The organism is Streptomyces mangrovisoli (assembly GCF_000974985.2).
GTDB lineage: Bacteria > Actinomycetota > Actinomycetes > Streptomycetales > Streptomycetaceae > Streptomyces > Streptomyces mangrovisoli.
In genome coordinates, this window is sequence record NZ_LAVA02000002.1 from 1 (window position 1) to 56,721 (window position 56,721).

Genomic DNA, 56,721 nt, shown 5'->3' on the forward strand with positions numbered 1-56,721 from the left:
GCCGGACAGCTCGCTTCATGAAAGCGCGAGGTTAGCGGTTCCTTGTCGTGAGGTCCGGGTACCTTGACACCGTCTTGACAGCGTCCGCGCCCGATAAGTGAGGGCCGGTTGACGAGGGACCCCGGCGGCCAGGTCGTCAACGTGTCCTCCGCCCTGCACCGCGCCGCGTCCATCCAGTGGTCCGACCCCAACCGCTCCCGGCGCTACTCGCGGCTCGCCGCCTACGCCCAGGCCCAGCTGGCGCTGGCGGTCTTCGCCGCCGACCCGCGCGTCACCGCGGTCTCCGTGCACCCGGGCGTCTGCGACACCGCGTTGCTCCCGCTCTACGGCCACCAGGGCGGCTCTGCCTCCGAGGGCGCCGCGCACGTGGTGCGTCTGTGCGACCCGGCCGTCGAGATCGTCAACGGCGCCTACTACGAACGGGAGGCACGCATCGATCCTGCCCCGGCGGTGGTGGAGGACCGGACCGTCAAGCGTCTCCACAAGCCGGCGGACCTGCTGGTCGGCCGCAGCACCTGAAGCTCGGCTCAACGGACACAGGGGGTCACGTACATGTCGAAGCGCGCCCGGACGAAGCGGGCCCGGCGGAGGAAGAAGGCCCACCACGGTCACAAGGCGGGCCAGGGCTGACCCGCCGCCGCGCGCCGGGCGGGAGCCCTCCGCGGGGCCTCCGCCCGGCCTCGCGGAGCACGGCACAGGCCCTTCACGCGTTTTAACGGATCCTTGATGCGGTGAGAGCGCACTCGCGGGGGCCCGGGCATCACGCTCTGCATACGCTGGTGCCGCCGTCCGCGTGATGGCCTGTCCCGCAACGGAGCCACGCACCGGGAGCACGCCGATGGCCACCACCGAACACCCACCACGGCGGCTGCACGCCTGGATGCTGGAGGGCCTGTCCGACATGGGCAGGCCGGGCGGTCACACCGGCACCCACACGCAGCCCGAGCCCGCGCATCAGGGCCGGCGCTGGTGGCGGGTCATGTGCCTGACGGGTGTGGACTACTTCTCCACCCTGGGCTACCAGCCGGGCATCGCGGCCCTGGCCGCCGGCCTGCTGTCCCCGATCGCGACCATCGTGCTCGTCATCGTCACGCTGGCCGGAGCTCTGCCGGTCTACCGCCGCGTCGCTGAGGAGAGCCCGCACGGCGAGGGCTCCATCGCCATGCTGGAACGGCTCCTCTCCTTCTGGCAGGGCAAGCTCTTCGTCCTCACCCTGCTCGGCTTCGCCGCCACCGACTTCCTGATCACCATCACCTTGTCTGCCGCCGACGCCTCGACCCACCTGGTGGAGAACCCACATCTGAGCGACTTCCTGCACGGCAAGCAGATGATCATCACACTGATCCTGGTGGCTCTGCTCGGGGCGGTCTTCCTCAAGGGCTTTCTGGAGGCCATCGGCGTCGCGGTCACCCTGGTGGGCATCTACCTCGCGCTCAACGTCGTCGTCGTGATCGTCGGCTTCTACCACGTCGTCACGGCCGAGCACGTCGTCACCGACTGGACCAGCGCCCTCACGGCAGAACACGGGAACGTCTTCGTCATGATCGGCGTCGCCCTCGTCGTCTTCCCGAAACTCGCCCTCGGCCTGTCAGGGTTCGAGACCGGCGTAGCCGTCATGCCCCACGTGAGCGGGGACGACGACACCGAGGAGAACCCCACAGGCCGGATCCGGGACACCAAGAAGCTGCTGACCACCGCGGCGGTCATCATGAGCTGCTTCCTCATCGCGACCAGCTTCATCACCACGCTGCTGATCCCCGAGAGCGAGTTCAAGACGGGCGGGAGCGCCAACGGCCGAGCGCTCGCCTACCTGGCGCACGAGTACCTCGGCAACTCCTTCGGCACGGTCTACGACATCTCGACCATCGCCATCCTCTGGTTCGCCGGCGCATCGGCCATGGCCGGCCTGCTCAACCTGATGCCCCGCTACCTGCCCCGCTACGGGATGGCCCCGCACTGGGCCCGCGCGGTGCGCCCCATGGTCATCGTCTTCACCCTGATCGCCTTCCTGGTGACGTGGATCTTCGACGCGAACGTCGACGCCCAGGGCGGCGCCTACGCAACCGGCGTGCTGGTCCTGATCAGTTCCGCGGCGGTCGCGGTGACCATCGCCGCTCACAAGGCCGGCCAACACAAGTGGACGATCGGGTTCGCGATCATCTCGGCGGTGTTCCTCTACACGACCGTCGTCAACGTGATCGAGCGCCCCGACGGCGTGAAGATCGGCGCCTGCTTCATCGCGGGGATCATCCTCGTCTCACTGCTTTCCCGCCTCGCGCGCGCCTTCGAGCTGCGCGTGACAAGCGTGGCGCTCGACGACATGGCGGAACGATTCATCCGCGACATGGCCAGCCGCAAGATACGGTTCATCGCCAAAGAGCCGGACGCCCGCGACAAGGCCGAGTACCGCGCGAAGATCGAGCAGATCCGCGCCGACAACGACATGCCCGAGCAGGACGACTTCGTCTTCGTCGAGGTCACGGTCACCGACCCCTCCGAATTCGAGGCCGGACTCACAGTCCGGGGCGAGGTCCTGCACAACCGCTACCGCATCCTGACACTGGAGTCGGCCTCGGTCCCCAACGCCCTGGCCGCGCTCCTGCTCCACGTGCGCGACACGACGGGCCGCATCCCGCACGTCTATTTCGAGTGGACCGAGGGCACACCGTTCGCCAACTTCCTGCGGTTCTTCCTCTTCGGCCAGGGCGAAGTCGCCCCGGTCACCCGAGAAGTGCTGCGCGAGGCGGAACCCGACCCGGAACGCCGACCGCGCGTGCACACCGGGTGAGGCGACGGCGACGGCGACAGGATGCCGTCAAGGTTCGTCCATACGGCGTCAGGACCCCGTCAGCGGCTGGACCGGGCCGGCTCACGGCCGCCTAGCGTGGCCTGTATGACACGGAACGGACCGGCGGCGCAGACCGCCGACCGACACTGGCGCGCAAGCCTGCGGCTCGCGACGAGTTGCGCCCTCGCGTTCTGTGTCATGGCCCTCCTGGTCGACTGGGACGCGGGAAGCCTGACACCGGTCCGTGCCCTGCTCTGGTCCACTCTGTCGGCAGCGGTGTGGGCCGTCCTGCTGCCTCCGCGGGTGAGCGCGGGACCGGGCTGGCTCGCCGTCCGCACTCCCTGGGGCCGCCGCCTCGTCCGCACGGACGCGCTGACGGCCGTCCGACAGTACGAGGGCGTCTCGGCCCACCTCGTCCTGCGGGACGCCTTCGGCAACCGGCTGGAACTCGATCCGCGGATCCTCACGGCGAGTCCTTTGCTCTGGCACGAGCTCGACACCGGCGTCCGGCGCTCCCTGGAGCGCGGAACGCTGCGCCAGGGAGCGGAGGTCATGGAGCGACTGGGGCATCGCATAGACCGCGAGACGACCCAGGCCGTACTTCGGGTCTCGGGGCTTTCCTGACCCGTCGTCACCACCGTCCCGGACGCACGGGAGCCCAGCCGAAGTCGGCTCCCAGATCGGCAAGCAGGCGGCAGCCCAGCGCAAGAAGGCGGACGCCCAGTTCACCCAGTGGCGGAAGGCGCACGGCACCACGCGCGACGACAAGGCGTTCGCCGCCTGGGCCGCCCAGCAGATCCCGGCACCGCCCTCGGCCGAGGAGCGCACCGCCGAACTGCGTCAGGACCAGCAGCTCGCCAAGTCCCGCACGGCGGCTGGGAAAAGGGCGGCGACCTGGCTGGAGCTCAACGGCAAGAAGGACGTCTATAAGCTCTACCTCCACGATCAGCGCGAACTCGTCCCGGCCGCGCAGGGGAAGACGGAAAAGGCCGAACTGAAGGCGGCTCTCGAGCTGGCCAGGACGACCAGCGACCAGCTCGCCGCCCGTGACAAGCAGTCGGCCCCCTACGTAATGGACGCGGCCCTGCGCCCGGAGAGGCACATCAAGCCGGGGGCCAAGGGCCCCTACTCCTAGGCCTTCCAGCCACGCCAGCCGGGCGGCCGCGGCCGTCACCTTCCTCAGCGCGCTCTCGCCGCACCGCGCGGAGGACTACCAGTGGATGCAGGACGAGGTCCTCTACTCGCGCCTCTACATGGCAGGCCACGTCACCAGCGACATCGCGGCCGGCCTCCTGCTCGCCCACCCCCACCAGTCGGAAGACGCCGTCCGGTGCGTATCGCCGCCCACCTTCCCCTGCTGCTCTGCTTCCTCGGTGTCGAACACATCGGCTGCTGCGGGGACCTGGCTGCAGGGCAACGGTGTCAGCTCGCACGCCTAAGGTTGCTGACCACTGACCTCAAGGGGCTTCACCATGGGTATCCATCCCGACGTCGCGGTACTGCTCGACCTCGTCCCGCCGGACTTCGCAGGCGGCGAGCACATCGACTGGGCGGCGGCCGAAGCCGCACTTGGCGCCGAGCTGCCGAGTGACTACAAGGCTCTGCTCGACACGTACGGTGTGGGCGACATCGGCGAGCTCGTCATTCTGCCCCCGCTCCCGAGTGACGTGCGCGGGTGGGAAGGGTGTCACATCGCAGGCATGACGGACGGCGTGCGCGGACTCTGGGAGGAAGACGGCGGAGTCCCCGAAGTGACGCTGGGTGCCGACGCCATCCTGCCCTGGGGTTCCGGAATGAACGCCAACGAGATGGCTTGGCTCATGACCGACTCGGATCCGGACAAATGGCCTGTCGTAGCCTGGCGACGACACCACTCGTGGGGCGAGTCGCCGTGGGCCCTGTTCGACTGCACCATGGTCCAGTTCATCACCCGCATGATGCTGGGCCGGTTCGAGGCCTGCCCACTCGGCGATGCGTCGCTCTGGAAGCAGACGGATACTTTCGTCAGCTGGCGAGAGCAACATCGACGGCTCAGGGCCGGACTGGATCCTGCTACGGGCGAGCCAGATCCCTACGCCGACATGTTCCCTGTAACCGAGGACCGGCCCTGATCCGGACCGGAGCCGGATGGCGGGGGCTGCCGCCGTCGCCGCACTGAGCAAGGCGCAGCCGCCCTTGTCGTAGCTCGTGGTGACGGCTCGGTGCTGTCTCAAGCGGTTGACCGGGCGGGCAGTACCGCACGGGCAAGACCACGCGGGCAGTACCGCGCGGGGCCGCGATCGTTCCCCCGATCCGGTCGCGGCCCCGGCGCGGCGGGTGCGGGGGCTGGTCACGCGCCGCAGCAGCCGCCCGAGTTCTCTTCGGACGGGGCGGCGGTGCCGAGTGCGATCAGCTGCGGTGCCGGGGCGCAGCATCCGCCGTCGGTCTGGTCGGCCTCGGGGGCGTCGAAGAGGCCGGCGCCGCCGCAGACTCCGGTTTCGGGGAGGGTGAGTTCGACGCGGTCGGCCGACTCGATGTCTCCGGCGATGGCGGCGACGACCGAGCGGACCTGTTCGTACCCGGTCATGGCGAGGAACGTGGGGGCGCGGCCGTAGGACTTCATGCCGACGAGGTAGACGCCCTGTTCGGGGTGGGACAGTTCGCGGTGGCCGTGCGGGTAGACGGTGCCGCAGGAGTGCTGGTTGGGGTCGATCAGGGGGGCGAGCGCGGTCGGGGCCTGGAGGCGAACGTCGAGGCCGAGACGGATTTCGGAGAGGAACGACAGGTCGGGGCGGAAGCCGGTCAGCACGATCAGTTCGTCGACGGCATCCAGGCGGCGGCCGTCCTCGGCGGTCAGGACCAGGCGGCCGTCACCGTCCCGCTCGATCACCTCGGTACGGAAGCCGGTGACCGCGTCCGCGTGGCCGTCGTCCACGGCCGCCTTGGCCGCGAGTCCCAGGGCGCCGCGAGCGGGGAGCTGGTCGGCGCTGCCGCCGCCGAAGGTCGAACCGGACAGGCCGCGGCGCAGGATCCACACGGCCTTGGTGCCGACGCCGTCGTCCGCCTTCGCCAGGTCGGCGAGGCAGGCCAGCGCCGTGAAGGCGGAGGCCCCGGAGCCGATGACGGCGGTGCGCTTGCCCGCGTACCGGGCCCGTACGGCTGGGTCCTTCAGGTCGGGCACGCGGTAGGTGATCTTTTCGGCAGCCGTGTGCTCGCCGAGCGCGGGCAGACCGCTGGCGCCGGCGGGGCTGGAGAGGGTCCAGGTTCCGGACGCGTCGATGACGGCACGGGCCAACAGCCGCTCCTCGCGGCCGTCGGCGTGCTGCACGTGGACGACGAAGGGCTGAGCCTCCCGGTCGGCGTCCACGATCCGGTCGCGGCCCGCCCTGGACACCCCGTCCACTCGCGCTCCGGTGCGCACGCGGTCGCCGAGGACGTCGGCGAGCGGCTGAAGGTAGCGGGCCGCCCAGTCCCCGCCGGAGGGGTACGTGGCCGGGTCCGGCCTGGTCCAGCCGGTCGGTGCGAGCAGCTTCTCCGCGGCCGGGTCGGTGACCTCGCCCCAGGTGGAGAACAGGCGCACGTGCGACCACTCCCGCACCGCCGCGCCGGCCGTCGGACCGGCTTCCAGCACCAGGGGCTCGATGCCTCGGTCGACCAGGTGGGCCGCGGCGGCCAGACCGGCGGGTCCGGCTCCGATCACGACGACGGGAAGTTCGACGGGGACGGGCGCGTTCACAGCGACTCCTAGCTTGTTTCGACATCTGTCGATGTCTTGCCCGGTCAGCATGGCACCTGATTCGACGAGCGTCAACATAGACATTCATCGAATCAGCAAGTGTCGCGGAGCCGTGCCGCAGGGGGCGGCGGAGCCCGCCGCGCCCACGCCGGCCCGCCTGCTTCGACATGTGTCAACATAGACGCATGTCGAATATGAAGGCGCTGCCCCTGATCGAGCCCGAGGCTTCCGACGCCGTGGCGCCGTGCTGCCCGCCGCTCACCGAGCGGCCTTTCACCGCGGACGAGGCCGAGACGGCCGCGCGGATGTTCAAGGCGCTGGGCGACCCGGTACGGCTGCGCCTGTTCACCGCCGTCGCCTCCCACGAGGGCGGCGAGGCGTGCGTGTGCGACATCTCCGACGTCGGCGTCTCACAGCCGACCGTGTCCCACCACCTGAAGAAGCTCAAGGAGGCCGGGCTGCTGTCCTCCGAGCGGCGCGGCACGTGGGTGTACTACCGGGTCGAGCCGTCAGTGCTGGCAGCGATGGGCAAGCTGCTGGGCTTCGCCCCAGCTGCGGCCTGACACCCACCCCGTCCCCGGCGCTCCGACCGCAGGTTCACTCGGTCTTGGGTGCCAGGCTCCGCGGCGCGCCGGCACGATGGAGCACTCGCTGATGAGCGTCGTCGGCCCGCCGACGCACTTCAGGGTCCTTGTCCGCCGCGAGCCGATCGAGCACGGCCAGGGTCTCGGGGTCGGCCCCGGAGTCCGGGACCGGGAAGCGACTCAGGGCGATGGCGACCCAGGCACGGACCTGCGCACTACCGTCACGGGCGAGGTGACGTATCGCCGGGAGCGTACGGGGTTGACCGGCGAAGCCGAGGGAACTCAGAACACTCACCCGCACCCGCGGGGACGCATCGGCAAGCAGGCGCACCAGCAGGTCAACGGCCTCCGCGCTGCTCCCGCTGTGACTGCCGATGGTGCCGACGGCCGTGCTCCGCATCCGCTCGTCCGGATCGCCGGCGGCGCGGGCCAGAAGGGGCAGGTCACCGGGATCCGGTACGAAGCCGAGCAGCCACAGCGCCGCGCGCCGCAGGTCCTGGTCGGAGTCCTCAACCCACGGCAGGAGGAGGTCGCGCGCGGCCGTGGGGTCCTCCCGGGCGAAGACGGTGAGCTCCGTCGCGAGGGAGTCCTGGTCATCGCCCAGATCGCGGGAGAAGGCACGGAGCAGCGTAGGCAGAGCTGCGCGGCCGGCCGTGTCCGCGAGGATCCGGGCCAGAACACACCTGGCGTACCAACTCCCCGACTCCACCGCCGCTGCCAGGTGAAGCTCCAGACGCGGAACCAGCTCCGCGTCCCGGGCGGCCGCCAACTCCTCTTCGATTTCAGCCAGAGCGTCAAGATCCGAGTCCGGAGCGGCCAGCTCCGCCGCGAGCCGGTCAAGGCGTACGACCGCATGATCCACCGGTTGTCCCCCGCCCAAAATGGCCTCCCCGACTCCCCGACTCCCCGACTCCCTGCGGACCCTAACGGGCCACCGCCAGGCGGGAGAGCTGGCGGCGGTCACCAGCCTTCGCTCCCGCCGTGTCCACAGCCGTCCCCTCCTAAGCCTGCCACGGCCTGGTGAACCAATGGCAGTCACAGGACTGGCTCAGATCACTCGGCGGCTTTGCGGCCCGTCTGGAAGATGAGTGCCACCAGGCCCAGGCCGACCGCGGCGCCGATCAGCTGCATGGCGATGAAGCCGGCCACCGAGGCCGGCGCGATGCCCGCGAACGTGTCGGTGAAGGCGCGGCCGATGGTGACGGCCGGGTTCGCGAACGAGGTCGACGAGGTGAACCAGTACGCGGCGCCGATATAGGAGGCGACCGCGATGGGAGCGAAGCGCAGGCGTTCGGTGCGGGCCAGGCCGAAGATCAGCAGAATTAGACCGGCCGTGGCGACGACCTCGCCGAGCAGGAGATGTCCGGCCGAGCGGTTGTGGGTGGACCACTTCACCAGTTGCTCGCCGAACATGGCGTCGGCCAGGACCGAGCCCGTGATCGCGCCGACGATCTGCGCGGGGACGTAGGCGCCCAGTTCGCGCAGGCTCACCCCGGTGCCGCCGCGTCGCGTGGTCCACCACTCGGCGAGGGTGACGGCCGGGTTGAAGTGGGCTCCGGAGACCGGGCCGAGCAGGGCGATGAGCACGCCGAGGCCGAAGACGGTGGCGGTGGAGTTGGCCAGCAGCTGAAGGCCGACGTCCTTGGTCAGTTCGGTCGCCTGGATGCCGGAGCCGACCACGATCGCGACGAGCGCGGCCGTACCGACGAATTCAGCCGCTACCTTGGCCGGCAGCGGAGGGCTCTCGGGCGGGGTGGCGCCCGGCGCCGACTGCGGGTCGGCGGCGAGGGCGCCCCCGGCTCTGTCGTGCTCGGTGGCCTCGGTGGCGCTCAACGGGACTCCTCGGTGCGTGCGGAAGGGCGAAGGGACACGGCGGACCGGCGGGCGCCGGGGAATGGGGAATCAGGGGCAGGACCGCTTGACGTTGTTCTCGGCGGTCACGCGGGCGCTCTCCGCCAGGTCGGCGAACTGGCCCGCGAGGGAGGCGATGACGTCGGGCTTCAGCCGGTAGTAGGTGAAGCGCCCGCAGGGCTCCGTCTCCACCACCCCCGCCTCGCGCAGCACCTTCAGATGGTTGGAGAGGTTCGTCTGTCTGGCCCCGGTCTCCTCGATGAGGTGCGTGGAACAGAGCGTCTCCTTGGCGAGCAGGGTGACGATCTGGAGGCGGAGCGGGTCGGCCAGAACCCGCAACAGATCAGTGTCGACTGACGTCAGCATGGACTGATAATCTCACATCACTCCTGGCTGATACCAGCTCGGGCTGATTCCTGGGGTTCATGTCCCGGCCCTGCCGAAAACCCGTGCCCCGAACGGGTTCCCATGCCCGAAGGGGGTTCCCATGACCCCGTCCCCGCCCCCTGCTCTGCCTGATGAACGTCTCGCGAAGGAAGTACCGATGTCCCCCAGCCCCCTCGCTTCCGTGCTGTTCGTCTGTGTCCACAACGCCGGGCGATCACAGATGGCCGCCGGCTTCCTCAACGACCTCGCGGGCGACCGGATCGAGGTCCGCTCCGCCGGCTCCGTCCCGGGCGACCAGGTCAACCCCGCCGCGGTCGAGGCCATGAAGGAAGTCGGCGTCGACATCTCCGCAGCCAAGCCGAAGGTGCTCACCACGGAGGCCGTCCAGGCGTCCGACTACGTCATCACGATGGGCTGCGGCGACGCATGCCCGATCTTCCCCGGCAAGAAGTACCTCGACTGGGCCCTCGAAGACCCCGCGGGCAAGGGGGTCGAGGCCGTACGTCCCATCCGCGACGAGATCAAGACCCACATCGAGGCCCTGATCGCCGAGATCGACGCGCAGCAGGAGGCGTGACCTCAGCGACCGACGACCCCACCCCGTCCGCGGAGTCATCGGCATCGCCTCCGGCCCCCATCGACACGTCAGTCCGGGCCGGTACCTGCCGCCCGGGCCCCCAGTTCATCGAGCCAGCCGACCACGTTGTCCCTGCGGGTACTACGGCCCCTGGCCGCATCGAGCGGGGTGCCCTCGGCGTACGCGGGCACCCAGTTCACATCCGCGCCGAGCCCGAGAAGGTGCTCCGCGGCGCGTCGCTGCCCGGCGCAGCAGGCGTGCCAGAACGCCTGGGACACCTCCTCCTGGGTGGGATCGGCAGCGTCGATCAACTGCTGCAGGCGGTCGAGCATGCCCAGGGCGGCGGCGTGCCAGAGCTTGTCCACCCTCGCGCCGCGGGCGACAAGGAGGGCAGCGACGTGCCAGCAGGCGTATCCGATGGCGTTGTCGAGAGGCGTACCCATGGAGCCGTCAGGTGCTTCAATGTCGGCGCCCGCGTCGATCAGAGCGGCGGCGACATCGACGTCGTCGCTACTCGCCGCCCAGTGCAGCGGACTCTCGTCACCCGATTTCCGGAGATTGGGGTCGGCCCCCGCGGCCACGAGCAGCCGGACGATCTGCGGCCCGTTGGGAAAGTAGCCGGGCCAGTCGGCGACCACGTGGAGGGCGGTGCGGGTCTTGAAGGCGCCCCCGAGCGGCCTTGTGAGAAGGGCGGGTGCTTCGGCGGTGATGCGCTGTACCGCGTCCGTGTCGCCCGCACGGATGGCGGAGACCAACGCGGCCACAAGGTCGTGTTCAGGCGTATCCATGTCGACACCCCCCTGGCCGGCTTGCGCCGCGACGGCCTGCAGCGCCTCCTGCAGATCCACGACGCTCGGGGCTCCGTCCACCCGTCCGTCCGCATCCCGGTACAGGCGGCACGACAACGAGGCCGCAGCACCAGGCACGGCGAAGGGGTCCACCCCCTCGATCAGAACGGTGGGCGAGCCGGCCATCCCCAGGCGGGTCGCCTGCTCCTGATCGGCGATCTCCACCCGTTCCACCGTCGCGCTGCGGCCGTCGAGAGCGCGGGCGATCCGTTCCTCGACCAATGGGGCGTGGGGGCAGTCGGGCACAGTCAGCACCGTGATGCGCATGGCATCGTCCTCCCGGCTCAGAACGTCTCTACCCGACCGTAGACGCTCAGCGCGTCTCGCCCAGCCGCCGCTCTGTCACTCCTCGGGAGCCACGACGACCACAGGTGAGTGCCGCTACCTGGTTCGCACGCTTCCCTGCAGCGGCGGTCCCGGGGCCTGAAGATGCTCAGCCCCGTGGCGGGAGCAGAACTGAAACCCCGAGAGCTTGCCGATGTCGTGCAGCCCGGCACACAAACCGACGACTCCCCGCGCCTTGTCCGGGTCGTCGGCAAGTCCCATCCCCTTGGCGATGCTCAACCGCTGATTGTCCGACAGGTACACATCCCACAGATGCAGCGCCATGGCAGCCGTATCAAGGAGGTGCCTGACCAGCGGATACGGAGGCAACGCCGGATCCAGCCCTCGCACCTTCGCCCAGACGGACTCGTCCGGCCCCTCACTGATCACTCCCGACACCGCCGCCGCCCTCCGTAAGCCCGACCGTGCCGCAGATCCAAACACACGCCACTGACAGCAGACCCGAAGAGCAGGACCGGATACATTCATGGCATGCGATGTGCACGTCTGCACGCCCGAACCACAACGTCAGCAAAGAGAATGCAAAGCCACTTTTAACGCGCTGGTCAGGAAGTGTCCTCCCCACCTGCGTGGGGGTGTTCCGGTCAGGCCGGTGACGGCGCTCGCGATTTCGTGGTCCTCCCCACCTGCGTGGGGGTGTTCCGCTTCTTCCTCACCGCCTCGAGCTTCGGCGCCAGTCCTCCCCACCTGCGTCGGGGTGTTCCGTGTTCTCGCATCTGCCGATCCGCACTGACGACGTCCTCCCCACTTGCGTGGGGGTGTTCCGCCGACTGTTGATCGAGGATCACGAGGCCGCACGTCCTCCCCACCCGCGTGGGGGTGTTCCGCCCCGGGGTCGCAGGCCCGCGCCCCCGAGGCGGCGGCCTCTGCCCGACCTGGCCTGACCGACCACCGGCTCCGCCTCTCGCCGCGCGGCGGACGACATGCCTGGGTGGAGAAGGGGACCGGGCCGCCGATGGTGTGGGCCTGCGTTCGGCGACGACCGCCCACCCGGTACGTCCCCAGCGGGCGGCGCCGACTGGCCGGGACGATCCGGCCGCTGAAGCGCCGACAGTGACCGCCCAGTGCGCGACGAAGGCAGCACTCCGGTCGGTCCTGCACTCTGTTCCTCGGGCCAGCCCCGGAGCCGCCCTACTCCCGGGAGCCGCTCGCGTACAGCGCCGCGGCTTCCCTGATCCGGAGGCGTCAACACCGCGGCAGAACAGAGGAGGCGGGCGCCGCGTCCTGGACGCTCCGAAGGCCGTCGGCGGACGGGGCCGCTCCCCGCGTACCTCCCCGCCCTGTGCGCGTGCCGACCGTTCACCACGCCGTGAGCGCGAACGTCAGCAGGGCCAACGCCAAGGTGACACTGGCCGCGAAGGCCGCCGCACCGCGCAACAGCGCGGCAGCGTACGTGGCTCCGTCGATGCGGGCGAGGACGCCGGCCGCCGCTCCCACGAGGATGCAGAAGAGCGTGACGACGGCCAGGAGCAGGACGAGGACCATCAGGTGGACGGACGAGGTGTTGTTCATCGGTTTCTCCCCGGGCGGGTCTGCGACGGTGTCTCCGGGAAATTTCGGTGTTTTCGTGTTCGCAGGGGTTCGGAGCGAACGAAGATGAACGAAGACGGTCGCCCGGGGGACGGAGCAGCAGGACATGGGGGACGCGCACCAGGACCCGTTGGTTGAGCTCGCGCGGCGGTTGCGCACCCTCAAGGCGCAACGCGGGCTCCAGATGGGCGGGTTGCAGCAGCGGACCGGGCTGGGCCGGACGACGGTCAGCCAGGCGTTGAACGGTCATGTACTGCCTTCCGAGGCCACGTTGGTGGCCCTGGCGAGGGCGCTGGGCGCGGATGCGGAGCCGTTGCTGGCGTTGCGCCGGGCCGCCGCACCCCCACCGCAGGCCCACGAACTCCTTCCCCAGGCGGCTCGCCGATCACGGCGGTCGGCCGTCCAGCCGTCGTTCGAGGAGCGCTACCTCGACTACGTGGCGCAGCGGTATCGCCGGCTGACCGTGGTGGGACTGGATCTGAGCCGGCCGGAACGCGGCCACTGGCCGCTGGACGCCGCCTATTTGAGTCTGGAGCTGGCCGAGCGCGCGGCCGGCCGTCCCGCCGGCGGCGAAGACCCGGACGAACGCCCGTCGATCGTCGTCAAGCGGGCGGAGAGCGCGCTGGCGGGCTGCCGGCGGGTGCTGCTGAGGGGGCTCGCCGGGTGCGGCAAGACCACGCTCCTGCAGTGGCTGGCCGTCGCCGCGGCACGCGGCCGGCTGCCCGAGGAACTGACGCACTGGCGGGGGCGGATCCCCTTCGTCCTGCCCCTGCGGACGCTGGTGCGACGCGGCCCCCTTCCGGAACCGCACGACTTCCTCTCCGCGGTCGGGTCCCCGCTGGCCGCCTCACAGCCCGCGGGCTGGGCCGACGAGGTACTCGCCGGGGGCGAGGCACTCATCCTGGTCGACGGCATCGACGAGGTGCCCCAGGAACATCGCGGCGCCACGCGGGACTGGCTCGAACAACTCATGGCCGCATACGGGGACGCACATTTCGTGGTCACCACGCGGCCCTCGGCCGTTCCCGAGGGCTGGCTGGCCGCATCACGCTTCACCGAACTGTCGGTGCGGCCCATGGGCGCCCCCGACATCGCGGTCTTCGTCGGCCGATGGCACACCGCCGCCAGGCGCACCGCGGCAGCCGACGCGGAACGCTCACAGTTGTACGACCTCGAAGCAGACCTGCAGATGACCGTGCGAGAACAGCGTGACCTGGCCCAGCTGTCCCGCACACCCCTGATGTGCGCGCTGATCTGCGCACTGCACCGGGACCGGCGCGGCCACCTGCCGCACAGCCGCACCGAACTCTACGAGGCGGCACTGTCGATGCTCCTCGTCCGCCGCGACCTCGAACGCAGCATCGACGTACCCGAGGGCATCCGGCTCACCGAACAGCAGAGCGTCAAGCTGCTGCAGCGACTGGCCTACTGGCTCATCCGCAACCGCCAGACCGAGATGGACCGGGCGACCGCGCAGGCCCTGGTCGACGACGCACTGCCCGCCATGCAGACCGTGGCCGAACAGGGCAGCGCCGACCAGGTCCTGACGCACCTGGTCGGCCGCAGCGGGCTCCTGCGCCAGCCCACCATGGACACCATCGACTTCGTCCACCGCACCTTCCAGGACTACCTCGGGGCCAAGGCCGCCATCGAAGCGCACGACTTCCCGCTGCTGGTCAACAACGCCCACGACGACCAGTGGGAGGACGTCGTGCGCATGGCCGTCGCCCACGCCCGGCCGGCCGAGAGCGCCGACCTCCTGCGCCGCCTCGTCCGACGCGGCGACGCCGAGGACGGGCACAGGAGCAGACTCCACCTCCTGGCCGCCGCCAGCCTGCAGTACGCCACCGAGATCGAACCCGACGCCCGCCACTTGGTCGAACAACGTGCCCAAGTCCTGATGCCTCCCCGTTCCAGCGAGGAGGCCGTGGAACTGGCCGCCCTCGGGCCGGGCGTCCTCGATCTCCTGCCCGGGCCGGAGCATCTGGAAGGCGACGAAGTGGGCCCGGTCGTCACGACTGCGGCTGCCATCGGCGGCGACCACGCGTACGCGTTCCTCCGCCGCTTCGCCCAGTTGATGCCCGCCGACGCGCCGACCGGGGACCTGGTCGAGGGCTGGTCGCACTTCGACGCCGACGAGTACGCCCGCGACATCCTGCTCCCCCGCATGGACCATGCCGACCTGACCCTGACGGTCCACACCGAGGAACAACGCCACGCGCTACGGCTCCTGAAACCCGTCACCGGCATCATCTATCAAGAAGCGTTCACGGCGGGCGAGATCACCGAGCACCTCTCGGCCGAGCACACGCGCACACTCCAGATCTACGAGGGCCGACGGCTCGACGGGCTGCGATTCACCCGTGAACTGTCCGCCTTGAGGGAACTCACCCTTGCGGGCTGCACCGAACTCAGGCACCTCGAAGAACTTGCGGGGCTTCCGCTGTCGGCGTTGAGCCTTGTGAGCCTGCCGGACGGGTTCTCCTTCGACGCGCTGGGCTCGCTGCCCGGCCTCGACGGGCTGTCGCTCTACACGTCCCTGCCCTGGGAAAGCCTCACCGAGCTCCCGGCACCCAAGAGCCTCACTTCACTGTCCCTGAGCGGCCGGACCGGCACCCGCCTGACAGGCGTCTCACAGTGGCAGCAGCTGCAAGTGCTGGTCATCAACGCCGCCCCCGACGAAGGGGAATGGCAGGAGACCGCCGCACTCCCCCATCTCACGGAACTCTATCTGTCGGAGTACGACCTCGACCGCGCCGTTCCCCTGCCCAGCGTCACCTACCTCCGGCTCGTACCCTCCTCCCACCCCCAACTGGACCTGGTACCTGACCTCTTCCCCCACCTCGAACGTCTCTTCATCAACTGCCGCGACACACAGGAGGACATCACCGACATCACCCCCCTGAGCCGGATCGAGGGACTCGAGACCATCACCGTCAGCTACGCACGCGCCGTCACCGGCCTGGAACACTTCCCCCCGGACACCGTCGACCGGTACCCACGACCACGGACAACGGACTCCTGAACCACCCTTCCGCGCTCAGGCGAAACGCACGCGGGCCCGGTGCATGCTCTTGAGGCACCTGCCCGCCGCCGTACGGCTCTCGGCGGTCATCCAGCCGGACACCAGGGTCGTCCGGCTCGAACATGACGGCACCCGGGTCACGGCCGTGCACGCCCGGCGCGGCGACGAACGGCTGCGCGACCTCCCGCAGACGGTGTTCCTGACGGGGGGCCCGATCGGCGGAACGCTGCTTCTTTGGCATCGGCGGTCGCGGCCCAGGGCGGTCGAACTGCTGCCGCCCGCAGCCACCAGCCTCACGACCGCCGCGCAGGCGACCGATTTCGCGCTGCTCCGAGCTCGGTTTCACCCTGAAGGACCTTCCAGCGGGTCAGGGCGCGCGATCCGTGGTCTCGTCTCAACTATGCCCAAGGTCTCCAAGCTCACTGCATCCCGGGTACAGCAGTTCGGTCCGGTGACCGACCGGCGCGAGGACATGGACGGTTACACGGTCGAGTTCGTGTCTTTCGCCGCGGACGCCGACCTCGATGGCCCGCTCCAGGCCCTGCCCGGGGGCCAGTGCCCCTGCCCTCACTGGGGCTACGTCTTTGCCGGACACGTGCGCTTCGTCTTCGACGACCACGAGGAGGTGTACGAGACCGGCGATGCGTTCTACACCCCGCCTGGTCACCGGCCCTACGTCGACGCCGGCACCGAACTCCTGCAATTCAGCCCGACCGAACAGCTCGCCGAACTTGAGCAGGCCATCGCGAAGTGGATGAGCCAGCAGCAAGACGGCTGAGGAATCGGTGCGGGCGCTGCTGCCGCCTGGGCTTGACCCCGCCAAGGCGGCGGGACTCGGTGCCGGTCTCCGCGATGGCGACCTTGACGTGCCGGGCCCCGGCGACGTCCACCTCGTCGCCCAGCCGGGCTCAGCTCCTCCAGCCCATCCACCCGGATCGGCCGCGGCGGCGGCCCTGCCAGGCTCGCTGACCGCGTCGCCTGCACAGCCGTGACGGACGCGGCTGAACCAGGAGCACCGAAGCTTCGGCGCCACCGAGCCGCGAACGCCGGTTCCAAAAGACGTGTACCCGCACTCCGCGGGCCGCACGTCGGTCGCGCCTCCGCCCAACTCCGTTCGCCACTCGCGCGGAAGAGGCTCAGCGACACGCAATCGGTCGTCCAACCCGTGGACGTGTCCGCGGCCGCAGCAGCTCGGCGCCGATTGTGCCAGCCGCCCGTCTGACCGACCTCGCCCTGCCCGGCGCCCAGCCACTCGTCGGTGCCGGGTATCCGGCGGATCTCCGTCAGCCCCAGCGACTCCTTCGAGTCCTTCCGCGCACGGTCGACACGTGGAGGCGGCCCCCTTCGATCTTCAGGCACCGGCCGTCGCCGGAGGAACCGGTTCCGTTCGAGGAAGGGTCCCGCGTCGTCCTGGGCCGTCCGTATCCGCCCGGCGCACACGCCGAGTACGGGCGGGGGTTCGACCCACGTGGAGCCGTCCCAGCGCGGCTGGAGGAACTCGTCGTCGGGTTCCTCCTCGCCGGGGCCTGCCACCGCCAGGCCGGACGCGCCATGCGGCAGCCGGGGCGCGGTCCTGCGGGTGCCGTCCAGGTGCTGGACCCTGCCGCTCCGCAGGGCCTTCTCGGAAGTGGGGTACGGGGGCCGGCGTCCTGGGCAGTTTTCAAGCCGGGCGTGATTTCCGGGAACGACTGTGCCGCGACGGTGTCGGAGGGACGATTGACACCGACGGGGCGCGGGGGTGGGGACGCATGGGCGGCGAATCGGCGTGGCTGCGCAAGGTGTGGCAGGGGGGTCTGCTGGCACTCGCGTCGGTCGGGATCCCCGCCGCGGCTCTGGGAAAGTCCGCGCGGTTGCGGGAGCGCATGCATGAGCATCCCCTCCTCGCCCTCGGGCTGCTCGTGCTCTACGAGCTGGTCGTCGCCGGTGCCGCTTTCATCGGTGCGGTGGTGCGTGATCTGCGGGAGCGCTGGGTCAAGCGCGCCGCCGACTCCGTCGACCTGTGGGCCCGCCGCAGACTCTCCCCGTACACCCGGCACTTCCTCAAGTACGTCCGGGCCGCCACCCGTTACATGGACGTCAAGGGCCTGTCGACCGCGGGGGAATTCACGCTCGAGATGCAGGACGTCCTGGTCTCGCTCTCACTGGTACCGACCGCGGTGCACGTGCTGACCCCTGACCCGGTACGCCGGCACGCGGCAGAGGTCTCCGGGCGTGAGCAGACGGTCTGGTACTGGCTGCGGCGGGCCAGGCGGGAGGGGACGGTACTGGCCGTCATCGGACCACCGGGTTCCGGCAAGACCACTTTGCTGCGGCACGTGGCGTTCCGCCTCGCCACGGGTGGCCGGGCGGCGCGCTCCACGGACCTGCCGGGCATGATCCCGCTCCTGGTGAACCTCCGCGAGCACCAACGGTGGTTCGCGGAGGAGGCGGGGACGCTGCCCGATCTGCTGCGGCGCTGCCTCACCCAACTCGAGCAAGCGGAGCCACCGTCGTGGGTGGAGACCAACCTGCGCGCCGGGCACATGCTGCTCCTGTTCGACGGGATGGACGAACTCCCGGACGACACCGCGCGTGTCTCCGTCGCGAACTGGATCGAGGAGCAGTCCGCGGCCTGGTCGGGGAACCAGTTCGTGCTCACCAGCCGCCCGTTCGGCTACCGCAGCCGACCGCTCGCGGGAGCCACCGTGGTGGAGGTCCAACCCCTGTCGACCCGCCAGATCACCCTCTTCGCCGAACAGTGGTACCGAGCGATCGCTATCCGCTCCCACGGGGCCGACAACGACTCCTCCCGGCTCGCCGCCCGGGTCGGCGCCGCGGAGCTGCTGTCACGCCTCGAGGAGAATCCGAGCCTGTACGAACTCACCGCGAACCCGCTGCTGTTGACCATGGTGGCCAACGTCCACCACTACCGGGGCGCGCTGCCGGGCAGCCGCACCGAGCTCTACTCGGAGATCTGCGAGGTCTTCCTCGGCAAGCGCCACGAAGCACGGGGCGTCGCCGTCGACATGCCGGGCCGGCGCAAGCGTGCCGTACTGCGCGCCCTCGCCCACACCATGATGTGCCGCAGGCTGGCCGAACTGCCCGTCGCGGAGGCGGTCCAGGTGATCGGGCCCGGTCTGTCGCGGGTGGCGGACGCCGTGGAGCCCGAGGACTTCCTGCGGAGCGTCGAAGGCTCCTCGGGCCTTCTGGTCGAGAAGGAGCACGGTGTCTACGCCTTCGCCCATCTGACGCTGCAGGAGTACCTGGCGGCCGAGCACATCCGCGAGGAACAGCTCCAAGGACAGCTGCTCTCCTGCCTCGACCAGCCCTGGTGGCGCGAGACCGTCCATCTCTACTGCGCGATGGCGGACGCCACCGCGATCGTCGACGCCTGCCTGGGCCAGGCGTCCGATCCCGCCATGCTCGCCCTGGCCGCGCAGTGCATCGCCGAGTCCCAGCAGGTCGACGAGGCGAGCAGGGACGCGGTGACACGGCTGATGAGCCCCGCCGACGCCCGGGAGAACCCGACGAGCCGACGTGTCGCGGCACAGGCCCGACTGCGGCTGCGCGCCGCCCAGGACATCGCCATCGGCCGGAACACCTTCGTCGGCCTGCCCGTCACCTGGCTCGAATACCAGTACTTCCTGGACGCACGGGCCGAGGACGGCGAGTGCCTGGTGCCCGACCACTGGGACGATCGGATCTACCCGCCCGGCCAGGACGACGAGCCCGCCGTCGGGCTGCGGTACGAGGACGCGGCACGGTTCTGCGAATGGCTGACCGTACAGGCGGGTTCGGTCTCCTGGTACCGGCCGCCACGCATCAGCGAGATCGACGCAGTGCTGGAACGCGACGTGCCCGGGTTCTCCCGGCACGCCTTCTGGACCGGCACCCGGTCGCCCCGCCAGGACGACGGCCGTTTCTGGCCGCTGCACCGGCGGTCGTCGGCTCTCGCTCCCCGGGCCGCCTATCCGCCGGTCCCCCTCCCCGCCGGCCGGCAGGCGGCGGTGCGGGCCGCGTCGGCACGCGAGTTGGCCATGGCGGGAGCCGGTGCGTCGTTGCTCGACCTGGCGCACAGGACCGCCACCTACGATCCCTGCGACATAGGGGCCCTCGTTCCGGATGTCGCGCTGGCTGCCGCACTCGCGCGCGAGCGCTGGGACGTGGACGCGCGCGACACGACGGCTCGGCGACTGCGCGAGGAGCTGTCGGACCTGCTCGCCGACGTAGCGCGCCGCACCGAGGCCTGCTTCGACCGTCGCGAATGGGCACAGCGGCGCACACCGCAGGCGGTCGCCCGCCGTGAAGAATGCCGGATCGACGTGCTGCGGGCGGCGCAGCTCGCCACCGAGCTGCACACCGCCGTCACCGGCAAGGACCGGTTGCCGCCCAAGCACCAGATGCCGCGCCCCACCCGCAGAATGCCCCTGCCCAGCAGATCGCCCGCCGTTGTCGTGAGTGTCCTGGCGCACGCCCTGGCGGAGATCCACCACGAGATGCTCGCCGTCGAAGTACGCCTGCGCGGCGAGGCGTTGCCCACCGAGGCCCTCGTCTACCGACGAGGCGTAGGAAGTGACCGCCAGGACCGGGGGGAACCCGCACCGGCCGTGGCGTCCGCCGGCCGCGCGCGGGTCTGGCCGGTCCTCAAGCCCTGGGCCGACCGGTGCACGGCCCTTCTGCTGCTCCTGGTCTTCGCACCCTTGATCCTGGTGACCGCCTGCGCGGTGAAAGCGGACAGCGCAGGACCACTCCTCTACCGGCAAAGACGCGTCGGCCTCAACGGCCGGACGTTCATGCTGTTCAAGTTCCGCACCATGGTCGTCAGCGCGGACCGGCAGATGAGAGAGCGCTTGGCTGCGCTCGACAACGATGACGGCCTGCTCTTCAAGATCCGGCGGGATCCGCGGATCACCCGGGTCGGTTCCGTCCTACGACGCTACAGCGTGGACGAGTTGCCGCAGCTGCTGAACGTACTGCGAGGGGAGATGTCCATGGTCGGCCCCCGGCCGGCACTTCCCGAGGAAGTGGCGGTCTACGACTCCAACGTGCTCGGGCGGCTGGCGGTGAAGCCCGGCCTGACGGGTCTCTGGCAGATCTCCGGCCGGTCGGACCTGCCCTACAACGAAGCGGTGCGGCTGGACCTGGAATACGTCGACCATCAGTCCGCCCGACTCGATCTGGTCATCCTCGCCCGCACATTGGGCGCCGTACTGTCCGGGCAAGGGGCCTACTGAGCCATGCAGTGGGGTGGTTGCGGTGGCATCGCTACGGCTGCGACGGTGCGAGCCCCAACTGGCGCAGGATGCCCAGTTCGTCGGGCCGGTTCCACCGTTCGACGATGCGGCCGTCCCGAATCCTGAAGATGTTGGTCCCGTGCAGGGTCAAGGGGCGCCCCTCGGCCGGGGCCGGCACCCCGAGCAGTTCACCGCGTTGCGTCCCACTGGCGGTGAAGTGCTCGACGACGAGGTCGTCCTCGGCGATCATCAGGTTCGGCTCGCTGTGCCAGTCGGGGCACGCCTGCCGGAACACCGCACCGGCGGCGCGGAGGCCTTCACGGTCGGCAGGCGCGTTGAACGGAGGGTCGTGGTCGACGAAGTCCTCGGCCAGGTACTGGTCGACCGCGCCGAGGTCGCCCTTGGTGAACAGCGCGTCGACGAACGCGCGCACAAGGTCTTTGTTCTTGGCGAGGGTGGTGTCCGAGCTGTTCATGGCCTCAGTGTGGCCCTCCAGAGATGGCCGCAAACCGCGCATTCTGCCTGTTCACTCCGCTGCGTCGCGGCTTCCCGTCGCCGTCGCCGTCGCCGTCGCCTGCGGCTGCGGCTGCGGCTGCGGCTGCGGCTGCGGTCGTCCGACCTCGCGCAGCTCCGCGCTTCCTTCCGGGTAACGCCTTCGTGGGCTGCCCGATCATTGCGCTGACACGGCCTCGGCCGCCGTGGCAGGGTGCGGTGATCGCATGCGGTGACCGCATGCGGTGATCGGGTACGGCGGACGGAGGGGCTTCTGTGGAAGCACAGATGTGGGACGCACTGGTTGACACGGCGAAGAGCGCCTATGCCGCCGGGCTGGGCGAGGGCACCGTCCCGCGTCCGCTCATCATGCCGCTGGTCGGCGGCGAACTGGTCGGGATGATCTGGGCCCGTCCGTTGGAGACCGGTCAGGACGCACTCACCGGAATCGTCGAACTCTCGAACATCGCGGCGGCGGCCCGGGCGGACGAAGTGGTCCTGGCCTGGGAGACCCATGACGTCGCCACCGTCTGCGAGCTGCCGGTCGTCGGCGCGGCGCCGTGCCTGAACATGGTGCTCGCCACGCGCGAGGGGCATGTCCTGCACCAGTTCCCCTACACGGAGCAGCCTCTGCCCCCTGCCGAGGAAGGCCGGACGTCCGTCGCCCCGGCGTGGGGGCCGGTCCCCGATCCACAACCCGGCGCCGAACTGGTACCGCCGATCCAGGCCGCGGTCGACTACTCGTTCACACCGCTCGAGCTGGACCACCCCAACCCGTTCGGCGTCACCGTCGTAATGATGGAGGAGGACGGCTACCGGGTGCGTCTGACCGAAGCGTTCGCGTTCTGACGGGCGACGAACGGGGCTGGCCTGGTGACCGGGGATCCGATGGAGCTGCTGGCGGCCGGCGAGGGGCGACCTCGCAGGGAACCCGGCTTCGTGGAGAGCCGGACTCCCTAGGAAGCCTGTCTCCGCCCCTGGTTGCAGACCCCGGAGACGGTGGCGGTCCGGTGCCGTCAGCCGAGTGCGTCGAGCAACTCACGCTCGCGCTCAGCACTGAGCCCTGCGCGCCTTTCCCGGTCCAGCCCCTGCTCGCGCTCCCAGCGCAGCGTGTCGGCCAGCGTCTCCGCCGCGGGACGGTGGCGCAGTCCCGCGCTGCGCGCCGCGGACCCGGCCCGGGCCGACCACCCTTCCCAGCCCGGCTCGACCAGCCACAGCGCCAGCGACTCGGGACCCATGTACTCGGCCACCTTGTTGGCGAGCAGCCACGCCGAATCGGCGGTGACCACCGGGCCGGTGTGACCGCCGACGGCACGGGACAGCTCGATCCACTCCTCGAACGCGACGACCGGGCCGACCGCGTCGTACGTGCCGGTGGTGCCCCGCTCCGCGCAGTCCAGCAGCCAGGAGGTCAGATCCCGTACGTCGACGACCTGGGTGGGCATCGCGGGTGTGGCGGGGACCAGCATCGGCCCCCGCGGATCGCGTGCGGCGCGGGCGACCCAGTAGCCGGAGCGTCCACTGTGATCGCCCGGCCCGCCGATGAGCCCGGCCCGCGCGACGAGCAGGCGGTCGCCCACGACGGCCGTCGACGCCTGCTCACAGGCGACCTTCGCCTCGCCGTACACCTCGCGGTCGACCTCGCTCCGGTCGGTGGGGGCGAGCAGGGCCGCGGACTCGTCCGCCCCCGGCGTGGCGTGGGACGCGTAGACGTTGCCGGACGAGACATACGCCCAGTGCCTGGCCCTGCTGCCCAGTGCGTCGAGCGCTCCACGGACGAATCCGGGCTGCCACGACACCTCGACGACCGCGTCCCACTCGCGGTCGAGCAACGGCCCGTATGCCGACGGGTCGCGCCGGTCGGCGGCCACCAGCCGTGCCCCGTCCGCGACTTCTCCGCTCTCACCGCGCGCGAGGCACGTCACCCGATGACCGCGTCCGATCGCCTGCCGCGACAACTCCCGCGCCACCCAAGCCGTTCCGCCCAGAACCAGGATCTCCATGCCGACACACAAGCACCGCGGCCCTGGTCCGGCCAAGGCGAATACGCCGACAGCAGAGGGCCTCCGGCAGACACCGCCTCGGCCCTCCGGCGACAACGCCGACGTAGGCCGACGCGACCAAGTACCGTGAGACCCACGAATGCACGACCCTTCGTGGAAAAAAGACGTGCAGGATGCACATCCTGGATGACCTCACCGGTCTTACCACCCGTGCCAAGTCTCTGCTGGAACGAACCGGCCGGCGCGATGGTCCCCCGGCGCCCCGGCTCCCCACCGAGTTCCTGCGGATCCCGGATCGCTCGGGCCGGCCGGTCCCCGCCCCCCTGACGCTCGTCATCCGTCGCGAGGGTTTCGAGCAGAGGTACGGTGGACTCCGCTACCAGGTGCGAAAGAGCTACACCGCCCAGGGTGAATGCCACGAAGTGCTCCGCGAGTGGCACTACGACCTGGGCCAGCACGTGTGGACCGGCTCCGCCCGCGGCTGGTACTTCGATTGGTTCGGGGAACGGGTCTCCTCACCCGTGCGCTATCTCGTGCACACAGATGGCCGAGTCGGCGTGGACGACGGAGGCGGCACCTTCCTGGAGATCGCCCCGTCCGTCCCTGCGCTCATCGAATCCCACGCCCTCACCGACGCGGTCTCGACCTGGAACCGCATGACACCCGAGGGCGACAGCTTCGCACTCGCCGGACAACTCGACGGACTCACCGACGTCCCCGAAGCCTCCGGCCACACCATCCGGTGGCGACTGTCCGACGATGTCGCGGTCCAGGAGTTCCGCACCTGGAGCAGCGAGGCACCACGTCAGTCGCGCGCATTCATATGGAGCCGAGGTCAGAACGGCCGGCACCGGGTCGAGGAAGCCGCTGCCCGAGCAGCGGCAAGGTGTCACGAGCTCTGGTTCGATGACGCCTCGTAGCGAGCGAGGATCTCCTGGGCATGCTGATCCTGCGGGGCGATCTCCTCGACCGTTTCGCGCGCCTTCCCGGTTCGGCCTGCCTCGCAGAGCGACCGGATCAGCCTGTAGAGAGCGTCACGGTCACCGCCCTCTGCTCGCTTGCGGAGCATGGCATCCTGCCCGCGGTCGCGTAGTGCCCGGTTGAGCCGCCTTCGAGCATGGACGTCCGTGCGGGCCAGGTCCGTGAGTTCTGTGAGCCGTCCCGCGCCGACAAGCAGGTCCATGTGCCACAGGTGGTTGTTGTGGGCGTGGTAGTCGACGGAGTAGCACTCGGCATGGGCGCTCACAAGGGCGATAGCGATGTCCCAGTCACCGGACTGTTCTGCTGCTCCTGCCTGCTCAACCCATGTCACCGGTCGAGTATCACTCAAGGCTGCTGATGATCAGAGGCCGATGGGGATCCGGGAGCTCGCAGGGGTGGAGGCGCGACAGTTCAGCCGACGGCATTCTCGGTCGGGTTCGCGTGTCGGCGAGGCGGTAGGAACCGGTGCCGGTCCCGCAGAAGGTGCCCTTGAACCGGAGAGACCGCGATCACGACGCGGCGGGAGCTGGACGTGCGTTCATTCAGACCCGCCGGACTCGGAGCCCACAATGACCCTCTGCCGGCAGATCCGGACGCAGGGTTCGAGGGGCCGCGTGCGTAACACTGTAAGACGGCCAGAAGGGACTGTTGACCTGCCTGGTTGATGCCGAGCACCGCGAACCGGCAACCGGAACGGATGTCAGCGGCCCGCAGTCAGAGTCCGTCGGCACCGACCTCGAAGGCGTCGGTGTCCACCACGTCCTGCTCGGCACGACCGCCTCAACAACGCCACCTTCATCGGCGGCCAGGGCAAGCGAGGCGCACCCCCTCAGCCAGGCTTCGTCACCCCACCCAAGGGACTACGGCGCGCCGACACCCTGCGATGGCTGATCCGCCAGCCGTCGGCGGTGCGCACCACGGTGTCGTCGTAGGAGACGGATCCGCACGTACCGTCCGCCTTGATTCCCAGTCCCTTGGATCGGACCCGCACCCGGCCGTCCGGCGAAGCCGTTACGACGACGTTGGTGACGTGATGCGCGACGGGGTTGGCGGCGCCCAGCGCCCACGCCGCGTCCCTGATGGCCGCCACCCCGGACAGCGGCGCCTGGCCGAAGTCGGTGAGGTCGTAGACCACGTCGGGGGTGAACAACTCCTCCAGCCGGTCGAGGCTTCCGTCGTCAACGAGGTGGCCATGCAACGAGACCAACTCGGTGATGGCCAGGCGGTCTTCAAGAGCGAGCGACACACGCGTCCTCTCCGGCCCGACGCGAAAAGCCAGGCCGAGCGTCGATCCGTCGATCCGTCGACGGCACCGCAGCCTCCAACGCCTTCAGGCGCGTCCCGAAGCAACAGGGCCGTCCACCGGCCGTGATCGTCCCTCACCGAGGGGCGGCCTGCCACCGACTTGGTCGCCTGCGCCCGGAACCGGGCCCGGTCCCCCGTCGCGTGCGGCGCGGCCCAGAGGCCACGGGCTTGATCATCGAACTGCCCTCTCGCGTTTCTCGAGCCACGCGAGATACCAGCTCCGGAAGGTGTGGCGCCTCCCCTGCGCGTCGTCGTACGGCTCGAAGGGCGGGTTGAGCCCGCAGTCCCGGTGGCGCAGTTCCCCACGGTGGGGGCCGACGACGATGAGCCAGCCGGTCATGCCGCATCCGTTGTCGCTGATGTGGATCGCACCCCGCCCGCGCTCCAGGTGCCAGACTCCTTCGCCGGTTTCACCGAAGGCCTTGCGGTAGTCGTCGCGATAGCCGGCGTCCTCGGCGGGGGCGAGGGGTTCGTATCCGGCGGCGCGAAGGGTCGCCCTCTGCTGGTCGGCCCAGTCCTCCGTTTCGACGAACGGCCCAGTGGCGTCCAACAGCCAGGGATATTCCTTGTCGCAGTCCCAGACCCATCCCCACGTGCCGTCGATGCGGCGCAATGACGTGAGCTCGAGTGCCGGTCCGGGGCCGCCCGCTCCGACCTCGGCCAAGAACGAGCGGTACTCGTCGGGGAGCGCGACACCGAACTGTGCTTCGACCTCGTCGATCTCAGCGGGAGTCAGGACGGCCTCGAACACCGGCCAGGGCGACAGGTCATGACCCCGGGCTCGATTTCTCGCCTCCTCCACAGCGATGACGCGTTCTCGGACTCCCGACCACTGAGCGGGCGTGTCCACGGCTCTCCCCTCGACTCGATGGTGAGCACGGACAGTAGCCCCCGCCACTGACAAGTGACCTGCCTCCGGGCTGAGTGCACGGCCCCGTGCGCGGCCGCACTGCGGTGCCGCGGGAGTGCGGTGCCGGCCGCCGGAGTGCGACTGTGCCGCACCACGCTGTTGATCATCGATCGTTAGACTCCCGTGGTTCGGAGGGTGTCGCTGGACGGGGAGGTCACGCCATGGAGGACGACCGCTGGGCCGGGTGGCCCGAGAGGTGGGCAGGCACGGAGGCCGACGTGCGGACGGTCGTGGGCGCGATCCCGCGGGAGGTCAAGGACGGGTTCGCGTACGACGAGATCCCCTGGGAGCGGTTTCCGCACTTCTACGGCCCCGGCCAGGAGATACCCGCTCGCCTTGCGACGCTCGCCCTCGGATATGCCGAAGCCTCAGATCGGGTCTTGGGGCAGTTGTGGGACGACCTCCAGCATCAGGGCACGACCATCGCGGTCGGAGCGCTGGCCGTCCCCTTCCTGCTCCGGATCGTGGTCAGCGGGTCACCCGGGCTTCGGGCGCGCACCCTCCGTCTGGTCGCCGAGATCGCCCGCTGCCAACACTTCGGGGACGGATCGCGTGAAGGCTTCCTCCAGGTCACCGAGGATCCGATGGAGGTGGAGGGCTCCACGATGTGCCCGACCAACTGGACGATCCAGGCCGCCCGCGATGCCATCACCGACGACCTGGACCTGTTGCTCCCTCTTCTCCCCCACCCCGATCCCGATGTCCGCTCCGCGGCCGCCTTCGTCCTGGCGACGGCGACCGGTGGGGTTTTGGGCGTCTCGGCAGCCCTGCACGACCGGCTGACGGTGGAGGACGATCCGAGGGTCCGCGTGAGCGTGATCCTGGCGATCGCCCAGCTCGCCCGCGAACACGGCGACGAACATGCCCCGGCCTGGGCCCGACGGCTGTGGTCGGACACCGGCCGCCCGCCCGAGATCCGCATCGGCGCCGCGCTCGCCTGGCTGTGCCTGGTGGACGACCCCGCCCCCGCCGAACTCGTAGCCCTGCTGACCGACCCGACTACCGAGCTGTACGGCGACCAGTTGCAGCAGGTGCCGTGGATCCGACCCGTCGACTCCCGCAGCGGGCTGCGGCGCTGCATCCACGACATGCTCACCCCGGACGTCCCCTGGAACAGGACCCGTTCAGGAGGTCAGCAGCCGGAGTCGGCGATCACGAAGTAGCCCGCGGCGGTCTCCTTCAGCGTGTGGGTGATGGCGACGTTGTACAGGCCCATGTTCTGCGCCGAGCCGTTGGCGTAGGTGTAGCCGCCGCTCTGGTGGGCGCGGCCGGCCTGCACCTGGTGGTAGTTGTCGTCCGTGTAGCACTTGGGTGCCGCGCCGGTGGTCGTCGCCGTGACCGGCGCGGACGAGGCGCCGACGGCGCCGGAGGGGTCCACGGCGGCGACGGTGTAGGTGTAGGCGGTACCAGCGGACAGCCCGGTGTCGTCGTACGACGTGCCCGTTGCGGAACCGGTCCTGGTGCCGTCGCGGTAGACGTCGTACGACGCGGCGCCGCCGACGGTGTTCCACGACAGGGAGGCTCCGGTGTCGGTCGTGCCCGTCACCGTGAGACCGGTGGGGGCGGGCAGGGAACCGGTGCCGCCGCCCTGACTGCCGGCGTCGAGGCCCCAGAATTTCGCGGTGTAGTAGCTGGAGCAGATGGCGTTGAGGTAGTAGGTCCCGGTGGTGCCGCACTGGTCGGGGCCGGAGCCGGGGTTCACCGCGAGGCCGTGCGCCATGCCGGAGACCGAGAAGAGGGCGACGGCGGGCTTGCCGGTGCCGTCGTCGTAGACGCTCTCGGTGGTGCCGCCGGTCAGGTTCCGGGTGCTGGACGCGGTCTGGCCGATGCCCCACACGTCGGTCCACTGGTCGCGCAGTTCGGTGGCGTTGACCGGGGCGACGGTGGTGTCGGACGATCCCTGCCAGACGGCGACGCGCGGCCACGGGCCCGAGTACTCCGGGTAGGAACCGCGGACCTTGTCGCCCCACTGCTTCGGAGTGAGGTTCTGGCAGCCGGAGGCGGCGGTCAGCGTGGTGGCGCACTGCGCCGGGAGGCCGGCGTCGACGGATCCGCCGGCGAACACGTCCGGGTAGTCGGCGAGCAGGTCCGCGGTCATGCCGCCGCCCGCGGAGAGGCCGGTGACGTACACGCGGTGGCGGTCCGAGCCGTACTGCGCCACGGCGGTGTCGACCATCTGCAGGATCGAGGCGGCCTCGCCCTTCCCGCGGGTGTCCTTGTCCGAGTCGAACCAGCTGAAGCAGGAAAGGGAGTTGTTGGCCGAGCTGGTCTGCGGGTAGACCACGGCGAAGCCCCACTGGTCGGCGAACTTCTGCCAGCCGGAGTGCGCGTGGTAGTCGCTCGCGGACTGGGTGCACCCGTGCAGGGCCACGACCAGCGGCGCCCCCGCGGGCAGGCCGGACGGAGCGTACTCGTACATCGACAGGTTGCCGGGGTTGGAGCCGAAGCCGGTGACCTGCTGGAGGGTACCGGCGGCCGCCGCGCTCTGCGTGAGCGGGGTCAGGGCGCTCAGGCCCGTGGTGACGACGCCCAGCGCGGCGGCCAGCGCGATCCGCGGGAGGAAGGTTCGCCAGGGGACGTGAGGCATGGTGCGGCTCCATGGGGTGTGGGGAGGAGGGGGAAGCGGGCGCGGAGCGCCGCCCGGCGGTCCCACCCCGCCCGGCTCCGCAGCACGCCCGGCTCAGCTGCCGGACGCCGCCGCTCCCGGCCGCGTCCGGCCCGCTGTCGTACCGGATTGCTGAATTCGGACCGTACGACCGGCCGGTACGCGGCGACATGTGAGGGGCAGCCAGAACTGCGGTTGCGGTGGTGGCTCGTGAGCCCATGGTGGCGGCGACGGCGCTGTGCCAGGGGGTCAAGTGGGCGCAATGGTGCGTCACTTGGCCTTCGCGTCACCTCGCTTGCGCAAGTCGACGCCTGGGGGTCGGTGTTGGCGATCCCCGCCCTGGCGGCCGTTCCGCGCCGCCGCGAAGACGACAGCGGCCACGAAGACCTCAGGCGTGAACACCGCCACCCACATGCCGAAGAGATGGTCAACGACTGTCGCCGTCGCCACCATCGCTACGAAGACCAACTCGAGGGGAAGCGCAAAGGAGACCCGCAGTGCGCGCTTGGCGCTCCGCCGCCGGAATTTCTTGCGCGGGACCTCGCGGATCTTGGCGGTCCTGCGAGCAGAACCGAGAGCGAGCGGCACGGCGAAGCAGAGGCCCTTGATCGACTTCACCGGCCAGAAGCCCTTGGCGTCGAGGACGGCATGCAGTTCGCCTTTCCAGGCCGCGTACAGGTAGGGCCACTCCGCCTGGGGAGTCGTGAGCCGAGCCAGGTACAACACGAGGAACGGCACGCGGAGGCTGATGAGGCGAGTCAGCGCCATGCCCCACTCGTAGGCGACGGCGCAGACTGCGGCGAGGATGGCGGCGATGCGCCATACCGCCCACGTCTCACCGAGGAGGGTTCTTCCGTGCTCGGCGACGGCGGCCCCGATCTGGGCACCCATGAGGGTGTTCACGTCGGTCAGGCTCCCTCGGGGTTCGGGGGCAGGAGCCACCCGGGCGAGGAGGCCGGCGGGCGGACGCTCTCGCTGAGTTCGACCAGGGCGAGGTGCGCTTCGCGGACGCCGTCGCCGGTCATCCAGTAGTAGCGGCGCGCGGGCCGACCGCGCTTCCTGGGTGCGGGGTCGCCGTTGCCCTCGTCTTCCCCTTCAACGTCGTTTTCGTCTGCGGCGGCGACCCAGCCCGACTTCTCCATGCGTGCGAGCGCCGGGTAGAGGGAGCCGCTGCTGACGTGGGCGGCCTCCATGAGTTCTGTTGCGTAGAAGCGGCGGGTGGGGTCCTCCAGGAAGGTCTGGGCGAGCCTCACCGCCGCGGGAGTGAGGTGCTTCTGATCCATGCTCACGACGGTACTCCCTTTTCTGCCAGCCTGGCAGATGCATGTTCACGGCACATGCAGGACTGGCAGAAAACAAGTGAGCTGCGGGGGCGGGCCGTTCGGCATTGCGCCTTCCGAATCCGTCACGGCGGCCGGTCAACTGCCGCCGGACGCCGTCCCGGCCGACCCCGAAGTGCCACATGGCCGAGACCGGGGCCGGTCGGTGGGACTGTCAGACCCTGCGGCTAGCCTCACCCCATCGCGGCCTCGCTCGTGGCCACGCCCGCACTCTGGTCCGTGAGGAGCACGCCCGATGGCTCGTACCACCCCGCCACGTCCGCTCGACGTGGAGGCGCTGTTCCCGGAGGTGGCCGGTCACCGGAGGACGGCCGTTCGCCTGCATCCGCGCCTCGGCGAGCCGAGCGCGCGGGAGAGCTCGGTCGGCGGCCCCCTGCTCTGGCCGCAGTCGGAGCCCTGGCCCCACTGCGAGGACGACCACCCGGACACGGCGTTCTCCCCTCCCGCCCAGGGACCGATACCCCTCGTCCCGGTCCTCCAGCTGTTCGCAGCCGACGTGCCCGACCTGGACTTCCCCGGCGCCACCGATCTGTTGCAGGTTCTGTGGTGTCCCTTCGACCACGAGGACGGCTACGTTCCCCGCCCCGAGATCCGTTGGTGGGACAGTTCCCTGAGCGACCTGCGGGCGGCCGATCCGCCCCGCCCGGCCGGCGCCGACGACGACTACCTCCCGGACCCGTGCGTCCTGCACCCCGAACGCGTCACCGACTACCCGAACTGGGACCTCCCGGAGGATGTAGCCAAGGCGCTCGACGCCCGGTTCGAAAGGCTGGAGGAGGAGACCGGCTGGTCGTACTGGTACCACCTGTCCGTGTCGGACGGCATCAAGGTCGGCGGGTACCCGACGTGGACGCAGGACCCCGACTGGCCGTCCTGCCCCGCGTGCAGGACGCGCATGGAGCACCTCCTGACGATCAACAGCTCCGAGTTCGACGGCGAGAGCTGGCGCACGTGGCTGCCCGCCGAGGACACCCCGGCCACGGGGACCGTCTGGGACCTTCCCTACGAACAGCGCGCCGAGATCCAACGCGCCCCCGGGCTCATGCTCGGCGACATGGGCGGCATCTACCTGTTCGAATGCACCAGTTGCCCCGACCGGCCCTTCGCCTACCGCGCGGACTGTTCTTGACCACGCGCGGCTGACGCACCCCACCGCCTGCCGGCGCACCCCACCCCGCACTGACGCGCCGCCGACCGATGTGCGAAGCTGCCGATCACAACGCAGGGGGTGCCGGTGGGGCGGGAGCGTACGGCGGACGGACGACGGCGGCACGGCACGGCCGACCCCGCGCAGGCCGCCGACAGGCGACAGCGGCACAGCACGGTCGGCCCCGCCCAGGCCGCCCTGGCGGTGCTGATGGTGGGCGGCACGGCCCTGGCGGCGCTGCTGCTGCACCCCGACAACGGCCTGTCGGCCAAGGGCCGCGGGCCGCTCGGCGGGAACGCCGTCCTCGTCGTCGGCCTCGCCCTGCTGTCACTCCTTGTCGGCCTGGGACTGTACGAGAAGTTCCGCGATCAGCCGGATACCGTCCGTGAACTCGACTCGCCGCGACAGCGGATGGCTCACGGCATCAGCCGCGTCCTGCGGGTCGGGGCATGGGTCGTCCCGCTGCTCATCCTGGTCCTGCACCGGTTCGACTCGTACGGCAGCAACCACGGGCCCGACGATCAGCCCGACCGCGAGTCCTCGTCGCCTCCCCTTCCGCCGCAGGACCCGGCATCGACCCGGGCGCCCGCCGAACACGCCGCGCACACCCTGTACTTCGGGCTGTCGCGCATCCTGCTCATTCTCGCCGTCGCCCTGCTCGTCGTGGTCGTCGTGGTCGCCGCGCTGCGCCTGTGGCGGTACCTGACCCGGCCGCAGGCGCTCGCGGCACCGGCGACATACGAGACCCTGGACGACGAGCAGGAACGGCTGGTCCAGGCCGTGGACTCGGGGCGCCGTGCGCTGCTCGACGGCGCCGACGCCCGCGCGGCCGTCATCGCCTGCTACGCCGCCATGGAGCAGTCGCTCGCCGACTCCGGTCTGACGCGACGCGCCTCGGACAGCCCGCAGGACCTGCTGGAGCGGGCCGTCGCGGGCGGCCTGCCCAACGGGGCGGCCGCCACCACGCTCACCACGCTGTTCCGCGAGGCCCGTTACTCCACGCACCCGATGGACGGCAGTCACCGCGACCTCGCCGCGGCCGCGCTCGCCGAGATCGCCGACGGCCTGCGCTCCGGGCCGTCCCGCCCCGAGGCGAGGACGGGTACCTCATGAAGACGCCCACCCGGATACGCGCTGTCGTCAACTCGATGCTGCCGACGCCCGGTTCCGTACGCCACTCGGTGGCTCTGCTGTGCGCCGCCGCGGTCTCGGCCGAAGTGCTGCTCGCCCTGGCCGACGGTGTCGGCGCGGCCGCCACCGGGCTCGCCCTGATCGCGGTGGTCGCGCTGGTCCTGATGCGTTACGCGGCGGGCGGCGGCGCCCAGGACAACGGCCATCGCAGACCGGTGCGTTTGCTGGACGGCCGGGCCCCCGCCCTCGGCGAGTGGCGGCGCATCGTGGCCAAGTCCCTGGCGGACGACGGCGAAGTCCCCTTCGCCACCGTCATGCGCCCGCAGTTGCAGCGGCTGTTCGCGGCCCGACTGGCCGAACGGCACGGCGTCGCGCTGTACCGCAGCCCCCAGCGAGCTGAGGCCCTGATCGGGGCCGAGCTGTGGCCGTGGATCGTTCCCGGGGCGACCGCCCCGCAGCCCACGCTCCCCGAGCCCGTCCTGCGCGCCCTGCTCGACCGCCTGGAAGCCCTGTGACGGACCTCGACCGCTCCAAGCGCTCTCTGACCGATACCGACCGCGCCATGAGCCCCGTGGCCGAGTTCGACCGCCTGGAAGCCCCGTGACCGATGGCGCCGCGGCCGACCCCGCTGCCACACGCATCCCTACGCCGCTACACGCATCCCGACCCCGCCCTGTGAGGAACCGACCGTGACGAGCCCGCAGCCCACCCCCCACCACGACACCCTCACCCCCCGGCAGGCGGGCGAGCGGGCCGCGGCCGTACTCGACGAGATCCGCACGGCCGTGGTCGGCAAGGCGGAGCCGCTGGCGCTGGTGATGCTCGGCGTCCTCGCCGGCGGCCACGTCCTCATCGAGGACCTGCCGGGGCTCGGCAAGACGCTGCTGGCACGCTCCTTCGCCACCACGCTCGGCCTGGACTTCCGCCGCATCCAGTTCACCCCGGACCTGCTGCCCTCCGACGTCACCGGAGCTCCCTTCTACGACCAGCGGACCGCCGACATGGTCTTCCGGCCCGGCCCGGTCTTCACCCATCTGCTGCTCGCCGACGAGATCAACCGCACCCCGCCCAAGACCCAGGCCGCGCTGCTGGAGGCGATGGCCGAGTCCCAGGTCACCGTCGACGGAAGCACCCGCCCGCTGCCGGAGCCGTTCGTCGTCGTCGCCACCGCCAACCCCATCGAGTACGAAGGCACGTACACCCTGCCCGAGGCCCAACTCGACCGGTTCCTGCTGCGGGTTCGCATGGGCTATCTGACAGCGTCCGAGGAGACGGGCATGCTGCGCGCCCGCGTCGACCGGGCGGCGCCCGAGGCCGTACTGCGCACGCTCAGCGATCCGGGCGAGGTGCTGGCCATGCGGGCCGCCGTCGAGCGCGTCGAGGTGGACGACGACCTGCTGGAGTACGTCGTCGCCCTGGTCCGCGCCACTCGGGCGCACCCGCACATCCAGGTCGGCTCCTCCCCGCGCGGCGGCCTCGCGCTGGTGCAACTCGCGCGCGCTCGCGCCGTCCTGGACCTGCGGGACTACGCGACCCCCGAGGACGTCAAGTCCGTCGCCGTGCCGGCCCTCGCGCACCGCGTGACCCTGAAGCCCGAGCTGTGGGTCCGGCAGATCGACGGCGACGACGTGATCCGCGAGATCGTGCAGTCCGTGCCCGCCCCGCAGACCTTGCCGCGCACCCCGGTCGCGTCATGACCGGACCTCTGCCGGGCGGCACGGCGGCCGCCGCCGTACGACGGGCCCTGGACGGCCACCACGATGTGACCGCCCAGCCCCCGCCGCCGCCTCCGCCCGGCTGGCGCGCCGGTGAACGCGCCCTGCGGCTCGGCACGTTGGCCGTCGTCGCCCTGGCCGCCGCGCTGCTCACCGGGCGCCCCTGGGTACTCGCTCTCGCCGTCGCTCCCCTGGTGCTGCTGGCCCTCGCCCTGCCGAACGGGCCGCGCCCGCAGGCGGTGACGGCCGAGGTGGAGGTGGAGCCGCGGCGCTGCTTCGAAGGCGAGCGGGTGACCGTGCGGATCCGGGTCTCCTACGACGGCGAGAGCGGCCGCCTGGACCCCGGTGTCACCCTCGGTCACGGGGTCCGCCTCGACCGCCTCGCGGTCGGCCCGCACCGCGTCGATCTCGTCCTGACCGCGCAGCGCTGGGGCCGCTGGACGCTCGGCACGGTCGACGTCGACCTCTACGACCGCGGCGGGATCGCCCGGCGCACCGTCCGGGCCGACCTGGGTGAGGTGGCCGTCTTCCCGCTGCCCGGACACGCGAGTCTCACGCCCATCCCGGTCAGGCTGCCGCAACGCCTCGGCGAGCACACCGCCGTGCAGCGCGGCGAGGGCGTCGAGGTCACCGGCGTGCACCCGTATGTCCGGGGCGAACGGCAGCGGCGGATCCACTGGCCGGCCACGACCCGCCGCGGCACCCTCCAGGTCCACCAGTTCGCCGCGGAGCGCGCCGCCGACACCGTGGTGCTGCTGGACGTGCTCGCCGACGTCGTCGACCCGGTGACCGGCGCGTCCTCGCTCGACGAGACCTTCCGGGCCGCGGCCGGGCTGGTCCGCGCCTACCTGCGCACCCACGACCGGGTCGGCGTCGTGTCCGTGGGGGGAACGACCCGCTGGCTGCAACCCGGCAGCGGGCAGGGGTACTTCTACCGCATCGTCGAGAGTGTGCTGGAGGTCCGCAAGGACCGCGCCTACCGCACGGAGGGGCTCGGCCTGCTGCCGCCGCCCGCGCTGCCCCAAGGGGCGCTGGTGTACGTCATCACGCCACTGAGCGACCAGCGGATCCTCGACATCCTGCACCAGGTACGCGGGCGGGCCAACCCGATCGTCGTCGTCGAGATCCCCACCGGCGACCCCGTCGTGGAACCCGGCGACACCGAAGGCGAACTCGCGCTGCGGCTGTGGCGTGCCGACCGCGACGCCATGCGCTTCGCCCTCGCGGAGCACGGCATCGCGGTCGTCACCCACCGGTCTGGCGAGACCCTCGACCTCCCACTCGCGCCCCTGCTGCGCACGCGCATCCACGGGGGGACCCGATGACCGCCGGGGACCCGATGACCACCGCCTCCACCCGGGTCGCCGGGCCGGACCCGCTCCCGGCCGACCACCGTGCCGCCCCGCCCGTCGCACGCCTCTTCGCCCGTCTCACCTCCCGCGCCACCGACCGGCTGCTCGGCACGGCCCTCGCCGTCGCCGCCTGCGACCCGCCGGCCGTCCCGCACGCACCCCTGCTGGTCAAGTTGCTGGTCCTGGGAGCCGCGGCGGGCGCGTGGTGGGCCGCTCCGATGGTCGACCTGCGGCCTGTCCAGACCTCCGGCCGCTGGCGGACCCTCGCCGCCCGGCGGCGGACGACCGTGCTGCCGGCGGCGGCGATCGCGGTCGCCGCCGCCACCAACCCCGCGCCCTGGCTGGTCGCCTGCATCGCCGCCCTGCTGCTCGCCTACCTGCTGGTCACCGATGCATGGACGGTCGGTGCCACCGCCCCGCCCGGCCGGCCGCAGGCGACTCCCGCGCTCGCGGCCGCCGCGGCGACCGCGGTCGTACTGCTCGCCGCCCAGGCGCCTGTCGGAGGCACCTCATGGGCACGCCTACCCGCCTCACTCGCCGTCGCCGCCACCGCGGTGTGTCTCGTACTGGCACTGCGCACCCGCCTCCACCCACCGCCTGGCTGACTGCCGAGACGGGCCGTCGGCCCGCCCCGCCGACTCCGCCGGAAAAGGCTTGGCACGCGACACCCCCACCCTTTATCGTCATGCTGACATTTACTGGGCAAGGAGCTCCTCATGGCTGTCAGCGACGTCCTGGGCGGCATCGTCGCGCCCCTGAACACGGTGCTGTTCGACTTCGGCCGCGACGCGGTGACCTGGGCGGAGCTGCTCGGCTTCGCCACGGGCGCGGCCTGCGTCTGGCTGACCGTCAGGGCGAAGACCGCCAACTTCCCCGTCGGCATCGCCAACAACCTGTTCTTCCTCGTTCTGTTCTGGAGCGCCCGGCTGTACGCCGACGCCGCGCTGCAGGTCGTGTACCTGCTCCTGGCCGCCGTCGGCTGGTGGACCTGGCTGCGGGGCGGCGAACTCCGCTCCGCCCGCCCGATGGGCCACGCCAGCGCGCGCACCGTCGTCGTCCTGCTGCTGCTGGCGATACCCGCCACCTGGGGTCTGACCGTCGTGTTGACCCGTGCCCAGGACATCGCGCCGTTCTGGGACGCCGCGACCACCGCCCTGTCGCTGGCCGCCCAGTGGCTGCTCAACACCAAGTCCTACGAGAACTGGTACTTCTGGATCGCCGCGGACGTGGTCTACATCCCGCTCTACTTCGCCAAGGTGCTCTATCTGACGGGCGTCGTCTACGTGCTCTTCCTGACGATGTGCCTGCTCGGACTGCGCCGGTGGCACCGGGAGTTGGCCGTCTCCGGCCGTTCGTCCGCCGCGGCACGGCTGGTGCGCGCATGAGCGCCTCCTTCGGGCACGGGCTGGTCATCGGCAAGTTCTATCCGCCGCACGCCGGTCACCATTTCCTGGTGCGCACCGCGGCGGACAGCTGCCGTCGCGTCACGGTCGTGGTGATGGCGGCCGACGTGGAGTCGATACCGCTGGCCGAACGGGTCGCCTGGCTGCGCGAGGCGTACACGGACCGGCCGCACGTGACCGTCGCGGGCATCGTCGACAACATCGAGGTGGACTACGACAGCGACGACGCCTGGGCCGGACACGTCGCCCTCATGCGCGAGGCGGTGGCCACCGCGGCGCACGCCGCCACACCGATCGACGCGGTCTTCACCTCGGAGCCCTACGGCGCCGAACTGGCGCGCCGGTTCGGCGCGGCGGACGTCCGCCTCGACGCCGCACGGGAGACCTTCGCGGTGTCCGCCACGGCCGTCCGCGGCGACCCGGCGGCCCGCTGGGACGCGCTGGAGCCGCCCGTGCGGGCCTGGTTCGCCCGGCGGGTGGTGGTGCTCGGCGCCGAGTCCACCGGCACCACCACGCTCTCCCGCGACCTCGCCCAGGCACTGCGCACCCGTGGCGGTCCTCACGCGCTCACCGGGTGGGTGCCCGAGTACGGGCGCGAACTGACCGTCGCCAAGCTCGCGGTGGCCCGCGCGCTGGCCGCCCGCCGCGGCGGCCTGCCCGAGCCCACGGTCTTCGACCTGGAGTGGAGCGACGCCGACTTCGAGAACGTCGCCGCCCGCCAGACGGCCGACGAGGACCGCGCCGCCCGGGCCGGCGGACCTGTGCTGGTGTGCGACACCGACGCGCTCGCCACCACCGTCTGGCAGGAGCGCTACGTCGGCCGGACCACCGAGGCGGTCCACCTCCTCGCCGACGCCATGCCGCCCAGGGCGCTGTATCTGCTCACCGACCACGCCGATGTGCCCTTCCACGACGACGGCCTGCGCGACGGCGAGGAGCTGCGTCCCTGGATGACCGAGCGGTTCCGCAAGGTGCTGGCCGATCGCGGGGTGCCCTGGCAGGAGGTGCGCGGCGACCGCGCGACGCGGCTGCGACGCGCCCTGGAAGCGGTCGACCGCATGCTGGAGCGGGGCTGGCAACTGGCCGCGCCGCTCGGCTGAGTTCGGGGCCCGGCGTGTCCGTGGGCGCGCAACGCGCCTACGGCGTCGGCGCCTTGGGCGTCAGCGCCTCTGACCTTCGCGGCCGTACGCCGTCGGCAAACGACGGATCCGTCACGGGGACGCGGGCTGCGGACGGGCCGCCGTGGTGTGCTGCGTGAAGCGATTCCGGTACGACGTCGGCGTGGTCGCGTACTGCGCGGTGAAGTTCTGCCGGAAGGTCACGGCGCTGGCGAACCCGCACGCCGAGGCGATCCGCGTGACGCTCCAGGCCGTCGTCTCCAGCAGCCTGCGGGCCTCGTCGAGTCTGCGGGTGAGGACCCACCGGGCCGGGGTCATGCCGGTCGCCTCCTGGAAGCGGCGGGAGAAGTTGCGCGGGCTCATCCTCGCGTGAGCGGCCAGTTCGGTCACCGACAGGGGCTGATCGAGGTTGGCCAGGGCCCAGGTGACCGTCTCCCCGATGGGCCCCACGGCGTCGTCGGGCAACGGCCGGTCGATGTACTGGGCCTGGTCGCCCTCCCGGTGCGGGGCGATGACCAGGTGACGCGCGACCGTCGTAGCCGTCGCCGAGCCCAGCCGCGTCCGCACGATGTGGAGGCAGGCGTCGAGCCCGGACGCCGTACCGGCGGAGGTGAGCACGTCGCCGTGGTCCACGTACAGGGAGTCCGCGTGCACGTCCACCGCCGGGTAGCGCGCGGCCAGTTCCGCCGCCGCGGTCCAGTGCGTCGCCACCGACCGCCCGTCGAGCACCCCGCTGCCGGCCACCGCGAACGCGCCGAGGCAGAGCCCGACGATGCCCGCTCCGCGTTCGTGCCCGTCCCGGATCAGATCGGTCATGGTGCCGTCCGGTTCCGGGAGCTCCTCGGGCCAGGAAGGGAAGACCAGCAGATCGGCGTCGTCCGCGGCCGCCGGTCCGGCGAGATCGCCGAGCAGGACCCCCTCCGAGGTACGGACCGGCCGCCCGTCGGAGCTCCAGACCGTGATGGTCCACCCCTGCGCCAGCCCCAGCCGGCCGACCTCACCGAACACGAGCAGCGGCGCGGCGAGATGGAAGGCGGTGATCCCGTCGAAGGCGTGAACCGCGATACGCATGGCCCTCTGTCCTGATCTCATCGAATATCTGCTTCTCTGCCACTCACTGTAGGCCGTGCCGCGCGCCGAGGATGGACGCAGATCGAAATCCACGACGTCACGGCACCACCGAGGCCCACGCCCCCGCGCGGGCCGACCCGCCAGACGAAGGAGAGAACGTTGACCACCCCACGCCGCGCCCTTGTCCTCATCGACGTGCAGCAGGAGTACTTCGAGGGACCGCTCACCATCCAGTACCCGCCCCGCGACGCATCACTGGCCCGCATCCTGGAAACCCTGGACCTCGCCGCCCAGGCCGGCCTGCCCGTCGTCGCCCTCCAGCACGAAGCCCCGCAGGACGCCCCCGTCTTCGCGGTCGGCTCGGCCGGCTGGGAACTCCACCCGGAGGTGGAACGCCGCCTCCCCCCGACGGCCAGGCGCGTGGTCAAGAACTACTCGGACATCTTCTCCGCCACCGGCCTCGCCGACTGGTTCAAGGAGAACCAGATCGACACGCTGACCCTGGTCGGCTACATGACCAACAACTGTGTCCTCGCGACCGCCGCCGCGGCCGAACCCCTCGGTTTCACCGTCGAGGTCCTCTCCGACGCGACCGGCGCCGTCCACCTCTCCAACGAGGCCGGCACCGCCTCCGCCCGGCAGATCCACGAGACCCTGATGACGCTCCTCCACTCCAACTGGGCCGCGGTCACCACCACCGACGCCTGGACCAAGACCGTCACCACCGACGACCGCACCCCGCACAGCGACATCGTCACCTCGGCCGTTCAAGGCCGGGACGCCAACTGACGACGGAACGAGGCCGGTTGCGCGCCGCGGACCTGCATGGTGGAGAGTGGGCTTCCGACAACTTCCACGTCAGGAGCGCTCCTTCCGATGACCGCACAGCCCACCCGCCCTGAGCGCAGCGGTTCCGGGACCGCCTCGCTCACGGGTGTCACGCCGTTCAAGTCTGCCCTCGTCAAAGCGGTGTTCAGGGATGTGACCCCGCTGCATGTCTCGCGGCCGGCCGCGTGGGCCGCGGCGTCGGTGACGCGGACGGTGCTGACGGAGATCATCGACGGCGCGCGGAGGGCGGCGGCGGAGCAGGCCCGCACGAAGCTGATTCCCGGGGATCTCGTGTCGGCGATCGGCCGGAACGTCCAGCTCGAGGTGGGGGCCACGTGGTACCTCCACAGCCCGACGTTTCACGGCCTGATGGGTGTCCTGTACGACGCCGACGGTGTCGTCGTGTCTGCGCGTGAGCGCCGCGGACCGCGCACACCGAGTGCCGTGGCCGGCGCCCACAGATTCGAGGCCGGGATCAAGAAGCTGCTGCGGAGCCGGGCGGCGACGGCCGTACCGGCGCTGGTCCGTGACCTGGACGGAATCGCGAGCGTGTTCCTGACGGACCTCGCCCGGGACGCGGCCACGGTCGTCCGCGAGGGCGGGGCCAGGCGGTACGGCACGGTCGCCCTGGCCACGTCGGACGAACCGGCCCCGCCCCCGCTCCTCAAGGATGCCCCCCGGCCGCGGCCCGCCCGCGGGTGGGACGGGCGGACCATCGGCAGGGACGACATCCTCGCCGCCACCAGGATGCAGTTGTTCGGCGGCAGCCTCAGGCAGCGGGCCCTGGCTGAAGCACGCGAGGCGACACGGAACACCGAGTCCGGCTGAGCGGCGCGACAGGATCGGGCGGCCGGCCGACAGGTGCCGTGGTAGCGTCGCGCCGACCGCCAGGGGACCTGCCCGGACGAGCCCACCGCAGGTCGACGCGGTCCCGAGTCCGCCCCCGGCGAGATGGGCGCCGCCGTCGGCCCGCCGGACCCATCACCCAGGAGACGTCGTGGACGCAGGCACCCCCTCCACGGATTCCGCCCGTCCGGACCCCCGGCCTCGCCCGCTGGACGTCCGCTGGATCCACGGCTCTCCGTCGGCCAAACACAACACCGACCCGGACATCCAGGTCCACGCCCACGACGAACACACCGTCGTCCTGCGGCAGAACATGGCGATCGACTACGAGGCGCCGTTCCTGTTCCTGCTCTTCGGCCAGACCCGCGCGGTGCTGATCGACACCGGCGCCACCGCGTCCGCCGAGTTCTTCCCGCTGCGACGGGTCGTCGACGAACTCGTCGCCACCTGGCTCGCCCGCCACCCCCGCGACGGCTACCACCTCCTGGTGCTGCACACCCATCCGCACGGCGACCACATCGCGGGCGACGGCCAGTTCGCCGACCGCCCGGACACCACGGTGGTCGGCGCGGACCTCGCCACCGCCTGGAAGTACTTCGGATTCGACGAGGACCCCGGCGCCGTGGCGCGGGTCGACCTGGGCGGCGGCCGCGTGCTCGAATGCCTGGCCACCCCCGGACACCACCAGGCGGCGGTCACGTTCTACGACCCCTGGAGCGGGTTCCTGCTCACCGGCGACACGGTCTATCCCGGGCGCCTGTACATCCAGGACTGGGCCGCCTTCTCCCGGAGCGTCGACCGGCTGATCGAGTTCTGCACCCTCCGGCCGGTCACCCACGTCCTGGGCTGCCACATCGAGATGACCACCGAACCCGGCATGGACTACCCGATCCGCACCACCTACCAGCCGAACGAACCCCCGCTCGAGATGACCACCGGTCACCTCCACGAGATCCGCGCCGCGCTCGACGAACTCGGCGACCGGCCCAGGCGCCGCGCCTACCCCCGCTTCGTCATCTGCCCCGACGACTGATCACAGCACCCGACTGCACGCGGAGCAGCTGACAGAAAGCCTGCTCGTAGCCGTGCCCTGGCTACTCCTCGGGCTCCCAGGCGATCAGCTGCTCGACCACCTGCCGGTCGCCCTCGATCTTCAGGTCGCTCGGCGTGAGGCGGCCCCAGACGAAGAGGAGCAGCTGCTCGGCCGTGCCCGTGACCGAAGCCGAAGCCGGCGCGGCGTCGCCCGTGAGGGGAGCGGGCCACGCGCCGGTGCCGTCCAGTGCGAGGAGCCAGGAAGGGCCCTCGGTGGCGTGGTAGTGAAGGGTGGCGGCCTCGTGCGGCCAGGCCGCCGGGGTGGAGTTGCAGGTGTCGAGAAACTCCGCCACGCCGTCGATCGCGACGTCCACCGGCATCGGCTGCACGGCGCCTGCGGCGAGCTGGGCGTCGTAGGTGTGCACCAGCACCTCGTGCACCCGGCGCCGGGCGACGCCCCAGGCGTTCGCCGGTGACACGCCGGCACTCCACCACGTCCAGCACGCGCGCTCCGGACCGGCCTCGCGCAGCGTGCTCAGCAGCAGCTCGTTCGACTCGGCGTACCAGGCGAGCAGCGCCTCGAGCTCGCGCGGCGCCTCCGCGGTGTCCTTGGCCGGCGGCGCCTCGGCCGGACCCGCGGCGACGATCGCGGCCCACCAGCGCTGGCCGGTGCCCAGGTGCTGCACCAGATCGAACAACGTCCACTCGGGGCAGGACGGCACCGGCACGTCAAGACCGGGCGCGGCGGCGACCGCGCTGCGGAACGCGGCCGACCGCTCGTCGATCAGTCGCAGCAGGGCGGAGTAATCAGGGCTGTCTGTCACATCGCCTGCCTATCACCCTGGTTCAGCCGACCGCACCCCCTTTTCCAGGACGTCGGCTGCGGGGCTCGGAGCAGCTGCCGGAAGGCCCGCCGGCTCATTGGATCAGGTCGGTGTGCGGATGATCGGGAGAGGTCGGGCAGACGTAGATCTGCATGTTGTCGGTGCTGCCGACTTCGACCTTGGTCGGCTGCGAGGGGCGTTGGCCACAGCAATGACCGCCGGCGTCGTCGGCGGCGGCCCTGTCTTCGTGAGGCGTCCAACTGCGTCCCGCACGGCCGCTCCATTCGAAGGAGGCGATGGTCAGCAGCGGGACCATCTGCACCTCACAGACGGTGCAGTAGCGACGGTAGGGGTCGGTGCGGCCCCACGGGGGCCAGCCGCCGAACTTCCAGCCGGGCGCCTTCGCCAGATGGACGTCGTAGAACTCCTGCGGATAGTCCGCGTAGGAGCTGTCCAGGTCGGCACCGGCCGCCTGCCATCTGCTCCAGCCCCCGACCATGAGCCGCATCTGCGGGCTCAGATCGAGGCTGTTGGGGTACTCGGTGATCGCTTCCGGTGCCAGCACGCAGGGTTCGGGCACGTAGCCGGGGGAGTTCACCTCGTACGGCTCGGGGGGTGCGGCGAGGAGGTCGACGACCTCGGCGGCGGACCGCCAGAACAGCGCGGTCGCCGGTTTCCCATCCGGATGGTGGTCGTAGGGGCACCACAGGACCTGGAGCAGATCGGCCCGCCCGGGCGGCCGCAGCAGGGGTATGTCGCGCAGGTACAGCTGAGCCACGGGCACCATGGGGACCGGGCAGTCCGCGGGAAAGGGAGGGCCGGCGTCGAGTCGTTCGGCGAGCCTCGCGGCGTTCCGTTCCTTGACCGCCTCCTCCTCGGGCGTCATTCCACCACGGCCGCTGTGATCACTGTGCCGCCGGGCGCGCACGCGTCTTGTGAGCCGCACGTCGTCCGGCGACTGGCGGAATCGACTGTCACCGTGCAGGTGCGAGGCTTCGCAGTGCGGCCACGGCTCCGCAGCCGGCCACAGCAACGGCCCGCCGACCGAACTCTCCTCGGCCGAAGGCGACCCGGGACGAGGATGCAGCCGCATCGCAGGACGCGCCCATGGCGCCAGCTCGGGAAAGACCGCGCTCACGTCCACGGGCCGCGGCGGAGTAGTACGTACGAAGACCATGCGGGTGATCCTGTCACTGGCCACTGACAACCCATGGCCGTCTCAACCGGCTTCGGTGGCACCGGTGTTCGGCTGGTCGAGTCCCAGGTATGCAGTCTCGGCCACAGCGACGGCAGGCCTGCCTGCGTGAGTCGTGCTCCTTGCACTCCCCCGCTCAGCGCAGTACCGCCGCCAGCAGGTCACCGCCCAGGGCCGTCAGGTCGGGAAGGTTGAGGGTGTAGCGGACGTAACGGCCGTGCCGTCGCGCGGTGAGCAGGCCCGCGCGGCGCAGGACGGCGAGGTGCCGGGAGATCTCCGGGCGGGAGAGTTCCCAGAAGTGGGCCAGTTCGCTGGTGGTGTGCGGGCCGCGGGCCAGGGTGCGCAGCAGCCGCAGCCGTACCGGATGCGCGAGCGCCTCCAGCCGGAGGGTGACGGTCTCCAGGGAGACCGGCTCCGCCGGAGTCGGCTCGGCCACGGGGTACTGCACCACCGGATGCCACCCGGGCGCGTGGACCGCGACCAGGTGCGGGCGGCCGTAGACGCTGGGTATGAAGGTGACGCCGGCGCCACGGGCGGCGGTCGCCTTGTCCTGGACCTTGTCCACGACGATGGTGTCGCCGTCCGGTGCCAGGGTGACCGCGCCGGAGACCGAGGCGAGAGCCGCTTCGAGTCCCTGGCGTCGGAGCAGGTCGTTCTTCAGACGCAGGTCGGTGGCGAGTTGGACCGAGGCGCCCGCCCAGGCGTCGTCGAAGAAGGCTTCGGCGCACTCCTCCAGCGTGCGGCGCACCCGTGCCCGTACGCCGACGGGGTCCGCCAACAGCCGCTCCGCGAAGGCCTCTTGCAGCCCGCCGCGGGCCTGGGCCACGTCCAGGGCGCGCTCGCGCGCGATCGGATCGCTCAGCGGCGACGACCCGGCGAAGTGAACCCGGTTGCTGCCGCACGTGGTGACGAGCGCGGCGGTCACGTACGTCTCGTCGTCGAGCCGGTCGACGTCGTCCAACTCCTCGGCGAGGGTGGCCCGGGGCCGCGCGGGGATCAGGAAGTCGGCCTGCGAGGAACGCCAGAGGAACTCAGCCTCCCTGAGCCGCTCGGCCAACTCCGGCCGCAGCCCGGCCCAGACGTCCGCGGCCCAGCCCGCGAACCGGGGATGGTGACCGGGTTCGGCCAGCACATGCAGCATCGCGGTCAGCTCGGCCAGCGGCGAGGCGGCGAACCGCACCCGTCCGGACGGCAGGCCGCCGATGTCGATCCTCAGCGTCATCCCGTCATCATCACCGCCCGGACACCGCTACCGGGGTGCCGATTGACGATGAGCGTCAACCGACGTGCCCCGCCCCGGCGGCCGGACGCACCGTCTGACGTCATGACAACCACCCTCGGAATCCGGCCCCGTGCCCTCGTCCGCGCCTCCGGCGGCCCCCGCTACGCCGTCGCCCTCGCCGTGGACGCGCTCGGCACCGGCCTGCTGCGGCCCTTCCTGCTGCTCTACGGCGTGAGCGTGCTGAGACTGTCCGCGCCGGTCACCGGCACCGCCATGACGGCCGGCATCGTCGCGGGCCTCGCCTGCATGCCCGCGGTGGGCCGGTGGCTGGACCGCGGCGCGCGCAGCACCGTCGTCGCGGCGGCCATGCTGGTGCGGGTGGTGGGCGTGGCACTGCTGCTGGCCGCTCCGACGGGGCACGTCGGGCTGTTCGCGGCGGCGGCGCTCTTCCTCGGCATCGGCAACCAGGCGTGGCCGGCCGCCCACGCCGCGCTCGTGGCCACCGTCTCGCACGGCCGGGAGCGCGACGCCGCCCTCGCCGCGGGCCGCGCCCTGCGCAACGCCGCCCTGGGTGTCGGGGCTCTGCTGGCCACCGTCTGTCTGGCGGGCGGGACCACCGCGCTGCGGGCGCTGGCGGGGGTCTCCGCGCTCGCCTACCTCGCCGCGGCCGCCGCGGCGTGGTCGGTCCACGTCCAGGCCGACCCGGCGCGGGCCGCGTCGGCCGACAGCCGCGAAGTCGGGCCCGCTCCCTGGCTGTTCACGCTGCTCGCCGCCAATGTCGTCTACGTCTTCTGCCTCAACGTTCCCGAGATCGCGATCCCCCTGGTCCTGGTGACGCAGCTGCACGCGTCCCCGGTGTGGTCGGCGGCCGTCTTCGTCGCCAACACGGTGCTCGTCGTCACGCTTCAGGTCCCCGTCACGGTCTTCCTGTCCCGCTACTCCCGGCGGAGCGTGCTGGCCCTGTCGGGCGTGGTGCTGGCCGCCTCCTACCTCGGCTTCCTCGCGGCCGCCTCACTGGGACACGGCTGGGCCGTACCGGCCGTCGCGGCGGTGTCCGTGCCCTGCACGATCGGCGAGATCATCTACGCGGGCAGCGCCACCGCGCTCGTCACCGCCCTCGCCCCGGCCCACGTCCTGGGACGCGCCCTGGCCCGCTTCCAGTTCTCCACGGGCTTCGGCCTCGCCGTCTCCCCCGCGGTCATCACCGGCCTGGCACCCCACGGCCCGGCCGCCCTCTGGGGCAGCCTCACGGCGGCTACCCTCCTGTCCGCGGGGGCCGTCGCCACCGAGAAGGACCGAGGGCGGCCGCGCCCGGTGAAACGCCCGGTGCGGAGCGACGCGTGCCGACGCCTGCCGACTCCGGCTGGTGACGATCGCCGCGAACCACCGAACGTCGACGCCGACTGGTGACGATCACCGCGTGTCACCGAGTGTCGACGCCGACTGGCGAGCACCGACGGGTACCGATGAGTTCACCGTCCTCGGGCGGTCTGCCCGGCGACCCGACCGTTCTCGACAGGAGTGCCATGTCCACCATCCAGCCAGTGATCCTGACGGCCGACCAGGACGTGCTGGCCCGCTTCTACACGAAGCTGTTCGGCGCCGAGGAGATCTTCCGCGTACCGGAGGAGGGACCGGCCTTCTATCTCGGCCTGCGCATCGGCGACACCGACCTCGGCCTGGTGGCCAGAGCGGACCTGGACCCCGAGGCGGCGCCACGGATCCTGCTCAGCATCGGGGTCGACGACGTCGACGAGACGCTCGCCCGGGTGACGGCGCTGGGCGGCTCGGTCGGCGGAGGCCCAAACGACATGCCGTGGGGGCAGCGGGTCGCCCACATCAAGGACCCCGACGGCAACCCGGTCAACCTGACCCAGCCGATCCCGGCCCCGTGACGTCCGTCGTGTGACGTCAGTCGTGTGCGACGACCGCGACAGGCACGGTGGCGTGATGCAGGACGGCGTGCGCCACCGGGCCGATGTGGGCGCCGAACGCGGCACGGCGGATACGGCGTCCGATGACGAGGACGGCGGCTTCGCGGGAGGCGTCCACCAGGTGGTCGGCAACGCTGCCCACGTGGGACTCCACGACCACGTCGACCTGGGGATGCTTCCGCTGCCAGGGACCCAGGACCTCGGTCAGCGCCTCGGTGCCCTCCTGCGAGAGCTGCGCGTAGAGGCCCGCGTCCACTGCGAGGCCGTAGGCGTAGTACGGCGGCACGCTCCCTCCATGCACCACCCGCAGCCCCGTGCCGAGCCGGGCGGCCTCGGCGAACGCGAACTCGATCACCTCGTCGGCGGGGGCATCGGCGGCGAGCCCCACGACTACGGGCGGCACCGGCCCTCGCGCCGTGGCGGCGGAGCCCGCCGCATGTTCCTCGTCCCCGGCGGCAACCACCGCGGCTCCCCCGCCCTCCGCGGCGCCCGCCGCATGTCCTTCGTCCCTGCCGCCGGCCCGCCCGTCGGCCCGGACCAGCACCACGGGCAGTTCGGCGTGCGCGACGACAGCGAGTCCGACGGACCCGACGAGAAAGCCACCGACGCCGCTCAGTCCCCGGGAGCCGAGGACCAGCAGCTCGGCGTCCTTCGCCGCGGAGAGCAGGGCCTCAGCGGGCGCGCCGGTCATCGGCTCCACGGACACGTCCACACCGGGGTGGCGCAGCCGCAGCCCCTCGGCCGCCTCGCGGGGAATCCGCTCGGCCCAGTGCTGAAGGGTCTCCGCGCCCAGGGTGGGTGCCTGGGCCACCGGCGACGGGACCGGCTCCGTGACATGGACCAGCCTCAGCGGAAGGCCGCGCAGCGCCGCCTCGCGGGCGGCCCACTCGGCCGCTGCCCGGCTCTCGGGTGAACCGTCCAGACCTGCGACGACAGAGCGCGACATGACATTTCCTCCTGTGTGGACGACTGCACCCACTTTCGCGGCGAAGGGGGTTGCCACAGCAGGGGCCGCACGTCCCCCGCGCGAGCCGTTGGGCCCCATCACCCACCGGCGGATGGCCCCCTGTCACCGGCCGGCGGACGACCGCCCTACCGCGGTCTGCGCGTCGGCTGTCGCGAGCACGGTGTCCGCCAGTTCCACGGCGGTCTGCCCGCCGCTCGCGTCGATGCGGTCCAGGCCCAGTCTGTCGATGGCATCGACCATCAGCGTCTGGTAGCGCTCGGTGCGGGCCAGGAACTTGTCCATCAGGGCCCGTTCCTCGTCCGTCGCCGCCGCGTAGTCGCCCCCCGCGTGAATGCGGGCCCGTACCACGGAGTCGTCCGCCGTGAGCCACACGGCGGCCGTGCGCGGGACCCGCAGCCCCGCGACGCGGGCGGGCCAGAGGGCCGATCCCTCCAAGACCAGGCCCGTGCCCGTCCTGCCGCGGTCCTCGGTCGCATGAGCCGTGATCAGCTCTTCGATGCGGGGCCACAGCCGCTCGTAGTGGCCGAGCACGGACGTGATCAGTTCGTCCGTCGTCAGCGATCCGTAGTGCTCGGCGACGTGCGCCGGCACCTCCCGTTCCGGGGTCCTCCAGGGACGCCCGGGGTGCCGGGCCAGCAAGTCGGTGCTCCGGCACTCGAACCCGAGCCGTTCCGCCACCACTTGGGCGACGGTCGACTTTCCGACGTTCGACGTCCCGCCGATGAGTACCACCCGCACATCATGCACGCCGTCGACCCTGCTGATCGCGACACCTGTGCGGGGGGGCCTTCGGCGCGCGGCGGAGCGGCTCACCCGGGGGCCCGAACAGACCAGCGGGCAACCGCCTGCACACCGTAGGGTCTTGGATCATGACTGATGGATCATGCCCGTGGCGCACGGCCCTCGACCCCGGCCCGCTCCGGCCGACCCGCCCTGCGGGGCCCGCGACGGACGCGTTCACGGAGGTCCCGGCGTGATCGACTCCACGGCCCATGTCCGCGTGGCCCGCCCGTCGAGGGATCTGGCCGCGGCCGAGCGCTTCTACGTCGAGGGCCTCGGCCTCGACGTGCTGTGGCGGACCACCGAACGCGTTCCCGGCGAGCACGATCTGCTCATGGTCGGACCGCCGGGCGGCTCCTGGCACTTCGAGCTGACCCACGATCCGGAACAGCCGCTGGAACCCACCCCGACGGTCGACGACCTGTTCGTCGTCTACCTCGGCGCCCCCGTGGACCCGGCGCTGACCGACCGTCTGATCGCCGCCGGGGGACGGCTGGTCCCCGCCCACAATCCGTACTGGGACGAGCACGGGGTCACGATCGCCGACCCGGACGGCTACCGCCTCGTCCTGTGTTCCCGCAGCTGGGGATAGCGACGGATCGCCACGGCCCCGGGTGTGCGGAGCGCGCGCCCGTCCGTCGGCCAGGTCCTCGGGCTCCCGCGACGGCGGTCGGGCGACCAGGCAGGGCTGGCGGGCGATGTCAGTACCGCGTGGCAGGGTGTGTCCCGTACGGAAGATCCGTGCACGGATGTGACCTGAGACTTCCAGGAGCAGCACGTGGAGAGCCCCGACACCGCCCCGGCCAGCGGGCACACCGCGCGGCCACGCTCCGACCTGTCCGCGATCACCACCTGGTGGCGGGGACTGGGCGGGGACGGGTTCCTCGTGCTCCCGCCGCCCAGGCGCAGCCGCTGGACGCAGTCCGACGGCCACGGCGACGCCGCCGAACTCGTCGCGCGACACAAACTCGACGACTCCGTCTCCTTTGCGTACTGGCACTGGCAGTCCCACCGGAGCGCCTTCGACCGCTCCGGGGCCCTGACGGGCGAACTGCTGCTGCACTGGGGCGGCGACCACGCCACCGTCGCCGCCGGGCTCGGCGAGGGGCCCGCCGGTTTCCGTGTCGCCGACGGCGGGCCGGGACACGCGTTCCGGCTGGACCGGGTCACCGCGCGGGACGAGGCGGGGCTGCCCGACCCCGAGGACCCCGACGGTGTACGCCAGTTCCTCGCGGCGCTCGCCGAGCCGGTGGACCGCGGCGCCGCCCTGCTCCGGTACCGGGAGCTGTCGGAGGCCGAGGCCGGATGGCTCCACGATCGGCTGCGCGACCCGCTGGACCTGACCGCCGCCGCCCGGTTCGTGGCCGCGCTGGAGCGGCGGGACGCACTGACCCGCGACGAGACACAGCGACTGCTGACCGCCGTACGACGCGATCACGCACAGGGGGTCACGCAGTGGGCCGCCTGGCGAGAGCTGCTCCAGGCGCTGCTGCGCCACGATCACGAGGAGGCGTGGGAGATCGTCGCCGGCCTCGGCTCCGGGGCGTCCGCCGTCCTGCTCCAGGTGCCGTCCGAGCGGGGCCTGGCCGTGGTCCGCGCGTGCGCGCTCGCGGGCGACCGCGCCTCCGTCCACGCCTGGTTCGCGCTGCACCGGTCCCTGCGCGAGCCCGATGCCGTGACAGCCGCCGCCGACCTCGCGACGGAACTCATCGCCTCCCGGGTCCCGGAGAACTGCCTGCACGGCCTGTACGACGCCCTGGTCTGGGCGGTCACGGCCGACTGGCGCCGGGAGACCGGGGCGGACCACCGCGCCGGACTGTCCTACGGCGCCCTGTCGGCGGTCCGTTTCGCCACCGACCAGCGCCTGCCCCACGCCCTGCGCCTGCTCGCGGCGCACGCAGCGCGCGACCAGTCGGATCGCGTACGGGAGGAAGCGCTCAAGTCCGACGGATCCGTGCTGGTGGGCACCGACCCCGCCGAGGTGCTGGCCGCCGTGGACCGCTTCGAGGCGGCCCGGGACGCGCTCCTGACCGGCACCGGCCCCGATCTCACCGCCTCCGAAACGTCGTTGGGCAAGCTCTGGCACCGGTACCGGACACTCACCGACGCCGACGTGCGCTGGCTGCGGGAGCAGGTGGCCGCCCCCGGCACCTCCCTGCAAGGGCTCGGCTTCTGTCTCGAACTCCTGCTGGCGCACGGCATCGCCACGGCCGACGACGTGGAGGCGCTCCTGCCGCGCCGCCTGAAGGACCTCACCAAGGCGTACCGCACCACGTACACCGAATGGCGTCACCCGCTCGTCACGCTGACCTGTCTCGCCCTGGACCTGGACCACCCGGCCACGGCGAAGCTGGCCGCCTGGTGGAACGGGGCCCGCCCGTTGTGGAAGAACGAACTGCGGCTGCTGACCCATCTCGGCGCCCCCGACGAGGCCAAGGCCGCCGAGCTGTGGGACTTCGTCATCTCGCCCGCGCACGACGTGGGCCAGTTGATGACCTGGGTGCTGGTCCGGGCCCGCCTCGACGGGGAGCACCCGCTGCTCGTCGCGGACCGCCTGCTGGGCACCCCCGGCATCAGCCCGCATGTCCTGCACCGCGTGCTGATCGGCGTGTGCGACCCCGAACAGCCGCTGTGGCACTACGCCGTGGACCCGCGCAGCCGCAGCTGGTGGCGGCGCGCCGTGGAGGTCGCGGACCACCCCGGCCTCTCCCCGCAGGCCCGCGCCCTCGGCCTGCGCACCGCCCGCGAACACTGCCTGGTCCGCCACCCGGACCAGGTGAAGCCCGCCCCGACCGAGGCCGAGCGGGCGGCGGCGCTGGCGTGGATCGAGGAGCACGCCGGGGACTGACCAGGCCGGCTCGGGCCACGGTCCCGTGGCGGCGGCCGCGGGTTTCCCGGAGACGGGCGAAGCGGCCCGCGCCCGGAAGGCCGGCGCGGACGTCTACTCGTACACGGCCGCGATGTCCACCGGCCGGAAGCTGCTGGCCCCCTTGGGGCGGTAGTTCATCGTCCAGGTGGGACCGGCGGAGTGCGGTGCACCGAAGAGATCGCCGTCGGGGCAGCCGAACGACATCGTCTCCCCCGCGATGGCGATGCCCGAGCCCTGGTAGGAGTCGCAGACCTGCCCGTCCGCCAGCACGATCTTGAACGGGTAGGGTTCTTCGTCACCCAGGAGGGCATCGGGCAGCGGCTCGGTGAGCCGGATCTTCAGCACCTTCCCGATGGGCCCGCTGTAGGGGCACAGCACGGCGGGACTGAGGTCGTTCGGGGGGCTGAAACAGGGGTCCTTGATGTCGTCGCCGACGGTGCAGCGGTAGGCGTCCACGCGGGTGGCCGAGGACGACGCGGCGAAACAACTGCCGCTCTCCGTACGGACGACGGAGATGTCGTCGGCCGGTTCGCCGAAGGTCCAGGGCGTGAAGGTGTTGACCTCGGTGGCGGCCCTGACGGACGCGGAGGGCGTGCCCGCAGGCGACTCGGAGGCGTCCGCCGCGGGCTCGGCCGAGGCGGTGCCTGCCGACGGGGGCGGAGACGAGGACGAGGACGCGGTGGTGGTGGACGTCGGCGAGCTACCGGCAGCGGCGCCGGGGGTTGCGTGGTCGTGGCCCGGCAGGAAGTGGAGCAGCCCGAAGGAGAGCGCCGCCGACACGGCGGCCGCACCGAGCGCCTTGTAGATCAGCCGCCGCCGCTGACGGGGCCCCGCACCCGCGTCCGCGTCCGTCGTCGTGACGACGCCGGTCGGTGTCGCGGTGAACGACTGCTCCTGGAGCAGTCCCGGCAGGTCTCCGGCCGCCGGGCGGCGCGCCGGGTCCTTCTGGAGCGCGCCGCGTACCGCCCTGAGCAGAGACGGGGGCAGGCCGTTCAGGTCGGGCTCGGTGTGCTGGATGCGGTAGGCGAGCGCCTCGGCGGGGCCGGTGCCGAAGGGGTGGCGTCCCAGGCCTGCGGCCGCGACGACCAGCCCCCAGGTGAACACGTCCGCGGCGGGTCCCGCGGCGCCGGTGGCGAGTTGCTCGGGGGCGAGATAGCCGGGCGTGCCCAGCCGCCAGCCGGTGCGGGTGACCGCACTGGCGTCGGCGAGCTGGGCGATCCCGAAGTCGATGACCTTGGGGCCGTCGGGTCCGAGCAGGACGTTGGAGGGCTTGAGATCGCGGTGCACGATGCCGGCCGCGTGGATGGCGGTCAGCGCCACGGCGAGCGCATGGGCCAGCGCGACGGCGGCCTCGGGCTCCAGCGGGCCCGCGTCGAGCCGTTCGGCGAGCGATCCGCCGGGCACGTACTCGGTGATCAGGTAGGGGTCCTCCCCCTGCGCCGACAGCTCCAGGACCCGTACGACGTGCGGGGTGTCCAGCGTGGCCAGGGCTCGCGCCTCCCGCTCGAACCGCCGCAGGAAGCCCGGGTCGTCGGCGAGTTCGGGGCGGAGGATCTTGACCGCGACGCGTCGCCCTTCGGTGTCCTCGCCGAGGTACACCACTCCCATGCCGCCCGCGCCCAGCCGCCCGACCAGCCGGTGGCCACCGCACTCACGTGGGTCCTTGGCACCGAGTTCCCGCATCGCTCCCCCTCCGGACCCCGCGACACACGCGGCGGCCGCCCCACGCACATCATGACGCACCGGGCACCCGGGCGACGCACGGGCACCACCTCCGCGGCGGGCGGCCCGCGGGCGACACCTCGGCGGCCGGCGCGCGGCCCTGACGGACGGTCAGCTCCGTGCGGTCCTCGTCAGCTGCCGCAACTCGATGACCGTCGCGACGGCACGCAGCCAGCGCGCGGCGGTGTCGTCGGCGGCGATACCCGCCCCCAGTTCGGCGCCGGTGGCCAGCCAGGGCCGTACGACGGCCGACGCCTCCCGGCTCGGCAGTGGTTCGGGGAGCGAGGTGGCGTAGGCGAGGCCGCCGGCCCGGACGGTGTCGGCGAGGAAGGCCACCGAGCGCGGCCGGGTGCCGAGGCGGTCGAGGAGCACGGCCGCGCCCACGACGCCGTCGCCGAACAGGGCGGTGCGCCGGGGGCCGGGCGGCGCCGTGAGACCGTGGCGGAGCAGGGCGCTGATGTCGAGCCGCGCCAGCTCGTCGTCGGAGCGGTCCGGGGGGTACGGGGCCGAGTTCGATTCAGGGTTCATGTTCCAGTGTCGGTGGGGTGGTCGGCATCGTGACGCCGATGATGCCGTGGACGTCGGTGATGTCGTGGGCGTCGGTGATGTCGTGGGCGTCGGTCGGCTCAGCGGACGGTGACGGTGTAGGTGACGCGCTTCGGCGCGGACTGCCGGTACGGCGCGGTCGACGCCGGGGCCGGGCTGCCGCCCTCCTCGTCGCAGGTGGTGGCGAACGTGCAGTGGGTGAGCACGATCCGGGTGCTGCCCTTGCCGGTGGCCTCGAAGGTGAAGGTGAGCCTGCTGCCGCTGCCGACCTCGTTCTTGTCGTGGGACTCCGAGGTGCTGTGCTCCCCGCGCTCGCGGACCACGCCGGCGTCGGGCCGGGGGGCGGACAGGTACCAGTGCTCGCGGGTGGAGCCGTTCTCGTGGACGGTGAGCGTGAAGCGCTCCCCGACCTTCGCGGTGATGCGGGATTCACCGAGGGGGTGCGCGACGGGGGCGGGCTCGCCCGACCCGCAGGCCGCGACGAGCGGCAGCAGCGCGAGCGCCGCGACGGCGCCGCCGGCCGCCCTGCCCCGACGCCAGAGGTTCCGCCTACTTGGCCGTCGGGAGGTACACGCTGTACGCGTCGTTGAGTCCACTGTCCGCTGCCTTGCCCATGTGTCCATTGATGAAGTCGTTCTCGCTCACCCAGGTCGTCGTGCCCCAGGGGTTGTAGATCTGCAGCTTGTCGCCCTCCTGCCCGATGACGGTCATCGCGTGGGCGCCGTCCTTGCCCTTGACGTCGACGGGGACCGGACGGCCGTCCGCCACCGCCTTCTCGACGTCGGCCAGTACGGCCTTGCGGTCGGCGGCGCCGTCCAGGTCGTGGCGCTGGTAGTCGTCACCGGTGGCGGCACCGATGACGGTGTCGTCGATGTGCTCCTGCCCGTCGGGGCCCATGCCCTCCCAGTGGTCACCGCCGAGGCCTTCCGTGTGCAGTCGGTGCTGCTCGGCCACCAGGCGCCGCTCGAAGGCGTCGGGGTCGTCCTCCTGGCCGCTGGGGCCGCCAGTCAGGCCGAGGGCGTAGAGGGGGTCGACCATGGCGCGGGCGGTGACGGTGGAGGAGGCCACGCAGGTGCCCTCCGAGCCGTCGCCGCCCTGGATCCACTGCTGCCCGTCGAAGGTGACGTAGTCCTTGTTGTTGTTGGAGCCGTCGGAGGCCAGGCCCTCGTCGTACATGCTGTCCACCTCGGTGACGACGGGCGTGAGGTGTCTGCGCAGCCACTGCGGGTCGTGGCCCTTGATCTTGCCCTGGAACTGACCGATCTCCGCCACGCTGTGCCCGGCGGCCAGGGCCTTCATCAGGTACGCCCGCTCCTGTGGGCTGTCCGACCCGGCGAGCATCCGGTCCATCGCGGCCCGGTCGGCGGCGCTCAGCGCGTCCATGCGCCGGCCGGCGCGCTCCAGGTCGCGGGCGGTGAGGATCTCGTTCAGCACGGGGTCGCCGTCGACGGCGCTGGTCTCGGCCAGCATCAGCTTGTCGACGGCGGTCAGGCTGCCCGTGCCCAGTTTGCGCATGCGCGCCTCGGAGACCCACTTGTTCAGGTCCCTGGCGGCGGCGTGTGCGGCGTCGTCGGCGGCGATCGCGGCCTTGTGCAGGTCCTCGGCGCCCAGGGAGGCGAGTGAACGGGCCTGCATCCGGACGGCCTTGTCGGGGTCGGACTCGAAGAGGTCGTCGAACCAGCCGTCCTTGCCGCCGAGCATGTGCAGTGCCCGGTGCAGCGCGTCCCGCCCGTCGGCGTCCTGGCTCTGGGCGTCCTTGAGGGCGTCGGCGAACGTGAGGAGCACCAGACCGCCGCTGTAGAAGGCGCGGCCCACCGTCCCGGCGGCCCGGCCGGCGGCAGCCACCGCGTCCGAGGCGAGGACACTGGTGTTCCCGGCCCAGACGTCCGGCAGCCCCTGCTTGGCCACTCGGTCGATGCGCTGGTGGAGGTCGCTCAGGTCCTGTTTCTGGTAGCGCTTGCCCAGGGACTCCAGCGTGGCCGTGTCGCCGACCGGCGCGGAGACGGCGAGGGCGTCGTTGATGGCGTCGATCAGATCGTTCTTGCTGTCGGCGGAGGCGATGGTCTTGCACAACTCGCCCAGCCGCGTGCGGCGTTCGCCTGTGGATTCCGTCATGGCCGGCCCGGTCAGTAGTCGGCCAGCGCCGACGGGCGGCCGGCCCGGGCGGGCGTCGTGCTGGTGAGGGCGCTCTCGCCGACGCCGGTGTGGGCTCCCTTGCCGACGGCCACGCGGTGGGCGCTCGTGGCGACGAGGCCGTCGCTGCCGCGGTAGGCCCCCTTCGACAGCCGCACCTTGTCGGCGAGTTCGTGCAGCGCCGATTCCAGGGCCGCGACCTCCGCCTCCCAGGCGGCGGCGTAGGCGTTGAAGGCCGCGGCGGCGTCCGGGCCGCCGAGCGCGTCGTCCATGTAGCACATGGCGGGCCGGATGGCCTCGCCGATCTTGCCCGCGTCGTTGCCCGCGGCGTCCAGATCCTTCGCCTGCCCGGATATTCCGGACTTGACCGTATAGCCGTCCGAAGAC

Annotated in this window: 51 protein-coding genes, 3 pseudogenes and 1 CRISPR repeat array (1 of these 55 only partly in view); of the genes and pseudogenes, 28 read left to right on the forward strand and 26 right to left on the reverse strand. The window is 71.5% G+C overall.

The window, feature by feature from the left end; translation table 11 throughout:
- Window positions 1-99 precede the first annotated feature (99 nt).
- The 4 genes and pseudogenes from WN71_RS00700 to WN71_RS00720 form a co-directional block, all read left to right on the forward strand.
- Window positions 100-519, forward strand: a pseudogene (locus WN71_RS00700) (Rossmann-fold NAD(P)-binding domain-containing protein); the annotation flags it as partial.
- Between the two features lie 319 nt (window positions 520-838).
- Window positions 839-2,788, forward strand: coding sequence for an APC family permease (locus WN71_RS00705; protein ID WP_046592878.1), 1,950 nt, complete (start codon window positions 839-841; stop codon window positions 2,786-2,788).
- A 105-nt stretch (window positions 2,789-2,893) separates the two neighbouring features.
- A complete protein-coding gene (locus WN71_RS00710; protein ID WP_046592879.1) occupies window positions 2,894-3,412 on the forward strand; it encodes a hypothetical protein in 519 nt (172 codons plus the stop codon).
- An 848-nt stretch (window positions 3,413-4,260) separates the two neighbouring features.
- Window positions 4,261-4,899 carry an SMI1/KNR4 family protein gene (locus WN71_RS00720; protein WP_052743269.1) on the forward strand — a complete coding sequence of 213 codons (639 nt, stop codon included), beginning with the start codon at window positions 4,261-4,263 and terminating at the stop codon, window positions 4,897-4,899.
- A 218-nt stretch (window positions 4,900-5,117) separates the two neighbouring features.
- Here WN71_RS00720 and WN71_RS00725 read toward each other — a convergent pair whose 3' ends face one another.
- A complete protein-coding gene (locus WN71_RS00725) occupies window positions 5,118-6,503 on the reverse strand; it encodes an NAD(P)-binding domain-containing protein (protein ID WP_046592881.1) in 1,386 nt (461 codons plus the stop codon).
- 185 nt (window positions 6,504-6,688) lie between these two features.
- On the opposite strand from WN71_RS00725, the gene WN71_RS00730 reads away from it, so the two are divergent.
- Complete coding sequence (locus WN71_RS00730) at window positions 6,689-7,066, forward strand: ArsR/SmtB family transcription factor (RefSeq protein WP_046592882.1); 378 nt, start codon at window positions 6,689-6,691, stop codon at window positions 7,064-7,066.
- Between the two features lie 34 nt (window positions 7,067-7,100).
- Here the strand turns inward: WN71_RS00730 and WN71_RS00735 are convergent, their stop codons facing one another.
- The 3 genes from WN71_RS00735 to WN71_RS00745 all read right to left on the reverse strand — a co-directional run bounded on the left by WN71_RS00735 (window position 7,101) and on the right by WN71_RS00745 (window position 9,304).
- Entirely contained in the window at window positions 7,101-7,949 is an 849-nt protein-coding gene (locus tag WN71_RS00735; protein ID WP_052743270.1) for a HEAT repeat domain-containing protein, read from the reverse strand.
- A gap of 191 nt (window positions 7,950-8,140) precedes the next feature.
- The gene (locus WN71_RS00740; protein WP_046592883.1) at window positions 8,141-8,920 is read right to left on the reverse strand and encodes an aquaporin; all 780 of its coding nucleotides are present in this window, start codon (window positions 8,918-8,920) and stop codon (window positions 8,141-8,143) included.
- Window positions 8,921-8,989: 69 nt separating this feature from the next.
- Entirely contained in the window at window positions 8,990-9,304 is a 315-nt protein-coding gene (locus WN71_RS00745; RefSeq protein ID WP_046592884.1) for an ArsR/SmtB family transcription factor, read from the reverse strand.
- Between the two features lie 178 nt (window positions 9,305-9,482).
- On the opposite strand from WN71_RS00745, the gene WN71_RS00750 reads away from it, so the two are divergent.
- Window positions 9,483-9,902, forward strand: coding sequence for an arsenate reductase ArsC (locus WN71_RS00750; RefSeq protein WP_046592885.1), 420 nt, complete (start codon window positions 9,483-9,485; stop codon window positions 9,900-9,902).
- 68 nt (window positions 9,903-9,970) lie between these two features.
- Here the strand turns inward: WN71_RS00750 and WN71_RS00755 are convergent, their stop codons facing one another.
- The 3 genes from WN71_RS00755 to WN71_RS00765 form a co-directional block, all read right to left on the reverse strand.
- Window positions 9,971-11,017, reverse strand: a complete 1,047-nt coding sequence (locus WN71_RS00755; protein WP_240529519.1) for an ankyrin repeat domain-containing protein — start codon at window positions 11,015-11,017, stop codon at window positions 9,971-9,973.
- Window positions 11,018-11,131: 114 nt separating this feature from the next.
- Window positions 11,132-11,563 (reverse strand): HD domain-containing protein, encoded by a 432-nt coding sequence (locus WN71_RS00760; protein WP_167382883.1) that lies wholly within the window; start codon window positions 11,561-11,563, stop codon window positions 11,132-11,134.
- An 86-nt stretch (window positions 11,564-11,649) separates the two neighbouring features.
- A CRISPR array of direct repeats spans window positions 11,650-11,922; the repeat unit is 29 nt; unit sequence GTCCTCCCCACCTGCGTGGGGGTGTTCCG.
- A gap of 472 nt (window positions 11,923-12,394) precedes the next feature.
- A complete protein-coding gene (locus WN71_RS00765) occupies window positions 12,395-12,607 on the reverse strand; it encodes a hypothetical protein (RefSeq protein WP_046592887.1) in 213 nt (70 codons plus the stop codon).
- A 124-nt stretch (window positions 12,608-12,731) separates the two neighbouring features.
- On the opposite strand from WN71_RS00765, the gene WN71_RS00770 reads away from it, so the two are divergent.
- From WN71_RS00770 to WN71_RS42470, 4 genes and pseudogenes are all read left to right on the forward strand, one after another.
- On the forward strand, window positions 12,732-15,650 hold the full coding sequence (locus WN71_RS00770; RefSeq protein ID WP_046592888.1) for an NACHT domain-containing protein: 2,919 nt from the start codon (window positions 12,732-12,734) through the stop codon (window positions 15,648-15,650).
- Between the two features lie 49 nt (window positions 15,651-15,699).
- Window positions 15,700-16,428, forward strand: coding sequence for a cupin domain-containing protein (locus WN71_RS42460; RefSeq protein WP_240529520.1), 729 nt, complete (start codon window positions 15,700-15,702; stop codon window positions 16,426-16,428).
- A 1,336-nt stretch (window positions 16,429-17,764) separates the two neighbouring features.
- Window positions 17,765-18,385: pseudogene (locus tag WN71_RS42465) on the forward strand (NACHT domain-containing protein); the annotation flags it as partial.
- 1,845 nt (window positions 18,386-20,230) lie between these two features.
- Window positions 20,231-20,863, forward strand: a pseudogene (locus WN71_RS42470) (sugar transferase); the annotation flags it as partial.
- 31 nt (window positions 20,864-20,894) lie between these two features.
- Here WN71_RS42470 and WN71_RS00785 read toward each other — a convergent pair.
- A complete protein-coding gene (locus WN71_RS00785; protein ID WP_046592889.1) occupies window positions 20,895-21,338 on the reverse strand; it encodes an ester cyclase in 444 nt (147 codons plus the stop codon).
- 305 nt (window positions 21,339-21,643) lie between these two features.
- Between WN71_RS00785 and WN71_RS00790 the strand changes: the two genes are divergently transcribed.
- Window positions 21,644-22,204, forward strand: coding sequence for a hypothetical protein (locus tag WN71_RS00790; protein WP_206299987.1), 561 nt, complete (start codon window positions 21,644-21,646; stop codon window positions 22,202-22,204).
- A gap of 167 nt (window positions 22,205-22,371) precedes the next feature.
- Here WN71_RS00790 and WN71_RS00795 read toward each other — a convergent pair whose 3' ends face one another.
- On the reverse strand, window positions 22,372-23,358 hold the full coding sequence (locus WN71_RS00795; protein ID WP_071369789.1) for a Rossmann-fold NAD(P)-binding domain-containing protein: 987 nt from the start codon (window positions 23,356-23,358) through the stop codon (window positions 22,372-22,374).
- A 173-nt stretch (window positions 23,359-23,531) separates the two neighbouring features.
- Between WN71_RS00795 and WN71_RS00800 the strand changes: the two genes are divergently transcribed.
- Window positions 23,532-24,278: a hypothetical protein gene (locus WN71_RS00800; protein ID WP_046592844.1), complete on the forward strand. Its 747-nt coding sequence runs from the start codon at window positions 23,532-23,534 to the stop codon at window positions 24,276-24,278.
- Here the strand turns inward: WN71_RS00800 and WN71_RS00805 are convergent.
- The 3 genes from WN71_RS00805 to WN71_RS40625 all read right to left on the reverse strand — a co-directional run bounded on the left by WN71_RS00805 (window position 24,248) and on the right by WN71_RS40625 (window position 26,494).
- Window positions 24,248-24,670: a hypothetical protein gene (locus WN71_RS00805; protein ID WP_046592843.1), complete on the reverse strand. Its 423-nt coding sequence runs from the start codon at window positions 24,668-24,670 to the stop codon at window positions 24,248-24,250. The genes WN71_RS00800 and WN71_RS00805 overlap by 31 nt on opposite strands.
- A 498-nt stretch (window positions 24,671-25,168) precedes the next feature.
- Entirely contained in the window at window positions 25,169-25,585 is a 417-nt protein-coding gene (locus WN71_RS00810; protein WP_046592842.1) for a nuclear transport factor 2 family protein, read from the reverse strand.
- 231 nt (window positions 25,586-25,816) lie between these two features.
- A complete protein-coding gene (locus WN71_RS40625) occupies window positions 25,817-26,494 on the reverse strand; it encodes an SMI1/KNR4 family protein (RefSeq protein ID WP_167382885.1) in 678 nt (225 codons plus the stop codon).
- A 221-nt stretch (window positions 26,495-26,715) separates the two neighbouring features.
- Here WN71_RS40625 and WN71_RS42475 point away from each other — a divergent pair, with 221 nt between their 5' ends.
- Window positions 26,716-27,717 carry a HEAT repeat domain-containing protein gene (locus WN71_RS42475; protein ID WP_107469519.1) on the forward strand — a complete coding sequence of 334 codons (1,002 nt, stop codon included), beginning with the start codon at window positions 26,716-26,718 and terminating at the stop codon, window positions 27,715-27,717.
- Here WN71_RS42475 and WN71_RS00830 read toward each other — a convergent pair.
- From WN71_RS00830 to WN71_RS00840, 3 genes are all read right to left on the reverse strand, one after another.
- Window positions 27,687-29,141 carry an extracellular catalytic domain type 1 short-chain-length polyhydroxyalkanoate depolymerase gene (locus tag WN71_RS00830; protein WP_046592841.1) on the reverse strand — a complete coding sequence of 485 codons (1,455 nt, stop codon included), beginning with the start codon at window positions 29,139-29,141 and terminating at the stop codon, window positions 27,687-27,689. The two genes, WN71_RS42475 and WN71_RS00830, sit on opposite strands and share 31 nt — an antisense overlap.
- A 288-nt stretch (window positions 29,142-29,429) precedes the next feature.
- On the reverse strand, window positions 29,430-30,062 hold the full coding sequence (locus WN71_RS00835) for a hypothetical protein (RefSeq protein WP_046592840.1): 633 nt from the start codon (window positions 30,060-30,062) through the stop codon (window positions 29,430-29,432).
- Between the two features lie 5 nt (window positions 30,063-30,067).
- Window positions 30,068-30,442, reverse strand: a complete 375-nt coding sequence (locus tag WN71_RS00840) for a PadR family transcriptional regulator (protein ID WP_063777754.1) — start codon at window positions 30,440-30,442, stop codon at window positions 30,068-30,070.
- Between the two features lie 292 nt (window positions 30,443-30,734).
- Between WN71_RS00840 and WN71_RS00845 the strand changes: the two genes are divergently transcribed.
- The 8 genes from WN71_RS00845 (at window position 30,735) to WN71_RS00880 (ending at window position 38,347) form a co-directional block, all read left to right on the forward strand.
- On the forward strand, window positions 30,735-31,628 hold the full coding sequence (locus WN71_RS00845) for a YwqG family protein (RefSeq protein WP_046592839.1): 894 nt from the start codon (window positions 30,735-30,737) through the stop codon (window positions 31,626-31,628).
- A 105-nt stretch (window positions 31,629-31,733) separates the two neighbouring features.
- Entirely contained in the window at window positions 31,734-32,759 is a 1,026-nt protein-coding gene (locus WN71_RS00850) for a DUF4129 domain-containing protein (RefSeq protein ID WP_240529521.1), read from the forward strand.
- Window positions 32,756-33,292 carry a hypothetical protein gene (locus tag WN71_RS00855; RefSeq protein WP_052743263.1) on the forward strand — a complete coding sequence of 179 codons (537 nt, stop codon included), beginning with the start codon at window positions 32,756-32,758 and terminating at the stop codon, window positions 33,290-33,292. The genes WN71_RS00850 and WN71_RS00855 overlap by 4 nt, the downstream gene beginning before the upstream one ends.
- Before the next feature lie 174 nt (window positions 33,293-33,466).
- Complete coding sequence (locus tag WN71_RS00860; protein ID WP_046592838.1) at window positions 33,467-34,474, forward strand: AAA family ATPase; 1,008 nt, start codon at window positions 33,467-33,469, stop codon at window positions 34,472-34,474.
- Entirely contained in the window at window positions 34,471-35,817 is a 1,347-nt protein-coding gene (locus WN71_RS00865) for a DUF58 domain-containing protein (protein ID WP_046592837.1), read from the forward strand. Before WN71_RS00860 ends, WN71_RS00865 begins: the two co-directional genes overlap by 4 nt.
- Window positions 35,814-36,449, forward strand: a complete 636-nt coding sequence (locus tag WN71_RS00870; protein ID WP_240529522.1) for a hypothetical protein — start codon at window positions 35,814-35,816, stop codon at window positions 36,447-36,449. The genes WN71_RS00865 and WN71_RS00870 overlap by 4 nt, the downstream gene beginning before the upstream one ends.
- A gap of 111 nt (window positions 36,450-36,560) precedes the next feature.
- On the forward strand, window positions 36,561-37,229 hold the full coding sequence (pnuC, locus tag WN71_RS00875) for a nicotinamide riboside transporter PnuC (RefSeq protein WP_046592836.1): 669 nt from the start codon (window positions 36,561-36,563) through the stop codon (window positions 37,227-37,229).
- Window positions 37,226-38,347, forward strand: a complete 1,122-nt coding sequence (locus tag WN71_RS00880; RefSeq protein ID WP_046592835.1) for an AAA family ATPase — start codon at window positions 37,226-37,228, stop codon at window positions 38,345-38,347. Before pnuC ends, WN71_RS00880 begins: the two co-directional genes overlap by 4 nt.
- 111 nt (window positions 38,348-38,458) lie before the next feature.
- Here the strand turns inward: WN71_RS00880 and WN71_RS00885 are convergent, their stop codons facing one another.
- On the reverse strand, window positions 38,459-39,436 hold the full coding sequence (locus WN71_RS00885) for a GlxA family transcriptional regulator (protein WP_046592834.1): 978 nt from the start codon (window positions 39,434-39,436) through the stop codon (window positions 38,459-38,461).
- 159 nt (window positions 39,437-39,595) lie between these two features.
- Between WN71_RS00885 and WN71_RS00890 the strand changes: the two genes are divergently transcribed.
- The 3 genes from WN71_RS00890 to WN71_RS00900 all read left to right on the forward strand — a co-directional run bounded on the left by WN71_RS00890 (window position 39,596) and on the right by WN71_RS00900 (window position 42,143).
- Window positions 39,596-40,225: a cysteine hydrolase family protein gene (locus tag WN71_RS00890; RefSeq protein ID WP_046592833.1), complete on the forward strand. Its 630-nt coding sequence runs from the start codon at window positions 39,596-39,598 to the stop codon at window positions 40,223-40,225.
- Window positions 40,226-40,312: 87 nt separating this feature from the next.
- The gene (locus WN71_RS00895) at window positions 40,313-41,092 is read left to right on the forward strand and encodes a hypothetical protein (RefSeq protein ID WP_046592832.1); all 780 of its coding nucleotides are present in this window, start codon (window positions 40,313-40,315) and stop codon (window positions 41,090-41,092) included.
- 169 nt (window positions 41,093-41,261) lie between these two features.
- Window positions 41,262-42,143 (forward strand): MBL fold metallo-hydrolase, encoded by an 882-nt coding sequence (locus tag WN71_RS00900; protein WP_046592831.1) that lies wholly within the window; start codon window positions 41,262-41,264, stop codon window positions 42,141-42,143.
- A 61-nt stretch (window positions 42,144-42,204) separates the two neighbouring features.
- Here the strand turns inward: WN71_RS00900 and WN71_RS00905 are convergent, their stop codons facing one another.
- The 3 genes from WN71_RS00905 to WN71_RS00915 all read right to left on the reverse strand — a co-directional run bounded on the left by WN71_RS00905 (window position 42,205) and on the right by WN71_RS00915 (window position 45,383).
- Window positions 42,205-42,966 carry a maleylpyruvate isomerase family mycothiol-dependent enzyme gene (locus WN71_RS00905; protein WP_046592830.1) on the reverse strand — a complete coding sequence of 254 codons (762 nt, stop codon included), beginning with the start codon at window positions 42,964-42,966 and terminating at the stop codon, window positions 42,205-42,207.
- Between the two features lie 94 nt (window positions 42,967-43,060).
- The gene (locus tag WN71_RS00910) at window positions 43,061-44,143 is read right to left on the reverse strand and encodes a hypothetical protein (protein ID WP_046592829.1); all 1,083 of its coding nucleotides are present in this window, start codon (window positions 44,141-44,143) and stop codon (window positions 43,061-43,063) included.
- 154 nt (window positions 44,144-44,297) lie between these two features.
- Window positions 44,298-45,383: a DUF5937 family protein gene (locus tag WN71_RS00915; RefSeq protein WP_046592828.1), complete on the reverse strand. Its 1,086-nt coding sequence runs from the start codon at window positions 45,381-45,383 to the stop codon at window positions 44,298-44,300.
- A 102-nt stretch (window positions 45,384-45,485) separates the two neighbouring features.
- Between WN71_RS00915 and WN71_RS00920 the strand changes: the two genes are divergently transcribed.
- Both WN71_RS00920 and WN71_RS00925 read left to right on the forward strand, forming a co-directional pair.
- The gene (locus tag WN71_RS00920; RefSeq protein ID WP_079177568.1) at window positions 45,486-46,793 is read left to right on the forward strand and encodes an MFS transporter; all 1,308 of its coding nucleotides are present in this window, start codon (window positions 45,486-45,488) and stop codon (window positions 46,791-46,793) included.
- 116 nt (window positions 46,794-46,909) lie between these two features.
- Window positions 46,910-47,278: a VOC family protein gene (locus tag WN71_RS00925; RefSeq protein WP_046592827.1), complete on the forward strand. Its 369-nt coding sequence runs from the start codon at window positions 46,910-46,912 to the stop codon at window positions 47,276-47,278.
- Window positions 47,279-47,294: 16 nt separating this feature from the next.
- Here WN71_RS00925 and WN71_RS00930 read toward each other — a convergent pair whose 3' ends face one another.
- Together WN71_RS00930 and WN71_RS00935 are read right to left on the reverse strand one after the other, a co-directional pair.
- Window positions 47,295-48,263 (reverse strand): universal stress protein, encoded by a 969-nt coding sequence (locus tag WN71_RS00930; RefSeq protein WP_046592826.1) that lies wholly within the window; start codon window positions 48,261-48,263, stop codon window positions 47,295-47,297.
- Between the two features lie 123 nt (window positions 48,264-48,386).
- A complete protein-coding gene (locus WN71_RS00935) occupies window positions 48,387-49,031 on the reverse strand; it encodes an AAA family ATPase (protein WP_420856437.1) in 645 nt (214 codons plus the stop codon).
- A gap of 226 nt (window positions 49,032-49,257) precedes the next feature.
- Here WN71_RS00935 and WN71_RS00940 point away from each other — a divergent pair, with 226 nt between their 5' ends.
- On the forward strand, window positions 49,258-49,656 hold the full coding sequence (locus WN71_RS00940; protein WP_046592824.1) for a VOC family protein: 399 nt from the start codon (window positions 49,258-49,260) through the stop codon (window positions 49,654-49,656).
- Between the two features lie 186 nt (window positions 49,657-49,842).
- Window positions 49,843-51,912: a hypothetical protein gene (locus WN71_RS00945; protein WP_046592823.1), complete on the forward strand. Its 2,070-nt coding sequence runs from the start codon at window positions 49,843-49,845 to the stop codon at window positions 51,910-51,912.
- A gap of 93 nt (window positions 51,913-52,005) precedes the next feature.
- On the opposite strand, the gene WN71_RS00950 is transcribed toward WN71_RS00945, so the two are convergent.
- The 5 genes from WN71_RS00950 to WN71_RS00970 form a co-directional block, all read right to left on the reverse strand.
- The gene (locus tag WN71_RS00950; protein WP_052743262.1) at window positions 52,006-53,616 is read right to left on the reverse strand and encodes a serine/threonine-protein kinase; all 1,611 of its coding nucleotides are present in this window, start codon (window positions 53,614-53,616) and stop codon (window positions 52,006-52,008) included.
- Between the two features lie 150 nt (window positions 53,617-53,766).
- Entirely contained in the window at window positions 53,767-54,183 is a 417-nt protein-coding gene (locus WN71_RS00955; protein WP_046592822.1) for a hypothetical protein, read from the reverse strand.
- 98 nt (window positions 54,184-54,281) lie between these two features.
- A complete protein-coding gene (locus tag WN71_RS00960; RefSeq protein WP_052743261.1) occupies window positions 54,282-54,797 on the reverse strand; it encodes a protease inhibitor I42 family protein in 516 nt (171 codons plus the stop codon).
- Complete coding sequence (locus tag WN71_RS00965) at window positions 54,751-56,316, reverse strand: peptidoglycan-binding protein (RefSeq protein WP_046592821.1); 1,566 nt, start codon at window positions 56,314-56,316, stop codon at window positions 54,751-54,753. Before WN71_RS00965 ends, WN71_RS00960 begins: the two co-directional genes overlap by 47 nt.
- Window positions 56,317-56,327: 11 nt before the next feature.
- On the reverse strand, window positions 56,328-56,721 hold the 3' portion of the coding sequence (locus WN71_RS00970) for a hypothetical protein (RefSeq protein WP_046592820.1). It continues 8 nt past the right edge of the window; 394 of the gene's 402 nt are visible here — the last part of the coding sequence; the start codon falls outside the window, past its right edge; it ends in the stop codon at window positions 56,328-56,330.

Bases quoted from the DNA above. Each gene is read 5' to 3' on its own strand.
- WN71_RS00705 (WP_046592878.1), top strand. From the start codon at position 839: ATGGCCACCACCGAACACCCACCACGGCGGCTGCACGCCTGGATGCTG.
- WN71_RS00710 (WP_046592879.1), top strand. From the start codon at position 2,894: ATGACACGGAACGGACCGGCGGCGCAGACCGCCGACCGACACTGGCGC.
- WN71_RS00720 (WP_052743269.1), top strand. From the start codon at position 4,261: ATGGGTATCCATCCCGACGTCGCGGTACTGCTCGACCTCGTCCCGCCG.
- WN71_RS00730 (WP_046592882.1), top strand. From the start codon at position 6,689: ATGTCGAATATGAAGGCGCTGCCCCTGATCGAGCCCGAGGCTTCCGAC.
- WN71_RS00745 (WP_046592884.1), bottom strand. From the start codon at position 9,304: ATGCTGACGTCAGTCGACACTGATCTGTTGCGGGTTCTGGCCGACCCG.
- WN71_RS00750 (WP_046592885.1), top strand. From the start codon at position 9,483: ATGTCCCCCAGCCCCCTCGCTTCCGTGCTGTTCGTCTGTGTCCACAAC.
- WN71_RS00755 (WP_240529519.1), bottom strand. From the start codon at position 11,017: ATGCGCATCACGGTGCTGACTGTGCCCGACTGCCCCCACGCCCCATTG.
- WN71_RS00760 (WP_167382883.1), bottom strand. From the start codon at position 11,563: ATGAATGTATCCGGTCCTGCTCTTCGGGTCTGCTGTCAGTGGCGTGTG.
- WN71_RS00765 (WP_046592887.1), bottom strand. From the start codon at position 12,607: ATGAACAACACCTCGTCCGTCCACCTGATGGTCCTCGTCCTGCTCCTG.
- WN71_RS00770 (WP_046592888.1), top strand. From the start codon at position 12,732: ATGGGGGACGCGCACCAGGACCCGTTGGTTGAGCTCGCGCGGCGGTTG.
- WN71_RS00785 (WP_046592889.1), bottom strand. From the start codon at position 21,338: ATGAACAGCTCGGACACCACCCTCGCCAAGAACAAAGACCTTGTGCGC.
- WN71_RS00790 (WP_206299987.1), top strand. From the start codon at position 21,644: ATGTGGGACGCACTGGTTGACACGGCGAAGAGCGCCTATGCCGCCGGG.
- WN71_RS00795 (WP_071369789.1), bottom strand. From the start codon at position 23,358: ATGGAGATCCTGGTTCTGGGCGGAACGGCTTGGGTGGCGCGGGAGTTG.
- WN71_RS00800 (WP_046592844.1), top strand. From the start codon at position 23,532: ATGCACATCCTGGATGACCTCACCGGTCTTACCACCCGTGCCAAGTCT.
- WN71_RS42475 (WP_107469519.1), top strand. From the start codon at position 26,716: ATGGAGGACGACCGCTGGGCCGGGTGGCCCGAGAGGTGGGCAGGCACG.
- WN71_RS00830 (WP_046592841.1), bottom strand. From the start codon at position 29,141: ATGCCTCACGTCCCCTGGCGAACCTTCCTCCCGCGGATCGCGCTGGCC.
- WN71_RS00840 (WP_063777754.1), bottom strand. From the start codon at position 30,442: ATGGATCAGAAGCACCTCACTCCCGCGGCGGTGAGGCTCGCCCAGACC.
- WN71_RS00845 (WP_046592839.1), top strand. From the start codon at position 30,735: ATGGCTCGTACCACCCCGCCACGTCCGCTCGACGTGGAGGCGCTGTTC.
- WN71_RS00855 (WP_052743263.1), top strand. From the start codon at position 32,756: ATGAAGACGCCCACCCGGATACGCGCTGTCGTCAACTCGATGCTGCCG.
- WN71_RS00865 (WP_046592837.1), top strand. From the start codon at position 34,471: ATGACCGGACCTCTGCCGGGCGGCACGGCGGCCGCCGCCGTACGACGG.
- WN71_RS00870 (WP_240529522.1), top strand. From the start codon at position 35,814: ATGACCGCCGGGGACCCGATGACCACCGCCTCCACCCGGGTCGCCGGG.
- pnuC (WP_046592836.1), top strand. From the start codon at position 36,561: ATGGCTGTCAGCGACGTCCTGGGCGGCATCGTCGCGCCCCTGAACACG.
- WN71_RS00880 (WP_046592835.1), top strand. From the start codon at position 37,226: ATGAGCGCCTCCTTCGGGCACGGGCTGGTCATCGGCAAGTTCTATCCG.
- WN71_RS00885 (WP_046592834.1), bottom strand. From the start codon at position 39,436: ATGCGTATCGCGGTTCACGCCTTCGACGGGATCACCGCCTTCCATCTC.
- WN71_RS00895 (WP_046592832.1), top strand. From the start codon at position 40,313: ATGACCGCACAGCCCACCCGCCCTGAGCGCAGCGGTTCCGGGACCGCC.
- WN71_RS00910 (WP_046592829.1), bottom strand. From the start codon at position 44,143: ATGGTCTTCGTACGTACTACTCCGCCGCGGCCCGTGGACGTGAGCGCG.
- WN71_RS00915 (WP_046592828.1), bottom strand. From the start codon at position 45,383: ATGACGCTGAGGATCGACATCGGCGGCCTGCCGTCCGGACGGGTGCGG.
- WN71_RS00920 (WP_079177568.1), top strand. From the start codon at position 45,486: ATGACAACCACCCTCGGAATCCGGCCCCGTGCCCTCGTCCGCGCCTCC.
- WN71_RS00925 (WP_046592827.1), top strand. From the start codon at position 46,910: ATGTCCACCATCCAGCCAGTGATCCTGACGGCCGACCAGGACGTGCTG.
- WN71_RS00930 (WP_046592826.1), bottom strand. From the start codon at position 48,263: ATGTCGCGCTCTGTCGTCGCAGGTCTGGACGGTTCACCCGAGAGCCGG.
- WN71_RS00950 (WP_052743262.1), bottom strand. From the start codon at position 53,616: ATGCGGGAACTCGGTGCCAAGGACCCACGTGAGTGCGGTGGCCACCGG.
- WN71_RS00955 (WP_046592822.1), bottom strand. From the start codon at position 54,183: ATGAACCCTGAATCGAACTCGGCCCCGTACCCCCCGGACCGCTCCGAC.
- WN71_RS00965 (WP_046592821.1), bottom strand. From the start codon at position 56,316: ATGACGGAATCCACAGGCGAACGCCGCACGCGGCTGGGCGAGTTGTGC.